Below are 51,191 nucleotides of genomic sequence, written 5' to 3'. Positions count from 1 at the left end.
GTCCGGGGGTGGGGCCGGGGGTGGGCGGCGGCCCTGGCCTGCCCGGACAGCGCGAACACGAGGGCGGCGGGGCCGGGACCGGGGCTGGTCTTCGCCGGGGTGCCGGTGCCGGGTTCGGTGTTCGCCGGGGTGCCGGTGCCGGTATCGGCCGGGGTGCCGGTGTCGGGATCTGCGGTCAAGGCTGCCTCGGGCTGGGTGGGCTGTCCGGCCGAGGGTACTGGGCCGGGTCCCGCGCGGCCCCGTGGCCGGGCGGCGCGCGCCTCGTGGCCCCGGGGCGCGGGGTGCGGGGTGCCGGAACGGCTAATGCCGGCGCAGCTCCCCAGCCGCGCCGGCATCGTTGCCGTCCGCCGTACCCCCGTCCCCACGGGGTTTCATGGATGGATGTCCCCGCCCGGACCGCTCTTCCGGGCCTGGGGTCGCCGCTCAGCGCCCCAGCATCGCACCCACGGACGACGCTTGTGTGGCCACCGTCTCCCAGCCGTCGAAGACGAGCAGGAGCAGGGCCGCCAGGGGAAGGGCCATCAGCGTCGCCACCAAGGGGTGGCGACGGCCCGTCCGGCGGGGGGCGAACGCGGGGCGTCGCGGTGCCGTGTGGGCCATGGTCCCTCTCCTGACCGTTCGGTTGTCATCGGCGGTGGGTGTGTGACCTCGGGGTACGAGCGCCGCACCCGCCGCTTTCCCTCAAATCTAGGCGCGAGGCGAACACCGGACGTCATGCCCTCGTACCGATTGCCGGGCCTCCCGGAGGATGAGCCACGACCTGCGGAGTACTCCCCTGGGTGGAGACGTCGGGCCAGGTCTCGGGGTCTTCCCCGAGGGGCCGCCCGCTCTGTCCCGTCATTTCGGAAGCGTCCCATGGACCGGAAGGAGTGACTTCGCTCACTCGGGGCGGGGTCATGGGAGCGCTCGTACTCGGAGCGGACTCCTGGGCGCGGCCGGACCGGCGGGTCCGCGGCGGCCGTCACCCGACCGGCGTACGACCCCGTGCGCCGCGACCTCGCACGACCTCAACCTCCCTGCCCGACCGACCGGTTGACCGCCGGACAGGTGCGAAGTCGTCGTGTCGCGGCGCTTCCTGACCGCGTTTCACCTGACCCGGACGGCCCACACAATCCGTCCGGGCCGGAGGGCGCGGCCTCTGCGCGCAGGCGGCCGTGGAAACGTAAGCTGGGCCACGTCACAGGGACCGGGCAGCGGGGATGAAGATGGCGATGATGCGCCTGAGGCGCGAGGACCCGCGTGTCGTCGGCTCGTTCAGGCTTCACCGACGGCTCGGCGCGGGCGGGATGGGCGTGGTCTACCTCGGCTCCGACAAGAAGGGGCAGCGGGTCGCGCTGAAGGTGATCCGTCCCGACCTGGCGGAGGACCAGGAGTTCCGGTCGCGGTTCGCGCGCGAGGTGTCCGCGGCCCGGCGCATCCGGGGCGGGTGCACGGCCCGGCTGGTCGCCGCCGACCTGGAGGCCGAGCGGCCCTGGTTCGCCACCCAGTACGTACCCGGCCCCTCCCTGCACGACAGGATCGCCGAGGAGGGGGCTCTCGGCGCGGCGGACACGGCGGCGATCGGCGCGGCCCTGTCCGAGGGACTGGTCGCCGTGCACGAGGCCGGGGTCGTCCACCGGGACCTGAAGCCCTCCAACATCCTGCTGTCCCCCAAGGGGCCGCGGATCATCGACTTCGGCATCGCCTGGGCCACCGGCGCCTCCACGCTCACCCACGTCGGCACCGCCGTCGGCTCCCCCGGCTTCCTCGCGCCCGAGCAGGTGCGCGGCGCGACCGTCACCCCGGCCACCGACGTCTTCTCGCTGGGCGCGACCCTGGCGTACGCCTCGACCGGCGACTCGCCCTTCGGGCACGGCAGTTCCGAGGTGATGCTGTACCGGGTGGTGCACGAGGAACCGCAGCTGTCCGGTGTGCCGGACGCGCTGGCCCCGCTGGTCCGGGCCTGTCTGGCGAAGGACCCCGAGGAGCGGCCCAGTACGTTGCAGCTGTCGCTGCGGCTGAAGGAGATCGCCGCCCGGGAGGCGCAGGGCCTGGCCGACGTACGGCCGCCCGTGCCCCGTGCGGCCGAGGCGGACCGGCCCACCGGACGGCTGGCCGACACCTACCCCGACCTGCAGCGCACCCAGCGGCGTGCCTCCCCCCGTACGCCGCTGCCGCGCGGCGGTGTGCCGTCCCGGGGCGGGGCCGCGGGACGCGGTGACACGCCGTCCCGTGGGGGTGTGCCCTCGCGCGGCGGCAGCGGTGCGCGCGCCGGCGGTGCCGCCGTCTCCCGGCCGGGCACGGCACGCCCCACCCCGGCGCCGCGTGGCGGCCGGCCGCGCTCCGGCGGCGGCCGTCCCGGTCAGCGCGGGGGTGCCGGAGGGCCGGGGCGGCGCCCTGCGGGGATCGGGCGGCGGCCGGCCAATCCGCGGTTGCTGCGTCAGCGCCTGGTCGTCTTCGTGGTGGTGACGCTGCTGGTGGCGCTCGGCATAGCGGTGGCCCAGGGCTGCCAGGGTCCGGCGCGCGGGCTCGGCGGCGACGGCGGCGTCCAGCGGCAGCGGCACGCGCAGCCGAGCCCCGTGCCGACGGACCCCGGCCCGCTCGCACCGGGCCGGCCCACGCCCACGCCGGTCCCCGGCACCGGGACGTGAGCACCGGGCGCGGACGGCGGCCGGGTCGGTGCGCGGTCGAGCCGGGGGCGTGGTCGAGCCAGGGGACGGCCGGGTCGGGGACGTGCTCGGGTCAGGGGCGCGGTCGGCCCGTCGCCACCGCGTAGAACGCCACCGCGGCCGCCGCCCCCACGTTGAGCGAGTCGACGCCGTGGGCCATCGGGATGCGGACCCACTCGTCGGCGGCGACCAGGGCCTGCGTGGACAGACCGTCGCCCTCCGCGCCGAGCATGAGCGCCACCCGGTCCATCCGGTGCGGGGCTGCCTCGTCCAGGGTGCCGGCCTTCTCGTCCGGGGTGAGCGCCAGCAGGGTGAAGCCGGCCTCCCGGACCGACTCCAGACCCTTGGGCCAGGTCTCCAGACGGGCGTAGGGCACCGAGAACACCGCACCCATGGAGACCTTGACGCTCCGCCGGTACAGCGGGTCGGCGCAGTCCGGGGAGAGCAGCACCGCGTCCATGCCGAGGGCCGCCGCCGAGCGGAAGATCGCGCCGATGTTGGTGTGGTCGTTGACCGACTCCATGACCACCACGCGGCGGGCGGAGCGGAGCAGTTCGCCGGCCGTCGGCAGCGGCTTGCGCTGCATGGAGGCGAGGGCGCCGCGGTGCACGTGGTAGCCGGTGACCCGCTCGGCCAGCTCCGGGCTGACGGCGTACACCGGGGCCGGCAGCTCGTCGATGACGTCGCGCATGACGTCGATCCACTTGGCCGACAGCAGCATCGACCGCATCTCGTAGCCCGCTTCCCTGGCCCTGCGGATGACCTTCTCGCCCTCGGCGATGAACAGTCCCTCGGCGGGTTCCCGCTTGCGGCGCAGTTCGACGTCGGTCAGACCGGTGTAGTCCGAGAGGCGCGGGTCGTCGGGGTCCTCGACGGTGATGAGATCGGCCACAGGGTGATACTGCCTTGCTCTGGGTGTGCTGCCAACGGCTGGGAAGGGATCGGTTACCCCGGGTTACGCATGCTCGGGCGGGGGTGCGGTCACGCGGTGGGCTCCGGGCCGACCCGGACGACCTCGCCGATGACGATGACCGCCGGGGGCTTCACGTCCTCGGCACGTACCGTCTCGGCGACCGTGGCCAGGGTGGCGTCCACGCGCCGCTGGGCGGCCGTCGTCCCCTCCTGGACCAGGGCGACCGGTGTCTCGGGGGACCTGCCGTGCGCCACGAGCGTCTCGGCGATCTTCCCTATCTTGTCGACGCCCATCAGGACCACCAGGGTGCCGGTCAGCCCGGCCAGCGAGGGCCAGTCGACCAGGGACCGCTCGTCGTCGGGGGCGACGTGCCCGCTGACCACGGTGAACTCGTGGGCGACACCCCGGTGCGTGACCGGGATGCCGGCCGCGCCCGGCACCGAGATGGAGCTGGAGATGCCGGGGACCACCGTGCACGGGATGCCGGCCTCGGCGAGCGCCTGGACCTCCTCCATGCCGCGGCCGAAGACGTACGGGTCGCCGCCCTTGAGCCGGACCACCGCCTTGCCCTGCTTGGCGTGCTCGACGAGGGCGTTGTTGATGGCCTCCTGGGCCATGTAGCGGCCGTAGGGGATCTTCGCCGCGTCGATCACCTCGACGTGCGGCGGCAGCTCGGCGAGCAGGTCGCGCGGGCCCAGCCGGTCGGCGATGACGACGTCCGCCTCGGCGAGCAGGCGCCGGCCGCGGACCGTGATCAGGTCGGGGTCGCCGGGGCCGCCGCCGACCAGGGCCACGCCGGGGGTGCGGGTGCGGTGGTGCGGAGCGACGAGGGTGCCGTCGCGCAGCCCCTCCACGACCGCGTCCCGGATGGCGGCGGTGTGCCGGGGGTCGCGGCCCCGCGCGTGCGTGGTCAGTACGGCGACGGTGACGCCCTCGCTGTGGCCGGTCGCCGGGGTCCACGCCGTGGCCTGGTCGGCGTCGTCGGAGCGGACGCACCAGACGCGGTGCCGTTCGGCCTCGGCGGAGGCGGCCGTGTTGGCCGCCGGGTCGCTGGTGGCGATGAGGGCGTACCAGGCGTCGGCGAGGTCGCCGTCGGCGTAGCCGCGGCGCACCCAGGTGATCTCGCCCGCGTCCGCCATGGCCTCCACGGAGGGGGTCGCGCCGGGAGAGACCAGCACGATGTCCGCGCCCGCGGCGATCAGCGCCGGCAGCCGCCGCTGGGCCACCTGGCCACCGCCGAGGACGACCACGCGGCGGCCGGAGAGGCGGAGGCCAACGGGGTAAGCGGGGTGTTCGGCCATGAGGCAGGGCTCCTCGTGCAGCTGTGGGTGGGGCGCGCTGCACCAACGGAGCGGCCCTGACGTGCGGATTTTATGCCGTCGGCACGGCAGACGGCACGGGTGGTCCGGCAGCTGAACACCGGACCGCCCGGGCCGGCGGCTACTTCTCCGTGACCCCCGCCGAATCGAACGTGGCCACCTCGTGCATCGCCCGCGCCGTGCTCTGGACCAGCGGCAGGGCCAGCAGTGCGCCCGTGCCCTCGCCGAGGCGGAGGTCGAGGTCGACCAGCGGGCGCAGGCCCAGCTTGTTGAGGGCGGCCACGTGACCCGGCTCGGCGCTGCGGTGGCCGGCGATGCAGGCCGCGAGCACCTCGGGCGCGATGGCACGGGCGACGAGGGCCGCCGCACCGGCGCTGACGCCGTCCAGGATCACCGGCGTACGCAGCGAGGCGCCGCCGAGCAGCAGGCCGACCAGGGCCGCGTGCTCGAAGCCGCCGATGGCCGCGAGGACGCCGAGCGGGTCGGCCGGGTCCGGCTGGTGGAGTTCCAGCGCGCGGCGGACCACCTCGGTCTTGCGGGCCAGCGTCTCGTCGTTGATGCCCGTGCCGCGGCCGGTCACCTCGGCCGGGTCGGCGCCGGTGTAGACGGAGATCAGCGCGGCGGAGGCGGTGGTGTTGGCGATGCCCATCTCACCGGTGAGCAGCGCCTTGTTGCCGGCCGCCACCAGGTCGCGGGCGGTCTCGATGCCCACCTCGATGGCGGCCTTGGCCTCCTCGCGGGTCATGGCGGGGCCGGTGGTCATGTCGGAGGTGCCACCGCGGATCTTGCGCGGCAGCAGACCGGGCGTGGCCGGCAGGTCGGCGACGACGCCCACGTCCACGACGCACACCTCGGCGCCGACCTGGCCGGCGAAGGCGTTGCAGACGGCTCCCCCGCCGAGGAAGTTGGCCACCATCTGGGCGGTGACCTCCTGCGGCCAGGGGGTGACGCCCTGGGCGTGCACGCCGTGGTCGCCGGCGAAGATCGCGACGGCGGCGGGTTCCGGGATCGGCGGCGGGCACTGCCGGGACAGCCCGGACAGCTGTGCGGAGATGATCTCCAGCATGCCGAGCGCGCCGGCCGGCTTGGTCATGCGCTTCTGGCGCTCCCACGCCTCGCCGAGCGCCTTGGCGTCGAGCGGGCGGATCTGTGCGACGGTCTCGGCGAGCAGGTCGTGGGGTTCCTCTCCGGGCAGGGCACGGCGGCCGTACGTCTCCTCGTGCACCACCCAGGACAGGGGGCGCCGCTTGGACCAGCCGGCCTGCATCAGCTCGGGCTCGTCCGGGAATTCGTCGACGTACCCGACACACAGGTAGGCGACGACCTCCAGGTGCTCGGGCAGGCCGAGCGCGCGGACCGTCTCCCGCTCGTCGAAGAAGCTGACCCAGCCGACGCCGAGGCCCTCGGCACGGGCGGCGAGCCAGAGGTTCTCCACCGCGAGCGCCGAGGAGTAGGGCGCCATCTGCGGCTGGGTGTGACGGCCGAGGGTGTGCCGGCCGCCGCGGGTGGGGTCGGCGGTGACGACGATGTTGACCGGGGTGTCGAGGATGGCCTCGATCTTCAGTTCCTTGAACTGCTTCGCCCGGCCCTTCGGCAGCGACTTGGCGTAGGCCTCGCGCTGGCGCATCGCCAGTTCGTGCATCGTCCGCCGGGTCTCGGCGGACTTGATGACGACGAAGTCCCAGGGCTGCGAGTGGCCCACGGAGGGCGCGGTGTGGGCGGCCTCCAGGACCCTGAGCAGCACCTCGTGCGGGATGGGGTCGTCGCGGAAGCCGTTGCGGATGTCGCGGCGCTCGCGCATCACCTTCAGCACGGCCTCGCGCTCGGCGTCGGCGTAGCCGGGTGCGGCCGGGCCGGTGGACTGTCGTGCCTCCGCCAAGGCGGCCGTGCCCTCTTCCTGGTCGGCGGCCCTGGTCCTGAGGTCCTCCGCGTGCTGTACGACGCCGGGGGCGGGCTCCGCGTCGGGCGCGGCCGGTACGACGGCGGGCTCGCCCTCGCGCGGCGCGGGCACCGTGGCCACCGGCTCCGGCTGCTCCTGCGGGCCCTGCGGCCCGTGCGCGTCCTGTACGGAGCCGCCCTCCGCGGGAAGGACGAGCGGCTGCGGCGGGGTGGGCGCCGGGTGCGGGGCGGTGGGCCCCTGGCCCTGCACCGGCACGAACTGCCCGAGCGGCTGCTCCGGGTGCGGCTGGGCCGGGAGACCGGGGTGCGGTGCCTGCCCGGGGGCCTGCGGGCCGGGTACGGCGGTGTCCTGCGGCTGCTGGACCTGCGGCGCGACGGGGTCGACCGTGGCCTGCGGCTGCTGGACCTGCGGCACGGCGGGGTCGGTCAGGGCCGGGTCCTGGACGGTTGCCGGGTCGGCGGGGTCGGTCGTCGCCTGCGGCTGCTGGACCTGCGGCACGACGGGGTCGATCGTCGCCTGCGGCTGCTGGACCTGCGGCACGACGGGGTCGGTGGTGGCCGGTGCCACGTCCTGGGCGCCGGGGTGGGCCGCCTGCGGCTGCTCCTCCGGTGCGGAGGGCACGGCGTCGGCGGTCCCGGCGGGCTGCGGCTCCTGCGCCTGGGGGACAGCGGGCTCGGCCGCCTCGGGCGTGCCGTCGGCGGCGGGCGGCACCGATCCGGCGTCCTGCGCCACGGGGGTCTGCTCCACGGCGGCCTGCGGCACCTCGGCGGGGGGCGCCTGCGCCGCGGGCGCCGGGGAGTGCGGTGCCTCGGGCGCGGGGACGTCGGCCTCCTCCGCCGGCTCGGCGGCGGGCTGTGCGACCGGCACGGCCGCGGCGGCGTCGGGGGCGGGCTGCGCGACCGGCAGGACAGCGGAGGCGTCGACGACGGCGGCCTGGGCGGGAGCGCCGACGGCGGTCTCGGCGGTGCCCTGCGCGGCGACCGGCTCGGCGGCGGGAACGGCCGCCGGACCGACGGCTTCGGCCGGAACCTCGGCTTCGGCCGGGTCGGTCAGGGCCGGGTCCTGGACGGCTGCCGGGTCGGCGGAGTCGTCCGCACCCGGGACGGCCGGGGCGGAGAAGGCTTCGGCGGGGGGCTGAGCCTGCGCGGGGTCGGCGGCCTGCGGAGCGGCGTCCGGCCGCACCTCCTCGGCGGGCAACGCGCCCTCGACCGGCTCCGCGAACTCGACCGGCTCGGCCACGACCGCAGGGGTCTCCGGCGCGACCTGCGCGGCCTCGGCACCGTCCGGTACGACCTGCTCCACCGACTCGGGGACGCCCTGAGCGGCGCCGGCCTCGGCGACACCCTGAGCGGGCACCTGCTCCTGGGCACCCGGCACCCCGGCGGGCGCCTGCGCGGGCTCCCCGCCCTCGGGTACGACACTCTCGGCAGCCGCTACGGCCTGCTCCGCCGCGGAGACCTCGGCGACAGCGGCGCCGTCGGCCACCGCCCCGCCGTCACCGGCAGCCACCTCCGCGAGGGCCACCGGAACCGGCGTGCCCTCGGCGACGGGGGCGGTCTCGGCGACGGGACCGCCCGGAACCGCCGCCTCCTCGACCACCACGTCACCCGGGGCCACCTCGACCGGAGTGCCTTCGGCCCCCGGAGCCACCGGCACCTGACCGCCCTCGGCATCCGGCACCGACGAGGCCGGAGCACCCTCGGCGGCCGGAACGGCCTCGGCGCCCGGAGCCACCACAGCCGCGGCCGCGACCGCGGCCGCGGCAACGTCCGCGTCCGGAGCCACCGCTGCCGCGTCCGCCTCCGCGCCCGGCATCACCGCACCGAGAGCGGTCTGCGCACCCGCAGCGGTCTCCGGTGCCGGTGGGGCCGTGTACACGCCGTCGTGACCGTGCAGGGGCTGCACACCGTCGTGGCCGTGGACGACCGGTACCTGGCCGGTGTCGCCGGGGGCCGCTGCCTGGTCGGCGAGGCGGGCCATGGCGGCCTGGGCGGCACCGGCCGGTTCGGCGGGAGCGGGGACGGGCGGACCAACCGTTTCGGCAGCCGGTGCCTGCGCGCCGGCCTGGGCCGGCGCCGCGCCCCAGGGTGCCGCGCTCTGCGGAGCCGACTGCGGCTGGGCGTCGAGGTACTCGGGGCCGCCGGCCGGCGGGCCGGGCTGCCGTACCGGCGCTCCGGCGGGGCCGCGGTCGGCGAGGGAGCGGACCGGGCTCGCGGAGGCGTCGGGGATCGGCGGGCCGAGGTGCAGCGGACGGCGCGGCGGCTGCGGGGCGGCCGACGGGTCGTGCGGCGCCGAGAGGATGGGCGACGGCGGCACGGACGGCGGGGCCGCGTTGGGCAGACGGACGCCGCCGAGGTCGACCGAGCCGGTGTCACGGCCCGCCGTCTCGTGCGGGCCCGGTTCGTGGACGGCCTCCACCACCGGTTCCGGAGCGGGTGGCGGCACCTCGTTGCCCCACGCGCCCTGAGCACCCGGCAGCAGCAGGTCTTCGTCCTCGGCGGGCGCCTCGGAGAGGTAGATGTACGCACCGTGCGCGGAGACGCCCGGCTGCTCCACCATGCCTGCGCTCTCCGGCTGCCCCTCGCCCGGGACCTGGCCGGTGTCGGTCATGCGTACCCCTCGCCCATCGGTTAGTGCTCCTACGACCAGCTCACCCGGAACGGCGCACCGACCGCCCCGCAGTGAAGAACGAGCGTCCGTGCCCAGCGGCACGAACGACCCGCCGGAAAAGGCGACAAAGCCATTCAGTGGCATTGTCCCGGTCGTTCCGCCGTCACGACAGCATGATCCGCGACAGCCCGCTGTGGACTGCGCCACGTTGCGCGTCCTCCGGTTCGCCGTACCCCACCCACCCCAAAACGGGCGCGCGTTCCGGACATTGGCGAACGAAGTCCATGGCGCGGGTGCGGCACAACGATCGGCCAGCCTACCGCGCGCGGTACGACAACAGGATCACGGGGCGCGATCCGGCAATTCCCCCGTGAGCAGGAACGCCACGCTCCGCTCGGTCTCGGTCCAGGCCCGGGTGTCGAGCCCGACGGACTGGAGCAGGGCGCACTCGACCCGGTACCCGTGCTCGGTCAGGTCGCGGCCGACGCGCTCGGCGGCGTCCCGGGTGGCGGCGTGCGTGACGATGCGCTGCGGGCGCCGGTCGGCGACCGCGGAGACGACGGCCGGTCCCCCGCCGCCGATCCGGACGACGTCCGGCTCGGGCAGGTCCTCCAGGACGTGCGGGGCGGCGCCGTGGACGACCTGGAGCTGGACCCCGAACCGGCGTGCGGCGCCCTCGGTGCGGGCGCAGGCGGCCGGGTCGTGGTCGACGGCGATGACGGCGGCGCCGGCCCGCGCGGCCTCGGCGGCGAACGCCCCGCCGCCGCAGCCGATGTCCCAGACGAGGTCGCCGACCCGGGGGCCGAGCCGGGTGAGTTGGGCGGCGCGCAGCAGCTCCCGCTCACCCTCGCCGAGACCGCCGCCCGGTCCGGGACCGTAGCTCTCGTCCGGCTGTACCCAGCCGCGCGGGCCGGCGCCCGGGTCGCGTCCGGCGATCCAGCCGCCGCCCTCCGCGACACCGGCCGGTCCGCCGATGACGATGACGACGTTGGGGTCGCGCCAGGTGTGGTCGGCGGCCTTGTCGGAGGTGACGACGCTCACCTGCTCGCGTTCGGTGCCCAGTTCCTCGCAGATGACGAAGGTGCGGTGGACGCCTTCCAGCAGGAGTCCCAGTTCGGCGGGGCCGGCGCCCGGCGCGGTGAGGACGGCGACCTTGGCGTGGGCGCGGCAGACGTTGACGGCGCGGCGCAGGGTGCGCGGGTGGGCGACGACGACCTGGGCGTCGTCCCAGGGCATGCCGGCGCGGGCGAAGGCGGCGGCCACCGCGGAGACGGCGGGGACGACCTCGACCTCCAGGCCGAACTCGGGCGCGCGCAGGGTGCGCACGACGCCGAAGAAGCCGGGGTCGCCGTCGGCGAGCACGACGGCGGTGCCGCGGTGGGCGGCGATGCGGCGGGCGGCGAGGGTGAGGCTGCCGAGGCGGACGCGTTCGGCGGCGGCCGGCACCTCGGGCAGTGTCAGGTGGTGGGCGGCGCCCGCGACGAGCGTGGCGGCGCCGAGGGCGCCTCGCGCCGCTTCGGTCGGCGGCGAGCCGTCCCAGCCGATCACCGTGACCCGGTCGGCCATCGTCGTCAGTCTCCAGTGGTTCTGCGCAGGTCTTCGGGGAGGGGGCGCCCGGTGGGGGCTCCTGAGGGTACCCGGTCGGGTCGCGGGCTCCGCGCCCGCCCGCTCAGTTCCAGTCCGAGTACGAGGTGAAACCGCTCGCGTCGGCCAGCTGTTCGCTGACTCCGGCGAGGTCTTCGGGCAGCAGGCTCCAGACGATGACGTCCGTGCGTACGTCGCTCCAGGTCCCGTCCTCGGTCCTGGTGCGCGCTATCCAGGCGTTGCGCAGCACGCCCTCGCTGATGCAGCCGATCCGCTGGGCCACCTGCTGGGCGGCGGTGTTGTCGGCGGCGGTGCGCAGTTCGAGCCGCTCGAAATCCCGGTCGTGGAAGAGCCACTGGGCGGTGGCGAGGACGGCCTCGGAGGCGTAGCCCTCGCCGCGGGCCCAGGGGGCGGTGACGTAGGCGATCTGGCTGGAGCGGACCCGCCAGTCCGTGTTCCTGAGGTGGACGACGCCGACGAGCCGCTGGGTGAGGAACTCGGTGACGGCGAGGACGATGCCGCGGCCCCCGGTGCGTTCGGCCGGGGCGGACCGGGTGATCCAGTCGCTGGCGTCGGCCTCGGTGTAGGGGTGGGGCACCGTGGTCCAGGCGACGACCTGCTCGTCGTTCATCATCTCGGTCAGGGCGGGCCCGTCGTCCTCGTCGAGGGGCCGCAGCACCAACCGCTCCGTGCTGATGGAGATGTTGGGGAAGGTGCTCGTCATGCGCCGCTCCGTAACCTTCGGGAATCGCTCGGAAGACCGTCGGGGCCCTCGGTCCTGCTGAACTGCCCAGCATGCAGCATGAAACCCCCGAACCGCACAACGGGGTCCACACCCGGTGAGGGCGCGGACCCCGTGCGTGGCGGAACGCCGTGCGGGCGTGCCGTCAGCCGCCGGGCGCCGGCAGGACGGAGCCGTGGTACTTGTCCTCGATGAAGGCGCGCACCCGGGGTGAGACGAGCAGCTCGGCGAGCTTGCGCACCCGGGGGTCGTCCTCGTCGCCGCGTCGGACGGCGAGGAGGTTGGCGTAGGGGTTGTCCTTCGCGGACTCCAGGAGGATCGCGTCCTTCGCCGGGCTGAGGCCCGCGTCCTGGGCGTAGTTGTTGTTGATGACGGCCGCGTCCACGTCGTCGAGCGAGCGGGGCAGCTGGGCGGCCTCCAGCTCCTTGAACTCAAGGTGCCGGGGGTTGGCCGTGACGTCCGCGGGGGTCGCGTCGGTGCCGGCGCCGGGCTTCAGCGTGATGACGCCGCCGGCGGCCAGCAGTTTGAGGGCGCGGCCCTCGTTCGTGGCGTCGTTGGGCACGGCGACGGTGGCTCCGTCGGCGAGCGCGCCGACGTGCCCGGTCCTGCGCGAGTAGACGCCCATGGGCGGCAGGTAGGGCTTCACGACGGAGACCAGGTCGGTGCCCCGGGACTGGTTGAAGTCGTCGAGGTAGGGCTGGTTCTGGTAGAGGTTGGCGTCCAGCTCGCCCTGCTGGAGGGCGGTGTTGGGCAGGACGTAGTCCGTGAACTCCTTGATCTCCAGCTTCAGGCCGGCACCGGCGGCGAGGTGGTCCCTGATGTAGGTGAGCACCTCGCCGGCCGGGACGGCGGTGGCGCCGACGACGAGGGTGTCGTCCGCGCCACCGCCCTTGCCGGAGTCCGCGCCGGAGCCGCAGGCGGTCAGGCCGAGGGCGAGTGCCGCCAGGGCGGCCGCCGCGGTGACGACGGACGTGCGCATGGCCTCAGTCTCCCGTCCGGTGTCAGAAGGACGGGATGACCGAGCCCTGGTACTTGTCCTCGATGAACTTCTTGACCTCGGGCGAGGTGAGGAGCTTGGCGAGCTTCTTGACCCGCGGGTCGTTCTCGTTGCCCTTCTTCACGGCGAGGAAGTTGCCGTAGGGGTTGTCCTTGGCGGACTCCAGGACGAGGGCGTCCTTGGCGGGCTTGAGACCGGCGGAGATGGCGTAGTTGCCGTTGACCACGGCCGCGTCCACGTCGTCCAGGGAGCGCGGGGTCTGGGCCGCCTCGACCTCCTTGAACTTGAGGTCCTTGGGGTTCTTGGTGATGTCCTGCGGGGTGGCCTCGTTGCCGACGCCGTCCTTCAGGCCGATCAGGCCGTTCGCGGCGAGCAGCTTCAGCGCGCGGGCCTCGTTGACGGCGTCGTTCGGAATGGCGACGGTCGCACCGCTCTTGATGGCGTCGGCCTTCTTGACCTTGTGGGAGTACAGGCCGAGCGGCTCCAGGTGCACCGTGACGACGGGCACGATGTGGGTGCCGCGCTTCTTGTTGAAGTCGTCGAGGTACGGCTGGTTCTGGAAGTAGTTGGCACCGACCGAGCCGTCCTCGGTCGCCGTGTTCGGCGTGATGTAGTCGGTGAACTCCTTGACCTCCAGGTCGAGGCCCGCCTTCTTCGCCAGCTTGTCCTTGACGAAGTCGAGGATCTCGGCGTGCGGGGTGGGGCTCGCGGCGACGATCAGCGGGCCGCTGGTGTCGGAGGAGCCGGAGTCCTTGTCGGAGCCGCAGGCGGACAGGCCGAGGGTGAGGGCTCCGGCGGCGAGGACGGCGGTGGTGAGCTTGACGGTGTTACGCACGAAAAGTGCCTTTCCTTCAGGGTGGTGCGACCCCGTGTACAGGTGAACGGGGAGCTTGTGGGTGCGGCGATGCCGCTTACGCGACCTTGCCGATGTCGGCCGCCGCGGGCTCCTTGGCCTTGAGCAGGCGGAGCTTGGGTGCGGGGCCGGAGCGCCCGCCGCGGCTGTGCAGGGAGCGGGCGGCGAAGTCACCGGCGAACTGGATCAGGGAGATGACGACGGCGAGGATCGCCACGGTGATCCACATCAGTTCGGTCTCGAACCGCTGGTAGCCGTAGCGGACGGCGAGGTCGCCGAGGCCGCCGCCGCCGACCGTGCCGGCCATGGCGGAGTAGCCGATGAGGGCGATGATCGTGGTGGTGGTGCTGGCGATCAGCGAGGGCAGGGCCTCCGGGACGAGGGCCTTGCGGACGATCGTCCAGGTGTTGCCACCCATCGACTGCACGGCCTCGACGAGCCCGTGGTCCACTTCGCGGACGGCCGTCTCCACCAGGCGGGCGAAGAAGGGGATGCCGCCGATGGCGAGCGGCACGATCGCCGCGGTGGTGCCGATCGTCGTCCCGGTGACCCAGCGGGTGAAGCTCATCAGCGCGACCATGAGGATGATGAACGGCATCGACCGGCCGATGTTCACGATCTGGCCGATCACCTTGTTGGCGACGACGTTCTGGACCAGGCCGCCCCGGTCGGTGAGGACGAGGAGGACGCCGAGCGGGAGCCCGGCGACGACGGCTATCAGGGTGGACCAGAGCACCATGGTGAGCGTCTCGCTACACGCTTGCGACAGCAGCGGCTGCATCTCCGACCAGGTCACTTGGCACCTTCCTTGACCAGCAGGGCCTCCTGGCCCACGACGTCGATCTGGAGGCCCTGTTCGCGCAGGAACCCGATCGGCACCACGTTGTCCTCGTAGCGGCCGGGCAGCTCGATGCGCATCCGGCCGACCTGGAGGCCGCCGACGGTGTCGATGGCGGCACCGAGGATCGAGATGTCGATGTTGTAGGTGCGCGCGAGCTGGGAGACGACGGGCTGGGTGGCGCTCTCGCCGTGGAAGGTGACGTCGAGGACGGTCCGGTCGGCGCCGGATGCCTCGCCGCCGACCGGGAACAGCGCGGCGGCCAGCTCCGAGCCCGGGGTGGCGAGCAGTTCGCTGACCGTGCCGGACTCCACGATCCGGCCGCTCTCCATCAGGGCGGCGGAGTCGCAGATCGACTTCACGACGTCCATCTCGTGGGTGATGAGCAGGACGGTCAGGCCCAGCTGGCGGTTGAGGTCGCGCAGCAGCTGGAGGATGGAGCGGGTGGTCTCGGGGTCGAGGGCGCTGGTGGCCTCGTCGGAGAGGAGCACCTTCGGGTCGCCGGCCAGGGCGCGGGCGATGCCGACGCGCTGCTTCTGGCCGCCGGACAGCTGGGCGGGGTAGGACTTGGCCTTGTCGGCGAGGCCGACGAGGTCGAGCAGTTCCAGCGCCTTGCGGGAGCGCTCCTTGCCGGACTGGCCGAGGATCTCCAGCGGCAGCTCGACGTTGTCCTGGACGGTCCGCGTGGACAGCAGGTTGAAGTGCTGGAAGACCATGCCGATACGGCTGCGGGCCCGGCGCAGTTCCTTGCCGGCGCGGGGGCCGCGGCCGGCCAGGGCGGTGAGGTCCTGCCCGGCGACGGTCACGGTGCCGGAGGTGGGGCGCTCCAGCAGGTTGACGCAGCGGATGAGAGAGGACTTGCCGGCGCCGGACTGGCCGATGACGCCGTAGACCTCGCCTTCGCGGACGTGCAGGTCGACGCCGTCGAGGGCGGTGACCTCACGGCCGCGGGAGCGGTAGACCTTGGTCAGGCCCGAGGTGGTGATCACGTGGGTTTCCGTCACTGTCGAGTGCGCGGGCGTGGGTGTGCCCGGACACGGGTGCATGCGGTCAGGCATGGAGTGGGGGTGTGCGTCTCGTACGGCCTACGGCGCACGGACATGCCACGGCTCTCGCTTCGGGGCGCGAGGCTCAGCTGATGCGGGGGCCCTCTAGAAGGCGCACATTCGACACATCAGGCAACACATACAACGAGCACCGGGCGTCATGGTCGCCTCGGTCGCAAGGATGCGGCAGCTCGTCGTGGTCATGCGGTCAGTAAAGCAGACGGAGGGTCTCGGGCGGTCGCCGCTGTCCGGATGGTGGACAGCGGCGGACAACCGGAAGCGGTGGTTCAGCGGCGCGGACGGATCTCCAGACCCTCGTCGGTGACCAGTACGGACAAGGCCGACAGGTCCTCCACCACCAGGTCGGCGTCCAGCTCCGCCGCCCGGTGGGTTGTGGCCAACGCCACGGTGGTCATACCGGCCGCGCGGCCCGCCCGCAGACCGGCGGGGGCGTCCTCGAAGACCACGCAGCGGGCGGGGTCGACGCCGAGCTGCCGGGCGGCGAGCAGGTAGGGCTCCGGGTCGGGCTTGCCGCGGGTGACGTCGTCGGCGGTGACCAGGGCCTTCGGCGTGATGCCGACGGCGCCCAGCCGGGCCTCGGCCAGGCGCCGGGTGGCGGAGGTGACCACGGCCCAGCGGTCGGCCGGCAGGGCGTCCAGGAACTCCCGGGTGCCGGGGAGCAGGCGGACGCCGCCGTTCGGCACGTCCTCGACCTCCAGCTGTTCGACCCGGGCGACGGCCTCCGGCACCAGCCGGGCGGGCAGCAGGTCCCCGATGACCTCGACGGCCGTGCGGCCGTGCAGTTCCACGCGTCCGAACTCCTCGGCGGTGATCCCGTACTCCCCGGCCCAGCGGGTCCAGCAGCGCTCGACGGAGTCGAGCGAGGAGACGAGGGTGCCGTCGTTGTCGAACAGGAGGGCGTGTGCGTGGATCGTCATGGTCCAGACCCTACGGCGTTCGGCGGGGGCGGCGGCTCCGGCCCGTTTCGGCCGTATTAAGGTCACGGCATGTTCACTGCCCTGACGCTGGTGACCGGGGTCACCGCGCTGCTGCTCGCCGCCTGGTGCGGCTGGGCGGCGTACCGCGACCAGCCGACGAAGGACTGGCACTTCATCGGCATGGCCGTGGTGTCGCTGCTGGCCGTGGTGCAGCTGGTGGTCGGCATCGTGCGGCTGGCGCGGGGCGAGAAGCCGGAGCAGGGCACGGTGATCTTCGTGGCGTATCTGCTGGGCGCGTTCGCGTGCGTCCCGGCCGCGGGCATGATGTCGCTGGCCGAACGGACCCGCTGGGGCTCGGTGACGGTCGCCGCGGGCGGTGTGGTGCTGGCCGTCCTGGAAGTACGGCTCTTCGACATCTGGGGAGGCTGAGGTGACGGTGGCTCAGGAGAGGCCGGCCCGGCTGATCAGCGGGCCGGGCATGCTGCTCGTCTGGTTCTACGGCGTGATGGTGGTCGGCGCGGTGTCGCGGTCCGCCTACCAGATCGCGACGGAGTTCGACCGGGCGCCGCTGGCCTACACGCTGTCGGCCGTGGCCGGCCTCGTGTACGGGTTCATCACGTACACCCTGGTCCGGGGCGGGGAGACCGCTCGGCGGGCGGCGCTGCTGTGCTGCGCCGCCGAGCTGGCGGGTGTGCTGATCGTCGGCACCTGGACGCTGGTGGAGCCGTCGGCGTTCCCGGACGCGACCGTGTGGTCGAAGTACGGGATGGGCTACGTCTTCATCCCCGTGCTGCTGCCGCTCTCCGCGATGTACTGGCTGCGGAAGGCCGCCGCCCGGCGGGGCGACTGATCCCGGGCCCTGCCGTCAGGCCGTGGCCGCGTAGGCGCCCGCCTGCCTCGCCTGCTTCTCGAGGATGATCATCTCGACGCCGTCGGCGCCCTGGGAGCGGCCCACCGCCTCGTAGCCGGAGCGGTGGTAGAGGCGGAGGTTGCCCTCGCTGCGGTGGCCGGTGAAGAGGCGGAACGTGGTGGCGCCCCGCTCCTCGGCCAGCGCCGCCTCGGCCGCGCGCAGCAGTCGCGCGCCGATGCCGTGGCCCTGGAGGCGGGGGTGGACGCAGAGCTTGCCGATGGCCGCCGCGCCGTCCCCGGTGACCTTGCCGCGCACCGAGCCGACGACCTCCTCGCCGAGCCGGGCGACGAAGACGCAGTCGGAGGCGACCTCCTGACGGACCGAGTCCAGGCTCTGCACGAGCGGGTCGATGCGGTAGTTGCCGTAGAGCGCCGCCTCGCTCTGGAAGCACAGGTACTGGAGCCGGAAGATCTGCTCCGCGTCCTGCTCGGTCGCCACCGAGATGGTCACGCTCATGCCCATGTGCGCACGCCTCCCGCTCACCTGATCACCTGTCGTCCCCCACTCCTATCCCCGCGCTTCGCGGGTCGCAACCTCCGGTGTGAGCAATCTGCGCAGACATCCGAGACATCTGGAGCGTTCCGGGCCGAGACTCCCCTGTGAGATACCCAACTCCCCCGCGATCTCCCGGTAGGTGAGGTCCTCCGGCGAGAGCAGCGCCTCCAACAGGCGCGGGCAGCGGCCGGGCAGGCGGCGGACCGCGTCCCGCAGGGCGCGGTGCCGGGCGGTGGCCAGCGCGTGCTGTTCGGGGCCGGGGCGTCCGGCGTCGGCGGGCTCACCGTCGTAGGGCCGCTCCCGGCGGGTGGCGCACCGGCCGCGGCGGACCTCGGCGCGGACGGCCTCGCGCAGCCAGCCGGGCGGGTCCGGCGGCGGCCCGTCGGTGCGCAGCCGTTCCAGGAGCCGCAGCCAGACGGCCTGCTCCAGGTCGCCCGGCTCGTCTCCGGAGGCATACGCCTCAGCGGACGCCTCGGCGGCCAGCAGCGGGCGCAGGGCGGCTACCAGGTCGTGCGTCATACGCGGAACGACGCGCCGCCCCGGCGGCGGGTTGCCGGGGCGGCGCGGGATCAATGCGGACGGGGTACCGGCCGGGGCGGTGGTTGACGCCGTCAGCCCTTGAGGAAGTCGGCGCGGGCGAGCAGCCCGGTGTCGGCGTTGTCGGTGAAGACGCCGTCGATGCCGGTGGCGAAGTACGCCTTGAAGGCGCCGAAGACGTCACCGTAGGCGTCGGCGGCGGAGCCCTTGCGGTACTCGGCCGGCAGGAACGGGTTCTCGTTGCGCATGGTGTAGGGGTGCAGCACCAGGCCCACCCGGTGGGCGTCGGCGACCAGGGTCGTCGGTCCGGCCAGCGTGCCGTCCGCCTTCCTCGGGATGACCAGGTCCAGGGTCGGGCCGATGCCCTGGGCGTAACCGGCGATCTCCCGCAGGCCGGCCGGCGTGATCAGGTCGGCGACCGTGCGCGGGTCGTTCGCCTCGACGAAGTCGTACGGACGGCTGTTCGCCGAGGAGAGCAGGACGACGAGCGGGTTGTCGACGAGCCGGTTCAGCCGCTGGATGCTGGTGGGCTCGAAGGACTGGAGGACGACCGGGGAGTTCCGGCCGTCCTTGCCGTACTTGCGCAGCAGCTTGGCCACCCGCTCCTCCAGGCCGAGGCCCAGCTTGCGGAAGTAGGTGGGGTGCTTGGTCTCCGGGTAGATCCAGACCTGCTTGCCGCGCTTGCGGGTCTGCTCGTCCTGCCACTTGAGGACCTCTTCGAAGGTCGGGATGGACCAGTGGCCGTTGTAAAGGGTGTTGTGCGGCCGGTTGGCCGGGATGCGCTCGGTCGCGCGCAGCGTCCTCAGCTCGGCGAGCGTGAAGTCCTCGGTGAACCAGCCGGTGGTGGCGACGCCGTCCAGCATCTTGGTGGTCCTGCGGTCGGCGAACTCGCGGTGCTCCGCGACGTCCGTGGTCCCGCCGATCTCCGGCTCGTGCCGGCAGACCAGGTGGCCGTCCTTGGTGGGCACCAGGTCGCCCGCCTCGACGATGTCGGCGCCCAGGTCCAGGGCCAGCTCGTAGGAGCCGAAGGTGTGCTCGGGGCGGTAGCCGCTGGCGCCCCGGTGGCCGATGATCGTGGGCACCGGCAGGCCCTTCAGCCCACGGCCTCCGTGCCCGGCCGTCCGGGCGTCGGCGGCCCGTGCCGCGCCGGGCAGTCCGAGGACCGCTCCGCCGGCGCCGAGCACCGCGGCGCCGAGGAGCGCCCGCCGTCCCGTTTCCCGCGTCTGCCCGTTTGCCTGGTCGCCGCTCATGAACGCCCTCCTGCCGCTTTCGCTTCTCCGGTGCGCGCCGATCGTAGGGGCGCACACATGACCGAAGGGAGGCTCTCGTCCGAACAGGCGGGTGACGGCGCATGTCCGGCGCACGGCGGCCGGTGACAGGTCATCGGCGGACGCGGCCCCCCGGGCGGACGCGATGTCCGTCACACCATCGCAAGGCCGTTACGCGCCGTCCCGCGCACACCACCGCAGGTAAACCCGCGTCAACACTTCGTAAGACCTCGGTGAACCGGACGACCTCGATGTGCGCGCGGACCTGCGCCGCGAGTAATGTCCTCACCTGCACAGACTCATACCGACCCCCTTGACATCGGAGGACCCGTTGTCCCGCTTCGCGCTCATCAAGGCAGTGCTCGGACCGATCATGCGCCTGATGTTCCGCCCCCAGGTGGAGGGCGCGGAGCACATCCCCGGCGACGGACCGGTGATCCTGGCCGGTAATCACCTCACGTTCATCGACTCGATCGTGCTGCCGGTCGTCACCAAGCGGCAGGTGTGCTTCATCGGCAAGGACGAGTACGTCACCGGAAAGGGCGTCAAGGGACGGCTGATGGCGTGGTTCTTCACCGGCGTCGGCATGATCCCGGTGGACCGGGACGGCGCGAACGGCGGAGTGGCCGCGCTGATGACCGGGCGTCGGATCCTGGAGGAGGGCAGGGTCTTCGGGATCTACCCCGAGGGCACGCGGTCGCCCGACGGCCGGCTGTACCGGGGCCGCACCGGCATCGCCCGGCTGACGCTGATGACCGGCGCGCCGGTGGTGCCGTTCGCCATGATCGGCACGGACAAGCTCCAGCCGGGCGGCCGGGGCATCCCGCGGCCCGGCCGGGTCACCGTCCGGTTCGGCGAGCCCCTGGAGTTCTCCCGGTACGACGGCATGGACCGCGACCGGTACGTCCTGCGGGCGGTGACGGACTCGGTCATGACCGAGGTGATGCGGCTGTCCGGTCAGGAGTACGTCGACATGTACGCCACGAAGGCGAAGGCCGCCTGACACCGTCCGGGCGACGGGCGCGGCGGACGCGCCCGTCCGCCTGCCGGTGGAATCTGCCCCCGACACATCGTGCATTCGGCCCTATCACCGGGCCTTGAGAACACTCAACATGTCTTATTTAGGCATGTTCACACCTTCTCGGCGTACTCTGCTTCGTACCCCGATCGCCGCGGCCGGCGCGGGACTCCTGGCGGCCTGCACCGGCTCCGGTCCCGAGTGGGGCTCCGGCCCCCAACACCCCGGCGCAGGGGAGAAGTTCGTCCCGCCCGGGCCCAGAGGGTACGTCAACCCCTCGGACCCGGAGGTCCTGGCGGCCGAGCGGAAGCGCGGTGCCGGCCGCGTGCGCACCTTCCGGTTCACCGCCGCGGAAGCCAAGCTGGACCTGGGCGGGCGGTCCGTCCGGACGTGGGCGTACAACGAAGAGGTGCCGGGCCCGCTGGTGCGGGTCACCGCCGGTGACGTGCTCGACCTGACCCTCGCCAACCGGCTGCCCGCCACGACCACGCTGCACTCCCACGGGGTGCGCCTGCGCTGCGACATGGACGGCGTCCCGGACCTGACCCAGCGGGCCATCGACTCCGGCTCCGACTTCCGCTACCGCTTCACCGTCGCGCACCCGGGCACCTACCTGCTGCACTCCCACGTCGGGATGCAGCCCGACCGCGCCCTGTACGCGCCGCTCGTCGTCGACGACCCCAAGGAGCCCCTCTCCTACGACCACGAGTGGGTGGTGGTGCTGGACGACTGGCTGGACGGCGTGCAGGGCTCCACACCCGAAGGCGTCCTCGGCCAGCTCAAGCCCGGCGGCGCGATGGACATGGGCGGCATGGCCATGGGTCCCGGCCACTCGAGCCACAGCCCCGGTCACCCGGCGAAGGGGCACCCGTCGGCGTCCGCGAAGTCCGCGGGCCCCAACCGGGTGCTGCACGACTCCCACAGCCGCATGCTCAACGGGGAGGGCGGCAGCGTCGCCTACCCGCACTACCTGGTCAACGGCCACCTCCCCACCGATCCGTCGGTGTTCCGCTGCCGGCCCGGGGACCGGGTGCGGCTGCGCATCATCAACGCCGGCTCGGAGACCGCCTTCCGGGTGGCGCTGGGCGGGCACAAGATGACCGTCACGCACACCGACGGCTATCCCGTGAAGCACAAGGAGACCGACGCCCTCCTCATCGGCATGGCGGAGCGGTACGACGTGCTGATCACCGCCAAGAACGGCCTCTTCCCCCTGGTCGCGCTCCCCGAGGGGAAGAAAGGCAGGGCGCTCGCCGTGCTGCGCACCGACAAGGGGACCCGGAACCTGCCCACGGGCGACGTGCGCCCGGACGAGCTGGAGGGCAATACCGTTCCCGCGCGCCGACTGCTGCCGCAGGAGTCCGTGGCCCTCTCCGACCGCCATCCCGACCGCGAGGTGCGCATCAGGATCACCGGCACCATGGCGAAGTTCGACTGGGGGTTCGACCACAAGCCGTACTCCGTGCAGGAGCGCCACCCGGTGCGCGCCGGTGAGCGGGTCCGGCTCACCCTCATCAACGCCACCGACATGTGGCATCCGATGCACCTGCACGGACACACGTTCGCGGTGACCGGCCTGGACTCCGTGGGCGCCCGCAAGGACACCGCGCTCGTGCTGCCGCACCGGAAGCTGGTGCTCGACTTCGACGCCGACAATCCGGGGCTGTGGATGCTGCACTGCCACAACCAGTACCACTCGGAGAGCGGGATGATGACGGTGCTGGGGTACAAGCGCTGAGGACCGGCCCCGCGGCCGGCCGGCTCACCCGGCGCTCTCCAGCCGCTGCCCCTTCAGCAGGAACCAGGCCACCGCCGCTGCCGCCAGCAGGACCACCGCGCCCGCCGCCGAGGCGAGGTGGAGGCCGTGGACGAAGGAGGCGCGGGCCGCGTCGAGCAGTGCCTCCGCCTGGTGCGGGGGCAGCTCCGCCGCGGTCTCGACCGCCGCGCCCAGGGACTCGTGGGCCCCGGCCGGGGTGCCGGCCGGGCCCGTGAAGTCGCGGTAGACGCCGGTCACGATCGAGCCCAGCAGGGCGATGCCCAGGGCCGCGCCGAGTTCGTACGCCGTCTCGGAGACCGCCGAGGCGGCGCCCGCCTGGTCCCGGGGGACGCTGGAGAGGATCACGTCGGCGGTGACCGTGAAGGAGAAGCCCGCGCCGACACCGACCACCAGCAGGGCGGCGCCGAGTACGGGGTAGCCGGTGGACCGGCTGAGCGTCGTCAGCACCGCGAGCGCCACGCCGACCGCGGCCAGACCGCCCGAGACCACCACCCGGACCGTGCAGCGCCGGGCGGCCCGGCCCGCGACCAGACCGGCCGCCACCGCGCCCACCGCCGCGGGCAGTTCGGCCAGTCCGGCCTCGAACGGGCGCCGGTCCTGGACGAGTTGCAGGAACTGGGAGAGGAAGAACACCAGACCGGACATGCCGAGGACGGTCAGCAGGTCGGCGAGGACCGCTCCGCTGAAGCCGCGGCGCCGGAACAGGCGCATGTCCAGCAGCGGGACCGGCATCGTCAGCTGGCGGCGGACGAAGCCGTACAGGGCCGCCGCGCCCAGCAGGCCGGTGCCGAGGCCGGTGGCGGTGACGCCGTGGGCGGCCGCCTCCTTGACCGCGTAGACCAGGGCGATCATGCCGACCAGCGACAGCAGCACGCCGGCCAGGTCCCACGGGCCGGGGCAGGGGTTGCGGGACTCGGGCAGGGTGCGGATGCCGACCAGGACCAGCACGGCCATCACCGGGAGGTTGATCAGGAAGACCGAGCCCCACCAGAAGTGCTCCAGGAGGAAGCCGCCGGTGATCGGGCCGACGGCCGTGCCGGCGGAGGCGGTGGCGCCCCAGATGCCGACGGCCAGGCTGCGCTCGCGCGGATCGTGGAAGATGTTGCGGATCAGGGCCAGGGTGGCGGGCATCAGGGTCGCGCCCGCGACGCCGAGCAGCGCCCGGGCCAGGATCATCAGCTCGGGCGTCGTCGCGTAGGCGTTGAGCACGGAGAGCGCGCCGAACGCCGTGGCGCCGCACAGCAGGACGCGCTTGCGGCCGACGCGGTCGCCGAGGCTGCCCATGGAGACCAGCAGACCGGCGATGACGAAGGAGTAGACGTCGCCGATCCAGAGCAGCTGGGTGCCGGAGGGGTCGAGGTCTTCGCTGATGTAGGGGGTCGCCAGGCCGAGGACGGTGGCGTCGACGGCCACCAGCAGCACGGCCAGGACGAGGACGGAGAGCGCCAGCCAGCGGCCCGGGCGCTTCACCGCCCCGGTCACGTCGGCCGGCCGCAGGGTGCCGGTCATGGTTCCTCTCTCCGCAGAGCACCGCCGAGCAGCAGCTCGGCGATCATGGTCGGGAAGTCCCGGGAGGCCACGCGGCCGTCCAGGGCGGCCCAGGCGCACGAGGCGATCAGCCCGTACAGCGCCTCGGTGAGCCAGACCGGGCTGAGGTCGATGCGGAACTCGCCGGCGCGCTGTCCGCGCTGGAACAGGGCGCCGATCCGGGCGTCCAGGCGCTGCCAGCCCTCGTTCTGCCGGTCGCCCTCCCACAGCTGGTTCTCGCCGTAGAGGAACGCGAGCAGTCCGGCGGCCGGCTGGATCTCGCGGACGAGCCGGCGCACGGCCTCCGCCGCGGGGCCCTCCTCCGGCCGGGCCCGGTCCAGCGCCCCCGCGCACTCGGCGATGCCGAGCTGTTCCAGCGCCCGGACGAGCGCGTCGCGTCCGGCGAAGTGGCGGTGCAGCGTGGCCCGGCTGATCCCGGCGGCCTTGGCGACCTCGTCCATGGTCGCGGTGGATCTACGGGTCAGCAACGCGGCCGCGCTGCGCAGCACATGGTCACGGTCGATCGCCATGAGACAAGAGTAGCCCACATGAGACATTCATGTCTCACGGAAGGCATGCGCGGCTCACCCCTGCGGGTCGCGGTGGTGATCGGTCAGTGCCAGGGCAACTGGCCGCGCCGCTCCCAGTACGCGCGCGGTTCTTCCCTCAGCGTGGCGAGGCGGGTCAGCTGGTCCACGTCGAGGTCGACGGCGGGGGCGTGCAGGTTGGACAGGAGCTGCGGGACGGTCGCGGCGCCGGAGAGGACCACGCCCGCCCACGGCCGGCGCAGGATCCACGCGAGGGCCACGGCGTCGCAGCCGAGGGAGGTCTCCTCGGCCACCGCCCTCAGCATGTCCGGGGCGTGCGGTCCGGAGAGCCGGCCGTTCGCCATGCCCTCCTTGACGATCACGGTGAGCCCCGCGTCGTGCGCCTCGGCGAGGGCGGGGCCGGCCGAGGTCTCCAGGACGTTGTACGTCGACTGGACGGTACGGAAGAGGGGGGCGCCGTCGACCGTGACGGCGAGGGCGGCGCGGATCGCGTCGGCCTGGGCCGGGCCGCTGGTGGAGAACCCGACGGTCAGTCCGCCGGCGGCGGCCTCCGCCAGCCTGGCGTGCAGGTCCCGGTCGGTGAGGGCCGGGCTGTCCGGGGTCACCGAGTGGATCTGGTAGAGGTCGAGCCGGTCGCCGAGCAGCGCGTCGGTCTCGGCGCGCTGCCGCTCGTAGGCGGCGAGGCTGTGGTCCTTGACCTCGTGCGTCTCGGCGTCCGTCGACCAGTCGGCGGTGTAGGTGTAGCCCCACTTGCTGCCGACCACGAGGTCGTCGGCGTCGGGGTGGGCGTTCAGCCATTCGGCCAGGAACTCCTCGGAGCGGCCGTAGGAGCGGGCGACGTCGAAGTACCGGACGCCCTGGGCGTAGGCGGCGTCGAGGAGTTCGTGGGTGCGGGCGCGCAACGCGTCGACGCCGCGGTCCCGCCCGAGGTCGCGGTCGCGGTCGAGGTTGATGTAGCCGGGGCGGCCGACGGCTGCGAGGCCCAGTCCGATGTGGCAGGTGGGGGTGGTCGCTGCGGCCAGTCGGGCGAAGGGCATGGCGGGCTCCGTCGGGTCGGCTCCGGTTCGGCTCCCGACCAACGTAACCCGCGATGCCCCTGGTGATCGCGGTGGGACCCGGGGCGGGCGATGCGCCGGCGGGCGCCGGCCTCCCGCGGTCGCGCGTGCCCGCACCCCGGTGACCGCGCTCCGTCGGCGCCCCGCGCCCCAAAGGCCACGACCAGACGGCGTCCCGCGCCCCCGGTGATGCGCCCCCGTCGGCGACCCGCGCCTCAGCGCCGCCGGCCGCCCGCGGCCCAGGCGTGCTGCTCCGCCAGGTCCGCCTTCACCTCGGCCAGCTGGACAGCGACCGCGCTCGGCGCCGTGCCGCCGCGGCCGTTGCGGGAGGCCAGGGCGCCCGGCACGTTGAGGACCGAGCGGACCTCCGGGGTGAGGTGTACGGAGATCTTGGCGAACTGCTCGTCCGTGAGGTCGTCCAGTTCCTTGCCCTCGGCCTCGGCGACCTTGACGCACTCCCCCGCGACCTCGTGCGCGACGCGGAACGGCACGCCCTGCTTGACCAGCCACTCGGCGATGTCGGTGGCGAGCGAGAAGCCGGCCGGGGCCAGTTCCTCCATGCGCTCGCGGTGGACGGTGAGGGTGGCGATCATGCCGGTGAAGGCGGGCAGCAGCACCTCCAGCTGGTCGCAGGAGTCGAAGACCGGCTCCTTGTCCTCCTGGAGGTCGCGGTTGTAGGCGAGGGGCAGCGCCTTGAGGGTCGCCAGCAGACCGGTGAGGTTGCCGATGAGGCGGCCGGACTTGCCGCGGGCCAGCTCGGCGATGTCCGGGTTCTTCTTCTGCGGCATGATCGACGAGCCCGTGGAGAAGGCGTCGTGCAGGGTGACGAAGGAGAACTCCTTCGTGTTCCAGAGGATGATCTCCTCGGCGATCCGGGAGAGGTCGACGCCGATCATCGCGGTGATGAAGGCGAACTCCGCCACGAAGTCCCGGGACGCCGTGCCGTCGATGGAGTTGCCGACGCTGCCGCGCTCGAAGCCGAGGTCCCGCGCGACCGCCTCCGGGTCCAGGCCGAGGGAGGAGCCGGCGAGGGCGCCGGAGCCGTACGGCGACACGGCGGTCCGGTCGTCCCACTGGCGCAGCCGCTCCGCGTCCCGGGACAGGGACTGCACGTGCGCCAGGACGTGGTGGGCGAAGAGCACCGGCTGGGCGTGCTGGAGGTGGGTGCGGCCGGGCATCGCCACGTCCGGGTGGGCCTCGGCGAGGCCGATCAGGGCGTCCTGGAGATCGGCGATCAGGCCGCCGATCGTCCGGGCGTGGTCCCGGAGGTACATCCGGAAGAGGGTGGCGACCTGGTCGTTGCGGGACCGGCCGGCGCGGAGCTTGCCGCCGAGGTCCGGGCCGAGGCGCTCCAGCAGCCCGCGCTCCAGGGCGGTGTGGACGTCCTCGTCGGCGATCGTGCCGGTGAAGGTGCCGTCGGCGACGTCCGCCTCCAGCCGGTCCAGCCCGGCGATCATCCGCTCCAGTTCGTCCGCGGTGAGCAGGCCCGCCGTGTGCAGCACGCGCGCGTGGGCGCGGGAGCCGGCGATGTCGTAGGGCGCGAGCCGCCAGTCGAAGTGGACGGACGCGGACAGCTTGGCCAGGGCCTCGGCGGGTCCGTCGGCGAAACGGCCGCCCCAGAGCCGTACGTCACCGCTGTTGCTGCTCACTTGCGTTGCTCCTCGGAGATGTTCTGGTGTCACAGAGGTCCGTGCGCGACCGCCTCCCCGCCCTCGCGGGCGGGGAGGCGGCTGTCAGGCTGATGCCGTGAGGTGACCGGGGAGGCTTACGCCAGGTCCCGCTTGGCGGCGATCTTCGACGACAGGCTGTAGATGTCGATGAAGCCCTTGGCCGCGGCCTGGTCGAAGGTGTCGCCGGTGTCGTAGGTGGCCAGGTTGAAGTCGTACAGGGACGACTGCGAGCGCCGGCCGGTGACGACCGCGCGGCCGCCGTGCAGGGTCATCCGGATGTCACCGGAGACGTGCTGGTTGGCCTCGTCGATGAAGCCGTCCAGGGCGCGCTTGAGCGGGGAGAACCACTGGCCGTCGTAGACCAGCTCGCCCCAGCGCTGCTCGACCTGCCGCTTGTAGCGGGCGAGCTCGCGCTCGACGGTGACGTTCTCCAGCTCCTGGTGGGCGGTGATCAGGGCGATCGCGCCCGGAGCCTCGTAGACCTCGCGGGACTTGATGCCGACGAGGCGGTCCTCGACCATGTCGATCCGGCCGATGCCCTGGGCGCCGGCGCGCTCGTTGAGCTGCTGGATGGCCTGGAGGACGGTGACGGGCCGGCCGTCGATGGCGACCGGGACGCCCTCCTTGAAGGTGATGACCACCTCGTCGGCCTCGCGGGGGGTGGCCGGGTTGGAGGTGTACTCGTAGATGTCCTCGATCGGCGCGTTCCAGATGTCCTCCAGGAAGCCCGTCTCGACCGCGCGCCCGAAGACGTTCTGGTCGATGGAGTACGGGGACTTCTTGGTGGTGGAGATCGGGAGTCGCTTGGCCTCGGAGAAGGCGATCGCCTTGTCCCGGGTCATCGCGTAGTCGCGGACCGGAGCGATGCACTTGAGGTCGGGGGCGAGGGCGACGATGCCGGCCTCGAAGCGGACCTGGTCGTTGCCCTTGCCGGTGCAGCCGTGGGCGACCGTGGTGGCGCCGTGCTTCGCGGCGGCGGCGACCAGGTGCTTGACGATGGTCGGCCGGGAGAGCGCGGAGACCAGCGGGTAGCGGTCCATGTAGAGGGCGTTGGCCTTGATCGCCGGGAGGCAGTACTCGTCGGCGAACTCGTCCTTGGCGTCCGCCACCTCGGCCTCGACGGCACCGCAGGCGAGCGCGCGCTTGCGGATGACGTCCAGGTCCTCGCCGCCCTGGCCGACGTCGACCGCAACGGCGATGACCTCGGCGCCCGTCTCCTCGGCGATCCAGCCGATGGCGACGGAGGTGTCCAGACCGCCTGAGTAGGCGAGTACGACGCGCTCGGTCACGGGTTTCTCCTCACAGTGCATTCGCTGACATGCATGAGTATGCAGAACTCCGCATGATTCGTCAATTGCCGTTCCGGCGAGCCGCCCGGCGGGCCGGCCCGACGCGAGATCCGGGCCCGGCGCGGGGGATCCGGCCCGACGCGGAGATCCGGCCGTTTCCCGGACGGGCGCACGGCGGGCGCCGATAATCGTTAGACATGGGAAAGACTTATGCGCGCATAGACGGCAGGCTCCGCGCCTTCATCGAGGACCAGCCCCTCTTCTTCACCGCGACCGCCCCCCTAGCCGCCGACGGCACGGTCAACCTCTCCCCCAAGGGCCTCAAGGGGTCCTTCGCCGTGCTGGACGAACTCACCGTCGCCTACCTGGACTTCGCCGGGTCGACCGCCGAGACCGTCGCCCATCTGCGGGAGAACGGGCGGATCACCCTGATGTGGTGCGCCTTCCAGGGGCCGCCGAACATCGTGCGCGTGCACGGCCGGGGCGAGCCCGTCTTCCGGGACGACCCCCGCTTCCCGGAACTGCTCGCCCGGTTCCCCGGTATCGACCACACCGCGCACGGGCTGCGCGCGATCGTCGTGGTGCACGCCGAACTCGTCCGCGACTCCTGCGGGTACGCCGTCCCCCGCATGGCGTACGAGGAGGACCGCGATCTGCACGGCAAGCGCTTCGCGCGGGAGGACGACGCCTCGCTGAGCGCGTACTTCACCAAGAAGGAGCACATCGCGACCAGCCTGGACGGACTGCCCGGGCTGCCGTTGCCACTGCCGCCCTCTACGGTCTGAGCCATGCGCCCCGGTGTGATCCTCGCCCTCGTCTCCGCGTCCTGTCTCGCGCTGCTCGGTGCCGCGCCCGGCCGGGAGCCGGCGCCGCTGCCGGCGCGGATGGCGGACACCGGGGGCGGCAGCCAGCTGATCGTCGCCGAGGCCCCCGGCACCGACGCCACCGAGGGCACGGTCAGCTGGTGGGACCTGCGGGACGGGCAGTGGACCGAGGCCGGATCCGCGCCGGCCCGGTTCGGGTCCGGCGGCCTGGTGGACGGCCGCACCCGCGTACAGGGCACGAACACCACCCCGACCGGCCTGTACGACCTGCCCTTCGCCTTCGGGATCGAGCCCGCCCCGGCCGGGACGACGGTCCCGTACCGGGCGGTCCGGGAGACCTCCTGGTGGTGCCAGGACAACGACTCCCGCTCGTACAACCGCTGGGTCGACCCCCTGCCCGCCGACTGCCGGGCCGCCGAGTCCGAGCACCTCGTCGACCACCGCACGCAGTACGCCTACGGCCTGGTCGTCGGCTTCAACTACGACCGGCCCGTGCGCGGACGCGGAGCGGGGATCTTCCTGCACGTCAACGGGGAGGCGGCGACGGCCGGCTGTGTGTCGGTGCCACAGGAGGCCATGCGGCGCGTCCTGGCCTGGGCGGAGCCCGGCCGCGGACCGCACATGGCCATCGGCACGGTGGACGGGGCCACGGCCGTCACCCGGTACTGAGGGCGGGGAGGCACACCTCGAACGCGGTGGCACCCGGCCCGCTGACCAGGGTCACCCGTCCGCCGTGCGCCTCCACCACCGCCGCCACGATCGACAGCCCCAGGCCCGCCCCGCCGCCCGGGGCGTCGGGGCGGCGGCGGTGTTCGGCCCGGGTGAACCGTTCGAAGACGGTGGAGCGGATGTCCTCGGGGACGCCCGGGCCGTCGTCGTGAACGATGAGACGGGCCTCCCCGGCGCCGGTCCGGAGGGTCACCGTGACCTTCGTGCCCGCGGGCGTGTGCAGGCGCGCGTTGGCCAGCAGGTTGGCCAGGACCTGGTGCAGCCGGTGCGCGTCCCCCGGCACCGTCACCGGCTCCTCGGGCAGGTCCAGGGTCCAGCCGTGACCGGGGCCGGCGGCCCGGGCGTCCGTCACCGCGTCCAGCACCAGCCGGGTCAGGTCCACGGGGCGGCGCTCCAGCGGGCGGCCCGCGTCCAGCCGGGCGAGCAGCAGCAGGTCGTCGACCATCTCGCCCATCCGGGCGGACTCGGCCGTGATCCGGCGCAGGGCGCGGGTCACCTCGGGCGGCACCGGGCCCGGGTGCAGCAGGGCCAGCTCGGCGTGGCCGCGGACCGAGGCGACCGGGGTGCGCAGCTCGTGACTGGCGTCGGCGGCGAACCGGCGCAGCCGCTCCTCCACGGCCTGCCGCTTGGTGAGCGCGTCCTCCACATGGCCCAGCATGCGGTCGAAGGCCGTGGCCACCTGGCCGACCTCACCGGGCGGGTCGGGGTCCGGGGCCCGCGGCGGCAGCGCGACCTCACCGCTGGCCAGCGGGAGTTCGGCGACCCGGGTGGCGGTGGCGGCGACCCGGCCGAGCGGCCGGAGCGACCAGCGGACCCAGTAGGCGCCGGCCACTCCGGTGACGACCAGCGCCAGCCCGAAGACGCTGCCGGCCACCCGTTCCAGCCGGTGCACCGTCGCCTGGACCGGCTCCAGCGGAAGGCCGACCATCAGCACGTCCCCGTCCCGGCCGGGGGAGGCGATCACCCGGTAGTCGCCCAGGGCGGACAGTCCGACGGTGTGCGGCCGGCCGTCGGCCGGTACCCGGGCCAGCCGCGCGGCGTCCGCCGCCGGCAGGGCGACGTCCAGGTCGGCGGCGGGGTCGCCCGAGCGGATCAGGCCCTCGCGGGTGACGGTGCCGTTCACCAGGCGGGCGCCGAAGGTGCCGGGGGCCATGCGGCGGGTGTCGCCGCGCTCGTCACCGTCGTGGTCGTCCGGCAGCCGGCCGGCGTGCTCCAGGCTCTCCGGGAACCGGGTGCCCGCCTGGGTGAGCTGTTCGTCGAGGCGCTGGGTGAGGAAGCCGTTCAGCTCGACGACGGCGGCCAGTCCCACGGCCGCGCAGCTCACGGCGAGCAGCACCACCAGACCGACGGTGAGGCGGGCGCGGAGGGTACGGGGACGGGGCAGCCGGCGCGGGCGGTTCACCGGGGCACCGGCTTCAGCACGTAACCCGCCCCGCGAACGGTGTGGATCATGGGTTCGCGGCCCGCGTCGACCTTCTTGCGCAGATAGGAGATGTACAGCTCGACCACATGGGCCCGGCCGCCGAAGTCGTAGGACCAGACCCGGTCGAGGATCTGCGCCTTGCTGAGCACGCGGCGCGGGTTGTGCATGAGGAGGCGCAGGAGTTCGAACTCGGTCGGCGAGAGTTCGATCAGCTCGCCGGCCCGGGTCACCTCGCGGGCGTCCTCGTCCATCACCAGGTCGCCGACGGTCAGCCGCGGCCCGTCGTCCGTCCGGCGGGCCATGCCGGCCCGGCGCAGCAGGCCGCGCAGCCGGGCGACGACCTCCTCCAGGCTGAAGGGCTTGGTGACGTAGTCGTCGCCGCCGGCCGTGATGCCCGTGATCCGGTCCTCCACCGCGTCCCGCGCCGTGAGGAAGAGCACGCACACGTCGGGCCTCACCTCGTGCAGCCGGCCCAGCAACGCGAAGCCGTCGGTGTCCGGGAGCATCACGTCGAGCACGACGGCGTCGGGCAGCAGTTCGCGGGCGGCGGCGAGGGCGGCGGCGCCGTCACCGGCCGCGCGGACCTCCCAGCCCTCGTACCGCAGGGCGCCGGTGAGCACCTCCGCGAGGTCGGGGTCGTCGTCGACGACGAGGACGCGCGGCGGGGTGCCGTCGGGGCGGGTGAGGGCCGGGCGGCCGGTACGGGTCGTGTTCATCGCGTCCCCAGCATCGCTCCCGCGCGGGGCGGCCGGGGCCCTGGGGCCCTGTGAGTTTCCTCTGAGAACATCCCGCCCCTTGTCTGAGACCTCCCTGAGAAAACGCGCCGCCGGCCCCGCACAGGCCCCTTCTCAGAGGTCCCTCAGAGGTTCGGCACGCACAGTGGCCCGTGCCGACGGACGAAGGGAACCGGACTGATGACGACCGTGGAGACGAGGCGGGCGGCCGTGCCGCGGCCGGCGGCGGCACGGCGTTCGCCCGCCGGGCCGCTGCTGGCGGTGCTGTGGGCGGGGGCGGCGGCCGTGGTCGCGCTCTGGTGGACGGACACCGGCGCGGTGGTCGGCACGGCCGGCCTGCTGACCGGTGCCGGGCGGATCACCGGACTGTTGTGCGGGTACGCCTGCGCGGTGCTGGTCGGCCTGATGGCGCGGGTGCCGCTGCTGGAGCGGCGGATCGGGTCCGACCGGGTGGCGCGCTGGCACGCGATGGCCGGCCGGTACACGGTCTGCCTGCTCGTCGCGCACGTCGTGACGATCCTGGCCGGGTACGCCGCCACGGACCATGCCTCGCTCCGGCACGAAACGGTCACCGTGGTGCTGGACTACCCGGACATGCTGAAGGCGACGGCCGGCACGGTGATCCTGTTCGCGGTGGGCGTCACGTCGGTGCGGGCCGCCCGCCGCCGCACCGGTCACGAGTTCTGGTACTACGTGCACCTGCTCACCTACGCGGCCGTCTTCCTGGCCTTCTTCCACCAGCTGGCCCTCGGTGAGCAGTTCAACGGCCGACCGGTCGCCACCGCCGTCTGGTACGCGCTGTACCTGGGGGTCGCCGCGCTGGTGCTGTGGTACCGCGTCCTCGCCCCCGTCCGGCTCAACCGCCGTCACCGGATGCGCGTCGACTCCGTGCACCAGGAGGCGCCGGGCGTGTACTCGGTCGTCGTGCGCGGCCGGCACCTCGACGAGCTGGGCGCGCGGCCGGGACAGTTCTTCCGCTGGCGGTTCCTGGCCGCCGGCCTGGCCTGGACGTCGACGCCGTACTCCCTGTCCGCGCCGCCGCGCCCGGACCTGCTGCGCATCACGGTCAAGGCGCTCGGCGGCCACAGCGCCGCGGTGTCGCTGCTGCGGCCCGGCACCCGGGTCTGGGCGGAGGGCCCGTACGGCTCGCTGACCGCCGACCGGGCGACCGGCGACCGCTCCCTGCTGATCGCGGCCGGGGTCGGCGTCACCCCGCTGCGGGCGCTGTTCGAGACGCTGCCCGGCGAGGTCACCCTGCTGTACCGGGCGCGGTCCGCCGAGGACCTGGCGCTGGGCGGCGAGCTGGAGGCGATCGCGAAGTGGCGCGGAGCGCGGGTGCTGTACGCCCTGAACGGTCCGGGGGGCGAGCGTCCGCCGATCACCGCGGACTCGCTGCGGGCGGCCGTCCCGGGTCTGTCCGGCCACGACGTCTACCTCTGCGGCCCGCACGGCTTCGCGCGGGACGTGTACGAGGCGCTGCGGGCGGCCGGGGTGCCGGACCGCCGTATCCACCACGAGTCGTTCGAGCTGTGAGGTCCTGACGTGCACGCGTTGAAGAAGAACCGCCCGTTCCGCCGCATCGTGCTGGCGAGCGCCGCCACCGTCTCCGGGCTGGTGCTGCTGCTGTCGCTGAAGCCGCACACGAGTCCCGGTCTGTCCGCGGCTTCCTCCGTCCCCGTCGCGCGCGGCGGAACCACCGCGCCGGCCGCGTCGTCGGGCGGGGCGTCCGGCGGGTCCGGTGCGAGCGTGTCCAAGACGGTCACCGGTGACAGCGTGCAGACCCGCTGGGGCCCGGTGCGGGTGCGGGTGACGATCGAGAGCGGCAGGCTCACGGACGTGACGGCCGTGGAGTACCCGCGGAACAACCCGCGCGACGAGGAGATCAACAGCTACGCGATCCCCCAGTTGCGGCGCGAGGCGCTGGCGGCGCAGAGCGCCGGGATCGACATGGTCTCGGGCGCCACCTACACGAGCACCGGCTACCGGCAGTCGCTCCAGTCGGCGCTGGACTCGGCGGGCCTCTGAACACCCCGCGCGTGCGACACGTACCAGGGGGCCGAGGGCCGACTCCCCCGGAGGAACCGTGAACACCACGCTCGCGGGCGGACGCGCCGCCCGTCGCCAGACGATGCGCCGCATCCGCCCGCGCCGCTCCCCGGCCGTCCCGCTGCTGCTCGCCGCCGGGGCGGGGGCGGCGGCCGTGCTGTGGCTGTGGGGGCACCACACGCCCGCCGTCGCCGACGGCACCGGCCGCGTCCTGGGCGCGGGCCGGATCACCGGTCTGCTGGCCGGCTACCTGATGGCGCTGGTGGTGCTCCAGACGGCGCGCGTGCCGGCGCTGGAGCGGCGGGTCGGCTCCGACCGGGTGGCCCGCTGGCACGCGATGAGCGGCCGGTACACGCTGTGCCTGATCGTGGCGCACGTCTTCCTCACCATGTGGGGGTACGCGCGCCAGGCCGGCCGGTCGCTCGGCGGCGTCGTCCGGCAGACGGCCGAGTCCGTCGCACAGCTGCCGGACATGGGGAAGGCCGCCGTCGGCACCGCACTGCTCGTGGTGATCGGGCTGACGTCGGCCGGCGGGATCCGCCGCCGGCTGCCGTACGACACCTGGTACCACGTGCACCTGCTGACGTACGCGGCGGTGTTCCTGACGTTCTGGCACCAGATCGGCACCGGCGACGACTTCGCGGTGGAGCCCGCCGCCCGGACGTTCTGGTACGGGCTGTACGGCGCGGTCAGCGCACTGCTGGTCTGGTACCGCGTGCTCACGCCGCTGCGGCTGAACCTGCGGCACCGGATGCGGGTGGAGGCGGTCGTCGAGGAGGCGCCGGGCATCGTGTCGGTGCTGATCGGCGGGCGCCGGCTGCACCGGATGGGCGCGGAGGCGGGCCAGTTCTTCCGCTGGCGCTTCCTCGCCCCGGGGATGCGGTTCAGCTCGCACCCGTACTCCCTCTCGGCCGCTCCGCGCCCCGGCATGCTGCGGATCACGGTGAAGGCGATCGGCGACCACAGCGCCCGGCTGCGGGAGCTGGCCCCCGGGACCCGGGTGTGGGCGGAGGGCCCGTACGGCGCCCTCACCGCGCGGCGCCGCAGCCGGGGCAAGGTGCTGCTGGTCGCGGGCGGGGTGGGCATCACGCCGCTGCGGGCGCTGTTCGAGACCCTGCCCGGGGGCGCCGGTGACATCACCCTGCTGTACCGGGCCGGCAGCACCCGGGACCTGGTGCTGTGGGACGAGCTGACGGCCATCGCCGGGGAGCGGGGCGCCCGGCTGATGTACGCGGTGGACGGCCCCGGGGGCGGGCGTCCCGACCTCTCCGCCGGGAACCTGCGGCGGAGGATCCCGGACGTCGACCGGCACGACGTCTTCCTGTGCGGTCCGCCCGGGTTCGCGCGGTCGGTGTACGGGGCGCTGCGCGAGGCGGGGGTCCCGGCCCGCCGTATCCACCACGAGTCGTTCGAGATGTGAGCGGAGCCACGAAAGCGATGAGGAAGAGCCATCCCGTGCGACGGGTCGTGCCGGCCACCGCCGCGACCGTCTCCGGCGTCGTGCTGCTGTCGTTGAGCCCGGCGTCGGACCCGGCGGCGGCATCGGCGGGCGCGGCCCCCGGGCGGACGGCGGCGGGGCGGGAGTCGCCGCGGGGCGGTGCCCGGGCCGCCGCCGGCTCCGGCACGCTGACCGGTGACGCGGTCCCGACCCGGTACGGGGCCGTGCAGGTGCGGATCACGGTCAGCGGCGGGAGGACCACCGGGGCGGAGGCGGTCCGGGCGCCCTCCGGCGGCCTCGGCGACCGCAGGACACGGACGGCCGTGCCGGAGCTCGGCCGGGAGGCGGTGGCCGCGCGGAGCGCGGACATCGCCACCGTGTCCGGGGCCACCTGCACCAGCGAGGGCTGCCGGCGCTCCCTCCAGTCGGCGCCGGACCGGGCCGATGGCTGACGCGGTGGCCGGGGAGCCCGGGACGCCCGGCGCGCTGCGGCACGCGGAGGAGGTCATGGGGACGGTGTTCTCCTTCGACGTCCGCGGCGGGGAGCCGGCCGCGGTCCGGGCGGCGCTCGCCGAGGCCGTCGCCGGCCTGCACCGGGCGGACGCGGTGTTCAGCACGTACCGCGCGGACAGCGACGTGTCGCGGCTGGCGCGGGGCGAGCTGGACCTCGACGGGTGCGCTCCGGAGGTGGCCGGGGTGCTGGAGCTGGCGGCCCGGGCGGAGCGCGTGAGCCAGGGCTGGTTCAGCGCGCGGTACCGGGGCGTGCCGGACCCCACCGGCATCGTCAAGGGCTGGGCTGCCGAGCGCGCGGCGCGGGCGCTGGCGGCGGTGGCGGGGGTGCGCGGGGTCAGCGTCAACGGGGGCGGGGACGTCCAGCTGCTCGGCGCGCCGGAGCCGGGGCGCCCCTGGCGGGTCGGCGTGGCCGATCCGCTCCGGCCCGGCGGACTGGCGGCGGTGGTCTCGACGGCGGACACCCGGGAACTGGCGGTCGCCACGTCCGGCACGGCGGAGCGGGGCGCGCACATCGTGGACCCGGGCACCGGGCGGCCGGCGGTGACGGATCTGGTGTCCGTGACGGTGGTGGGGCCCCGGCTGACCTGGGCGGACTGCTGGGCCACCGCGGCGTTCGCGAGGGGCTCGCGCGAGGGGCTGGCGTGGCTGGAGTCGCTGCCGGGCGTGGAGGCGCTGCTGATCACCGCGGCGGACGAGGTGCGCTGCACCTCGGGTCTGGCGGCCCGGCTGGGCTGAGCGCCGACCGCCCTCGCGACCGCGACGACGACACCTCGCGGCACGACGACGGACGGCACGGCGACCGCCATGACCACGACCACGACCACGGGGGCCGCGAGGGACACGGCTCCGCCGGCGAGGCGGGCGCCGCGCCCGGGTCAGTGGCCGTTCTGGGCGAGCCGCAGCAGGTGGTCCGCCAGTTCCTGCCCGCCGCTGGGGTTGCGGCTGATCAGCAGCAGGGTGTCGTCACCGGCGATGGTGCCCAGGATGTCGTGCAGCTCCGCCTGGTCGATGGCGGAGGCCAGGAACTGCGCGGCCCCCGGCGGCGTCCGCAGCACCACGAGGTTGGCCGACGCCTCCGCGGAGATCAGCAGCTCCTGGGAGAGGCGCCGCATCCGCTCCTCCTTCGCCGACCCGCCCAGCGGCGCCCGGGGCGTGCGGAAACCGCCCTCGCTCGGCACCGCGTAGATCAGGTCGCCGTCGGCGTTGCGGATCTTCACCGCGTTCAGCTCGTCGAGGTCCCGGCTGAGCGTCGCCTGGGTGACGTTCAGCCCGTCGTCGGCGAGCAGCTTGGCCAGCTGGCTCTGCGAGCGCACCGGCTGCCGGTTGAGGATGTCCACGATCCGGCGGTGCCGTGCGGTGCGGGTCTGCGGTACGGCGGGCCCGGCCCCCCCGGCCTGCTCGTGGTCCTGCGCCTCGCTCATCGTCGTCTCATTCTCCGGCTCGTCCGTCCCCGTGGGCTGCGTCGAGGATGCCGGGCAGTGCCCCGAGCAGCGCGTCCGCCTCGTCGTCGCGGAGATTCAGCGGCGGCATGAGCCGTACGACGTCCGGGGCGGGCGCGTTCACCAGGAACCCGGCCTCCTGGGCCGCCTGCTGCACCTGCGGCGCGCGCGACCCGGTGAGCACGATACCCAGGAGCAGTCCCTCGCCCCGGACATGGTCGATCAACGGGTGGTGCAGGGCCGCGATTCCGTCCCGCAGCCTTCCGCTCTGCCGCTTGACGTGGTCGAGCAGTCCCTCGCCCTCGATGGTGTCGAGCACGGCGAGGCCGGCGGCGCAGGCGACGGGGTTGCCGCCGAAGGTGGTGCCGTGGTGGCCGGGGCCCAGCAGTTCTGCGGCCCGGCCGAAGGCGACGGTCGCGCCGAGCGGCAGTCCGCCGCCCAGTTGCTTGGCGAGGGTGACGACGTCGGGCAGCACGCCCTCGTGGGCCTGGTAGGCGAACCAGGTGCCCGTCCGGCCGATGCCGGTCTGCACCTCGTCCAGGACCAGCAGGGCGCCGGTGGCCGCGGTGATCGCGCGGGCCGCCTTGAGGTAGCCGGCCGGGGGCACGACGACGCCGTTCTCGCCCTGCACCGGCTCGATGATCACCAGGGCCGTCTCCTCGGTGACGGCGGCGGCCAGTGCCTGCGCGTCGCCGTAGGGGACGTGGGTGACCGCGCCGGGCAGCGGCCGGAAGGGGTCCTGCTTGGCGGGCTGGCCGGTGAGCGCGAGGGCGCCCATCGTCCGGCCGTGGAAGCCGCCCTCGGTGGCGACCATGTGGGTGCGCCCGGTGAGCCGGCCGATCTTGAAGGCGGCCTCGTTCGCCTCCGCGCCGGAGTTGCAGAAGAAGACCCGGCCCTCGCGGCCGAAGAGCCGGACGAGCCGTTCGGCGAGGGCGACGGTGGGCTCGGCCATGAAGAAGTTGGAGATGTGCCCGAGGGAGGCGATCTGCCGGCCGACGGCCTCGACGATCGCGGGGTGGGCGTGGCCGAGCGCGTTGGTGGCGATGCCGCCGACGAAGTCGAGGTACTCCCGGCCCTCGGCGTCCCACACCTTGGTGCCCGCACCGCGGACGAGGGGCAGGCGCGGGGTGCCGTAGTTGTTCATGAGGGCGCCCTGCCACCGCCGGGTCAGTTCCTGGTTGCTCATGACTCCCCCTGTTCGTGCCGTTCGTGCGGCCGGTCGTCGGGCACGACCATCGTGCCGATGCCCTCGTCGGTGAAGATCTCCAGCAGGATCGAGTGCTGGACCCGGCCGTCGATGACGCGGGCGGTCGTCACGCCGTTGCGCACGGCGTGCAGGCAGCCCTCCATCTTCGGCACCATGCCGGAGCTGAGTTCCGGCAGCAGTCTCTCCAGCTGGGAGGCGGTGAGGCGGCTGATCACCTCGTCGGAGTGCGGCCAGTCCTCGTAAAGGCCCTCGACGTCGGTGAGGACCATGAGGGTTTCGGCACCCAGTGCCGCAGCGAGTGCCGCAGCCGCCGTATCAGCATTGACGTTGTAGACATGTCCGTCGTCCTGACTGCGGGCGATCGAGGAGACGACCGGGATGCGGCCGTCGGCGAGCAGGGCCTCGATCGCGCCGGTGTCGATGGCGGTGATCTCGCCGACCCGCCCGATGTCGACCGGCTCGCCGTCGATCTCCGGGGTGTGCTTGGTGGCGGTGATGGTGCGCGCGTCCTCGCCGGTGAGGCCGACGGCGAGCGGGCCGTGCTGGTTGAGCAGCCCGACCAGCTCGCGCTGGACCTGCCCGGCGAGCACCATCCGTACGACGTCCATCGCCTCCTCGGTGGTGACGCGCAGGCCCGCCTTGAACTCGCTGACGATGCCGTGCCGGTCGAGGGCGGCGCTGATCTGCGGGCCGCCGCCGTGCACCACGACCGGCTTGAGGCCGGCGTGCCGCAGGAAGACGACGTCCTGGGCGAAGGCGGCCTTCAGCTCCTCGTTCACCATGGCGTTGCCGCCGAACTTGATGACGACGACCTTGCCGTGGTGCCGGGTCAGCCAGGGCAGCGCCTCGACGAGGATGCGGGCCTTGGGCAGGGCGGTGTGTTTCCGCGTCGTACCGCTCGGGTGGGAGTCGCTCATGAGGAGTAGGCGCTGTTCTCGTGGACGTATTCGGCGGTCAGGTCGTTGGTCCAGATGGTCGCGGTCTCGGTGCCGGCGGCGAGGTCGGCGACGATGTGGACCTCGCGGTAGCGCATGTCGACCAGCTCGCGGTCCTCGCCGACGGAGCCGTTCTTGCACACCCAGACGCCGTTGATGGCGACGTTGAGCTGGTCCGGCTCGAACGCGGCCTTCGTGGTGCCGATCGCGGAGAGCACGCGGCCCCAGTTGGGGTCCTCGCCGTGGATCGCGCACTTGAGCAGGTTGTTGCGGGCGACGGACCGGCCGACCTCGACGGCGTCCGCCACGGTCGCCGCGTTGACCACCTCGACCTTGATGTCCTTGCTGGCGCCCTCGGCGTCGCCGATGAGCTGCCGGCCGAGGTCGTCGCAGACCCGGCGTACGGCGTCGGCGAACTCGTCGTACTCCGGGGTGATGCCCGAGGAGCCGGAGGCGAGCAGCAGCACGGTGTCGTTGGTGGACATGCAGCCGTCGGAGTCGACGCGGTCGAAGGTGACCTCGGTGGCGGCGCGCAGGGCGCGGTCCAGGTCCTCGTCGCCGAGGTCGGCGTCGGTGGTGAGGACGACGAGCATGGTGGCGAGGCCGGGGGCGAGCATGCCCGCGCCCTTGGCCATGCCGCCGACGGTCCAGCCGTCCCCGGTGACCACGGACGTCTTGTGGACGGTGTCGGTGGTCTTGATGGCGATGGCGGCCTTCTCGCCGCCGTGCTCGGAGAGCTGGGCGACGGCCGTCTCGATGCCCGGGAGCAGCTTGTCCATGGGCAGCGGCACGCCGATGAGGCCGGTGGAGCAGACGGCGACCTCGATGGCTCCGCGGCCGAGCGCCTCGGCGGCCTTCTCGGCGGTGGTGTGGGTGTCCTGGAAGCCCTGGGGGCCGGTGCAGGCGTTGGCGCCGCCGGAGTTGAGCACGACCACGGAGACCTGGCCGCCCTTGACGACCTGCTCGGACCAGAGCACCGGCGCCGCCTTGACGCGGTTGGAGGTGAAGACGCCCGCGGCGGCACGGCGGGGGCCCTCGTTGACCACGAGGGCCAGGTCGGGGTTGCCGTTCTCCTTGATCCCGGCGGCGATGCCCGCCGCCGTGAATCCCTTGGCTGCCGTGACGCTCACGGTGCGACTCCGATCGTGGAAAGCCCGGTGGTCTCGGGGAGACCCAGGGCGATGTTCATGCTCTGGACGGCACCGCCCGCGGTGCCCTTGGTCAGGTTGTCGATGGCGCTGATCGCGATGATGCGGCCCGCGGCGGCGTCGTACGCGACCTGCACCTGAACGGCGTTGGAACCGTGGACGGACGCCGTGGCGGGCCACTGGCCCTCGGGGAGCAGGTGGACGAAGGGCTCGTCGGCGTACGCCTTCTCGTAGGCGGCGCGGACGGAGTCCGCCGTGACCGGGCCGGCGGCCTTGGCGCTGCATGTGGCGAGGATGCCGCGGGGCATGGGGGCGAGGGTCGGCGTGAAGGAGACGGAGACCCGCTCGCCCGCCGCCCCGCTGAGGTTCTGGATCATCTCGGGGGTGTGCCGGTGGCCCCCGCCGACGCCGTACGGCGACATGGAGCCCATGACCTCGCTGCCGAGCAGGTGCGGCTTGGGTGCCTTGCCCGCGCCGGAGGTGCCGGACGCGGCGACGACCACCGCCTCGGGCTCGGCGAGGCCGGCCGCGTAGGCCGGGAAGAGGGCGAGGGAGACGGCGGTCGGGTAGCACCCGGGCACCGCGATGCGCCGGGACCCCTCCAGCGCGGCGCGGGCGCCCGGGAGTTCGGGCAGGCCGTAGGGCCAGGTGCCGGCGTGCGGGGAGCCGTAGAAGGTCTCCCAGTCGGCCGGGTCCTTGAGCCGGAAGTCGGCGCCCATGTCGACCACGAGGACGTCGGGGCCGAGCCGCTCGGCGACGGCGGCGGACTGCCCGTGCGGCAGCGCGAGGAAGACCACGTCGTGCCCGGCGAGGGCCTCGGGCGTGGTCTCGGCCAGCACACGGTCGGCCAGCGGCAGCAGGTGCGGCTGGAGCGCGCCGAGCCGCTGTCCGGCGTTGGAGTTGCCGGTCAGGGTGCCGATCTCTACCTCGGGGTGCGCGAGGAGCAGGCGCAGGACCTCTCCGCCCGCGTATCCGCTCGCTCCGGCCACCGCCGCACGTACTGCCATGTCCACCCTCCTCTGGATGGCATGACTATACGTACCGATGCACGTTTATGCAATCGCCTTGGGGAGCATCACCCGGCGGGAGACGACGAAGGTGACCGGGATGGCCGCCGCGGAGGCCAGCAGGGGGGCGAACCGGCTGCCGGCGTGCAGCACGTCGACGATCAGGTAGACCCCGGCCGTCGTGATCACGAAGTTGGTCAGGTTGGTCAGCGGGAACAGCAGGAATTTCCGCCAGGTGGGCCGCGTCCGATAGGTGAAGCGGGCGTTCAGGAAAAAGGAACCGACCATGCTGAGCGCAAATGCCAGGATATGCGCGACCAGATAGGGAAAAGCCGTCAGAAAGAAAAGGTAAAGGCAGTAGTAGGCCGCCGTATTGACGACACCCACCACGCCGAAGGTGAGAATCTGCCGCATCAGGGGATGAGATCCTTCGTCCGCTCGGTCCGCTCGACGTTCGTCGCCTTGACCAGGAAGTGCGGACGCCCCTTCACCTCGTAGTAGATGCGGCCGGTGTACTCCCCGATGACTCCCAGCATGACCATCTGTACGCCCGCGAGGGCGGTGACGGCGGTGATGATGGTCACATAGCCGGGGGTCTGGACGCCCTGGACGAGCGCGGCGCCCACGATCCACCCGGTGTAGAGGCCCGCGCACAGCAGCAGGCCCACGCCGAGCCAGAGGGCGGCGCGCAGCGGGCGGTTGTTGAAGGAGAGCAGGCCGTCGAGGCCGTAGTCGAGCAGTCCGCGCAGGTTCCAGGAGCTGCGGCCGGCCTCGCGCACGGCGTTGCGGTACTCGAAGGTGGTGCTCGGGAAGCCCACCCAGGCGAACAGGCCCTTGGAGAAGCGGTTGTACTCGGTCAGGCCCAGCACCGCGTCCGCCACCCGGCGCGACAGCAGCCGGAAGTCCCCGACCCCGTCGACGAGTTCGACGTCCACCAGGCGGTTGACGAGCCGGTAGTACAGGCGCGCGGTGAGGGTCCGGCCGAGCCGGTCGCCGGTGCGGGTGCGCCGGGCGATGACCTGGTCATGGCCCTGTTCGCGCAGCGCGACCATGCGCTTGATCAGCTCCGGCGGGTGCTGGAGGTCGGCGTCCATCACGATCACCGAGTCCCCGGCGGCGTGCCGGAGCCCGGCGAGCAGGGCTGCCTCCTTGCCGAAGTTGCGGCTGAAGGAGACGTAGCGCACCCGGGAGTCGCGCTCCGCGAGCTGCTCCAGGACGGCGAGCGTACGGTCCCGGCTGCCGTCGTCCACGTACACGAACTCCATGTCGTGGCCGAGGGGCAGCAGTTCCTCGGCGACCTTCTGGACCTCCCGGTGGAAGCGGTCGAGGACGTCTTCCTCGTTGTAGCAGGGCGCGACGATCGATATCAGCATGGCGGGTCCCCCTGGGCGCGGTCAGTGAGCGGTGGTCACCCGCTCGCGCGGTGCGGTGGTGGCGGTCGGCGCCGGGACACGCCGGCGGCGGAGGGCGGTGCGGACGGTCAGTACGGCGAGGACGAGGAGCGAGGCGGCCCCGACCGCCGTGCCCAGCCGGAGGCCTGGCGGGTGGTAAGTACAGGTCAGCGTGGTCGGTGAGGTGTCGAGCGGCACGGCGATCAGGCCGTGGTACTCCCCGGCGGGCCGGGCCGGGCCGTCGCCCGCCGCACACCGCCAGCCGGCGGTGCGGGGCACGGCGAGGACCGCGAGGCCCCTGCTCCCGGCGGGCAGAGCGGCCCGGACGGTGCCGTCGGAGACGGTGACGTCCGTGGCGCCGGTGGCCGTCAGGCGCGCTGCGGCCGTGCGCAGCCGGACGGTGTCCAGGCAGCCGATCGCACCGGGCGGGATGCGGCCGGGCCGGGCCGGGGTCAGCCGGACGCGCAGCGGCCCGGAGGCGGGGGCGGTGCCGAGCGGCACCATGGCGGCGCGGTTGCGGCCGGGCCGGTAGTCGAGGAACGCGGTGGGGCCGCCGTCGAGCCGGGCGGTGCCCGCGTAGTGCGGGGCCCACAGGTGCACCTGGGTCCCCGCCGGGCAGCGGGCGGTGATCAACGGCCCGGTCCGGGCGGTGCCGGAGCCGACCCGGCGCGACGGCAGCGGCCGGCCGGTGTCGTCCCGCACGGCGAGGCGGGGCACGGTGTAGACGCGGCTGCCGAGCAGGATCTCCTGGTTGCGGTAGGGCGAGGGGCCGAAGGGGCGGGTGTCCGGGGCGGACCGCACGGTCACCAGGGGCGGCACGTCCCGCCGGGTCACGGCCGCCGGGCGCGAGGGCGGCGGCACGTGCTTCCGATGCGGGTCCGGCGGGGAGTGCACCCGGGCGCCGACGGAGAAGACGACGTCCGTGACGGCGTTGTCCAGGCTCTGCACGCTGCGCCCCCGCGAGGTCGAGCCGCCGCCGAGCGCGGTGAGGGTGCGGCTGAGCACGTCGGGGGTCAGGCTGCTGTAGTACTGGGCGCCCTCGCCGCCCACCATCAGCGGATCGTTGCCGACGGTCTGCTCCCGGCCGGGGTCGGTGCGGTAGCGGGGCCAGCCGTCGGCCTCGGCGATCAGCGCCGCCTGCCGTTCCTGCCGCTCGCCCCACGGCGCGTAGTCGTCCATGTGCGCGAGGCGCAGCCGGGTGGCCACGGCCGAGGTGGCGGCGCTCTCCCCGATCTGCGCGCCGAGCAGCAGGACGACGGCCAGCCCGGCGAGCGGTCCGCCGCGTCCGGCGCGGGCCAGCAGGGCGAGTCCGCCCAGCGCGCCGGCGACGGCGAGCAGCAGCACGGGCCAGGTGAAGACCCGGACCCCGGGGGTGCGGCCGGCGAGGGCGGTGATCAGGGCGAGCAGCCCGGCGGCCGCGCCCAGCGCCCGCGGGCCGGGCAGGCCGTGGGAGAGGGTCTGCCAGGCGGCGATGACGAGCAGCCCGCACACCACGAAGGTCTGCCGGTAGGGGCTGCCCTGCGGGGTGGCGAAGGCGTGCCACACCAGATGGGTGGGCGCCCACTGGAGGGACAGGACGGCCAGCAGCACCAGGGCCGTCCAGCCGGCGCGCACCCGTGCGGGGACCGCCCGGTGGAAGGGCAGGGCGAGGGCGAGCAGCAGCGCGGTGGTGCCGACGTAGAGGGCCGGCGATCCCCAGCGGTACACCGTCGGCAGCAGCCGGGCCAGTACCTCCCGGGTCGGTACCGGGCTGAACGTACCGGTCCGGCCGGGGTAGGCGTGGGCGGTGCCGAAGTAGACCACGGTGACGAGCGGGGCGGCGAGGCCCATGCCGAGGGCGGTGGTCGAGGCGGCCCGGCCGGCCGCCGCGAGGGCCTGCCGGCGGGGCGGGCGGGTGAGCAGGAGCCGGAGCAGCAGCACCAGGGCGGCGCCGAGGGTGGCCATGTAGGCGGTGTAGAAGTTGGCGGTCCAGGCGAGGGCGACGATCGGTACGCCGGGCAGGTACCGGCGTCCGGTGAGCGCCCGTTCGCCGACCAGGCACAGCAGGGGCAGGGCGATCAGTCCGTCGAGCCACATCGGGTTGTAGTCGGCGTCGGCGAGGGTCCACCCGCACAGCGCGTAGGAGGAGCCGAGCAGACCCGCCGCCCACCAGCGGCCGGGGCGCAGGGCGAGCAGCAGCCAGGCCATGGCCGCGGCGGCGGAGGCGATCTTCAGCAGCGTGATCACGTACACCGCGAGGTCGATCTCGTCCCGTGGGAAGAGGGCGACCAGCGGCGCGAACGGGCTGCCGAGGTAGGTGCCGAGGTCGGGCAGGAAGCCGGTGCCGAAGCCGGACTGCCAGTTGACCAGGAGGCCGCCCTCGGCCCGGCCGTGCAGCAGGTCCCACAGGAGGGCGTGGAAGGGCACGAACTGGTTGCCCAGGTCGTTGACGTCACGGGTGCGGGGACCGAAGGGACGGCAGCGGGCGAGGGCGTCACCGCCGCACAGGGCGGCCACCGCGACGGCCGCGGCGAGCAGGGCGGCGGCCGGTCGCGGCCGGGACATCGCTTTCACACCCTGTTCCCGTCCGGCTGTCCCCACGGGTTCGCGCGGTCAATGCCGTGCGTGCCGGGTCGTGTGCTGCGGTGCATTTTCGGCGGTCCTCACAGAATGTGTGCCCCATCTATTCGCCGACTTAGACGGAGCGTGATTCCGGATGGTTGTGTGCTCACCGAAAAGTGAGGCAACTTCTTCCGAATACGGGCGGCACCGTGTGAATTTCATGTCCGGCCGGAGAACTCCGGATTTCCGGCAGGTGTTATCAAGGTGACGGGCACGCCGAGCGGGCGGGTCGCGGGGCCGGCCCGGTGGGCGCGGCGGAGAGGGGAGCGCGATGGAGGAGTTCTGGCCGGTGCCCGGCGTCCTGGCCTATCTGGCCGGACGCTGGCGGGTGGAGCGCGACGTCCGGGACCTGGCGAGCGGCGCCGCGGGGCACTTCGGCGGCGTGACCGTGTTCGGCCCGCTGGACGGCGGCGGACTGCTGCACGAGGAGTCCGGCACCTTCACCTGGCAGGGGGTGGCGCGGCCGGCCACCCGGACGCTGCGGTTCCTGCCGGGGTCCGCGCCGGGCCGGGCGGACGTGCGGTTCGCGGACGGGCGGCCCTTCCACGACCTGGACCTGACCACAGGGCGGTACGTCGCCCACCACCCCTGCGCGGCCGACCACTACCGGGGCGAGTTCACCGTCCGGGACGCCGACCGCTGGGGCACGGTCTGGCGGGTCGGCGGCCCGGCGAAGGACCTGGTGCTGACCACGGGCTACGTCCGTGAGGGCTGAGCCCGCACCCCGTCGAGGCGGTGGGTCCAGCGGCCGGACCGGACCGTGACCGTGGTCGCCGAGAGCGGGCGGACGTCGAGGTTCCGGTAGGCCGAGGGGGCGCCTTGAGGGCGTGGCCCAGGGCCGCCCGGATCACGGAGGACTCGGCCACGGCCACGATCCGGCCGCCGTCCGGTGCGCGGGGTCGCGGGAACGCGTGGCGGTACGGGGACGCATGGCGGCGCGGATGTGCGCGGGCTCACCCGAAGGCGAGCGCCAGGTACTGGTCCGGGCGGTCCAGCGGCCGGAACCCTATCTTCCGGTACACCTCGTGCGCGTCCTCCGTGGCGAGCAGCAGCCGGCGCAGCCCCAGGGGCGCCAGGTGGTCGCGGACCCGGGCGACGAACGCGGTGCCGATGCCCTCGCCCCGCACGGACGGGTCGACGTACACATCGGCGAGCCAGCCGAACAGCGCCTGGTCGGTGACCACGCGCGCGTAGGCCACCTGCTCCCCGGACGCCGCGTAGACGCCGAAGTTCAGCGAGGACGCCATCGCCCGCTCGTGCTGCTCGCGGGGGCGGCCGAGCGCCCAGTAGGCGTCGGACGACAGCCAGCCGTGCACGCGGTCGACGTCGACGCGGGCGGTGTCGGCGGAGAACTCGTAGCCCTCGGGAAGATCCGGTGTTTCGCTCATGCGGGAATCCTCACAGGGCGGGCGCGCCGTGCCGAACGGTTTTCACCATCCCGCCACCGGTTCGCGCGCCACCTCGTCGTACGCGGCCCGCAGCCGTCGCACCCCCTCGATGATCTCCCCGGTGCCCGCCACCGCCGCGAAGCTCAGCCGGAGGTGGCCGGCGGGCGGCTCGGCGGCGAAGTAGGCGCGGCCGGGGGTGAGGGCGACGCCCGCGCGCAGGGCGGCGGAGGTCAGGGCGGACTCTCCGCCGGGGCCGAGGGACGGGGCGGTGCCCCCGGTGCCGTCGGGCAGGCGCAGCCACAGGTGGTAGCCGCCGGACGGGACGTACGGCAGCGCGAGCTGGGGCAGTTCCCGGGCGAGCGCGCCGGTCATGGTGGAGCGGCGGATCCTCAGCTCGGCCGAGAGGGTGCGCAGGTGGCGGGGCCAGGCGGGCGAGCCGACGAGTTCCAGTGCGGCCTCCTGGAGCGGCCGGGGCACGAAGAAGCTGTCCACGACCTGGATGGCGCGCAAGCGTTCCAGCACCGGCCCGCGCGCGGCCAGGGCGCTCACCCGGAAGCTGGGCGAGGTCGCCTTGGTCAGCGAGCCGACGTGCACCACCACGCCGTCCGGGTCGTCGGCGGCCAGCGGCCGGGGCAGCGGGCCCGCGTCGGCGTGCACCAGCCGGCGGACGTAGTCGTCCTCGATGACGAACGCCCCGGCCTCGCGGGCGATGCGCAGCACCTCGGCGCGCCGGGCGGGGGCCAGCACGGCACCGGTCGGGTTCTGGAACAGCGGCTGGCAGACGAAGACCCGGGCGCCGGTGGCGTGGAAGGCGTCGGCGAGCAGGCCGGGGCGGACGCCGTCGGGGTCCACGGGCACCGGCACGGGCCGCAGCCCCGCCGCGCGGGCGAGGGCCAGCATGCCCGGATAGGTGGGGGACTCCACGAGCACCGGGGCACCGGGCGGGGCGAGCGCGCGCAGGGCGGTGGCGAGGGCCGCCTGGCCGCCCGCGGCGATCAGCACCTCGGCCGCGGTGACGGCGCCGCCGATCTCGCGGGCGAACCACTCCCGCAGCTCGGGCAGCCCCTCCAGCGGGGGTCTGCCCCAGGCTCCGGGCCGCCGTCCGGCCCGGGCCAGGGCCGCCGCCATGGCCCGCTCGGGCTGGAGGGAGGGGTGCGGGTAGCCGCCGTTGAACTCCAGCACCCCGGGCGGCGGCGCGGCCAGCGAGACGGTGACGCCGGAAGCGTCCACCGTGCGCGGTACGAGTTCGACGGCGCCGTCGGCGCTCAGCGCGACCTCCTGCCAGGAGGTGTCGCCGGCGGGGGTGGGCGCCGGGTGGGCGGGGGCCCGGTAGGCGCCGGCGCCGGGCCGGGTGACCACGAGGCCGTCGGCGGCGAGCCGGGCGAGGGCCCGTGAGACGGTCACCGGGCTCACCCGGAACCGCTCGACCAGCGCCCGGCTCGACGGGAGCTTCTCGCCCGGAGAGTAGCGGTCGACCTCCCGCCGAAGCTGTTCCGCCAGATCACCCTCGCTGCTACGCTGTTGCATGAGAGTACAGAGTAGCGCTACTACGGCGAGGCCGATAGCAGTCCGAGCAGTCACCGCTTCCCACGGACGACAGGAACAGCGGGAACAACGGGGACAGCGGGACCTCCGCAGGCTCGGCACCGTCCAGGCCGCCCTGGGTGTGATCGCGTTCTCGCTCACCTTCCCCTCGACCGCCTGGGGCCTGGAGAGCTTCGGCCCGTGGTCGCTGGTGGCGGTGCGCGCGGTCCTCGCCGCCCTCGTCGCGGGGGGCTGTCTGCTCGCCCTGCGCGTACGCCTCCCGGCCCGGCGGCACCTGCCGGGGCTGGCCGTGGTCGCCGCCGGGGTCGTGCTGGGCTTCCCGATGCTGACCACGCTCGCCCTGGAGACGTCCACCACCGCCCACGCGGCCGTGGTGGTGGGGCTGCTGCCGCTGACCACCGCCGTGTTCTCGGCCCTGCGCACCGGCGCCCGGCCGTCCCGCCGGTTCTGGCTGGCGGCCGTGGCGGGCGCGGCGGCCGTGCTCGGCTTCACCCTGGCCCAGAGCGGCGGCGCGCTCACCGTCGCCGACGGGTACCTCTTCGCGGCCCTGATCGTGTGCGCGGCCGGCTACACCGAGGGCGGCCGGCTGGCCCGGGTCATGCCGGGCTGGCAGGTCATCGGCTGGGCACTGGTGCTGTGCCTGCCGCTCAGCGTCCCGGTGGCCGCGGTGGCGCTGACGCGGGAGCCGGTGCACCTCACCGCGCACGGCGTCGCCGGCCTGGTGTGGGTGGCGCTGGGCTCGCAGTTCCTGGGACTGGTCGTCTGGTACCGGGGCATGGCGGCCATCGGCATCCCCCGGGCCAGCCAGTTGCAGTTGGCCCAGCCCCTGCTCACACTGGTGTGGTCGGCGCTGCTGCTGGGCGAGCACTTCACGGCGGCCGCTCCGCTGACCGCCGTGGCCGTGCTCGTGTGCATCGCCGTCACGCAGCGGTCGTGAACGTGAGGAGGGCCGGCAGATGCGTGCTTCCAAGGGTGACAAGCTCGTCCAGCACGGCAGGGTGGTGGGCCAGCACGACCAGGTCTCCGAAGTCGTCGAAGTGCTCGGGCAGGAGGGCAACCCGCCCTACCGCGTCCGCTTCCAGGACGGGCACGAGGCGATCATGTCCCCCGGCCCCGACTGCCAGGTCAGGCACGGGGACGAGCGGCAGCGGTAGTCAGCGCGGTGGCGTCGCCGGCCAGGGATAGTGGTCGGCGGCCACCCGTGCCATCGCCCCGGCCGGATCGGCCGCCACGTCCCGCGCGGCGAAGAAGACATGGCCGCGCACCCGCGGGTACCGGGCGGCGAGGGTCAGGTGCCGGGACAGCTCGACCGGGTCCTGCCACGCCGACGGCTGGGCGGCGGCGCCCGCCTTGTAGAGCGCCTCGCCGACGTACAGGTCGGTCCCGGTGCCCTCGGCGACCGCCGCCCACCAGGCGACGAGCCCGGCGTAGTCCGCGGCGGGATCGCCGATGTGCCAGTAGAGCTGCGGGACGACGTAGTCGATCCAGTGCTCGCGCACCCAGGTGCGGGTGTCCGCGTACAGGTCGTCGTACGTCTGGACACCCGCCCGGGTGTCGGAGCCGCGCTCGTCGGTCGACGCGTTGCGCCACACCCCGAAGGGGCTGATCCCGAACCGGGTGCCGGGCCGCACCCGTCTCACCCCGGCGGCCGTCTCCCGCACCAGCCTGTCGATGTTGTCCCGGCGCCAGGCGGCCCGGCTGGGGAAGGCCCCGCCGTGGCGGTCGTAGGCGTCGTCGTCGTCGAAGGTCTGCCCGGCGACCGGATAGGGGTAGAAGTAGTCGTCGAAGTGGATGGCGTCGACCGGATACCGGGCGACCGCGTCCAGCATCGCCTCCCGCACGAAGGCGCGGACCTCGGGCAGGCCGGGGTTGTAGTACAGCCGCCCGCCGTAGGGCACGACCCAGCCGGGGTGCGCGCGGGCGGGGTGCGAGGCGGCCAGCCGGGCGGGGTCGGTGTGGTTCGCGATCCGGTACGGGTTGAACCAGGCGTGCAGTTCCAGACCCCGGGCGTGCGCCTCGGCGACGGCCGTGCCGAGCGGGTCCCAGCCGGGGTCGCGGCCCTGGGTGCCGGTGAGGTACTCGGACCAGGGCTCGTACGGCGACGGCCACAGCGCGTCGGCCGTCGGGCGCACCTGGAGGATCACCGTGTTGAGCCGGTAGCGGACGGCCCGGTCGAGATGGGCGAGGAGTTCGGCGCGCTGCCGCGCGGCCGTGCGGCCCGGCCGCGAGGGCCAGTCCCGGTTGGCGACGGTCGCGAGCCAGACGCCTCGCATCGCGGTGGTCGCGCGCGGCGGCCGGTCCGGCCCGGGCGCCGCGCCCCCGGCAGGGGCCGGGGCCGGCC

At 73.9% G+C, this 51,191-nt stretch carries 46 protein-coding genes and 2 pseudogenes; 15 read left to right on the top strand and 33 right to left on the bottom strand.

The genetic code is table 11. From position 1 onward, the window contains the following. Nucleotides 1–423: 423 nt before the first annotated feature. Entirely contained in the window at nt 424–600 is a 177-nt protein-coding gene (locus IF37_RS44985) for a hypothetical protein (protein ID WP_030343942.1), read from the bottom strand. 599 nt (nt 601–1,199) lie between these two features. Between IF37_RS44985 and IF37_RS0121445 the strand changes: the two genes are divergently transcribed. Beyond that, nucleotides 1,200–2,630 carry a serine/threonine-protein kinase gene (locus IF37_RS0121445; protein ID WP_030744902.1) on the top strand — a complete coding sequence of 477 codons (1,431 nt, stop codon included), beginning with the start codon at nt 1,200–1,202 and terminating at the stop codon, nt 2,628–2,630. A 91-nt stretch (nt 2,631–2,721) separates the two neighbouring features. Here the strand turns inward: IF37_RS0121445 and IF37_RS0121440 are convergent, their stop codons facing one another. The 10 genes from IF37_RS0121440 to IF37_RS0121395 form a co-directional block, all read right to left on the bottom strand. Beyond that, entirely contained in the window at nt 2,722–3,540 is an 819-nt protein-coding gene (locus IF37_RS0121440; protein ID WP_030744900.1) for an RNA methyltransferase, read from the bottom strand. Between the two features lie 89 nt (nt 3,541–3,629). Continuing rightward, nucleotides 3,630–4,862, bottom strand: coding sequence for a uroporphyrinogen-III C-methyltransferase (gene cobA / locus IF37_RS0121435; RefSeq protein ID WP_030744898.1), 1,233 nt, complete (start codon nt 4,860–4,862; stop codon nt 3,630–3,632). Nucleotides 4,863–5,001: 139 nt separating this feature from the next. Continuing rightward, entirely contained in the window at nt 5,002–9,390 is a 4,389-nt protein-coding gene (gene cobT, locus IF37_RS0121430; RefSeq protein WP_030744896.1) for a nicotinate-nucleotide--dimethylbenzimidazole phosphoribosyltransferase, read from the bottom strand. A gap of 342 nt (nt 9,391–9,732) precedes the next feature. Further along, the gene (gene cbiE, locus IF37_RS0121425; protein ID WP_030744895.1) at nt 9,733–10,956 is read right to left on the bottom strand and encodes a precorrin-6y C5,15-methyltransferase (decarboxylating) subunit CbiE; all 1,224 of its coding nucleotides are present in this window, start codon (nt 10,954–10,956) and stop codon (nt 9,733–9,735) included. 103 nt (nt 10,957–11,059) lie between these two features. After that, on the bottom strand, nt 11,060–11,698 hold the full coding sequence (locus IF37_RS0121420) for a GNAT family N-acetyltransferase (protein WP_030744893.1): 639 nt from the start codon (nt 11,696–11,698) through the stop codon (nt 11,060–11,062). A 163-nt stretch (nt 11,699–11,861) separates the two neighbouring features. Further along, a complete protein-coding gene (locus IF37_RS0121415; protein ID WP_030744891.1) occupies nt 11,862–12,695 on the bottom strand; it encodes a MetQ/NlpA family ABC transporter substrate-binding protein in 834 nt (277 codons plus the stop codon). Nucleotides 12,696–12,717: 22 nt separating this feature from the next. Beyond that, entirely contained in the window at nt 12,718–13,548 is an 831-nt protein-coding gene (locus tag IF37_RS0121410) for a MetQ/NlpA family ABC transporter substrate-binding protein (RefSeq protein WP_030744889.1), read from the bottom strand. 76 nt (nt 13,549–13,624) lie between these two features. Beyond that, nucleotides 13,625–14,362, bottom strand: a complete 738-nt coding sequence (locus tag IF37_RS0121405) for a methionine ABC transporter permease (RefSeq protein WP_030744887.1) — start codon at nt 14,360–14,362, stop codon at nt 13,625–13,627. Beyond that, entirely contained in the window at nt 14,359–15,450 is a 1,092-nt protein-coding gene (locus IF37_RS0121400) for a methionine ABC transporter ATP-binding protein (protein WP_079165825.1), read from the bottom strand. Before IF37_RS0121400 ends, IF37_RS0121405 begins: the two co-directional genes overlap by 4 nt. Before the next feature lie 287 nt (nt 15,451–15,737). After that, entirely contained in the window at nt 15,738–16,388 is a 651-nt protein-coding gene (locus IF37_RS0121395) for an HAD family hydrolase (RefSeq protein WP_030744883.1), read from the bottom strand. A gap of 69 nt (nt 16,389–16,457) precedes the next feature. On the opposite strand from IF37_RS0121395, the gene IF37_RS0121390 reads away from it, so the two are divergent. Beyond that, entirely contained in the window at nt 16,458–16,817 is a 360-nt protein-coding gene (locus tag IF37_RS0121390) for a hypothetical protein (protein WP_030744881.1), read from the top strand. A 1-nt stretch (nt 16,818) separates the two neighbouring features. Beyond that, complete coding sequence (locus tag IF37_RS0121385) at nt 16,819–17,238, top strand: hypothetical protein (protein ID WP_030744878.1); 420 nt, start codon at nt 16,819–16,821, stop codon at nt 17,236–17,238. Between the two features lie 15 nt (nt 17,239–17,253). Here the strand turns inward: IF37_RS0121385 and IF37_RS0121380 are convergent, their stop codons facing one another. The 3 genes from IF37_RS0121380 to IF37_RS0121370 form a co-directional block, all read right to left on the bottom strand. Next, on the bottom strand, nt 17,254–17,760 hold the full coding sequence (locus IF37_RS0121380; protein ID WP_030744876.1) for a GNAT family N-acetyltransferase: 507 nt from the start codon (nt 17,758–17,760) through the stop codon (nt 17,254–17,256). 45 nt (nt 17,761–17,805) lie between these two features. Continuing rightward, entirely contained in the window at nt 17,806–18,312 is a 507-nt protein-coding gene (locus IF37_RS0121375; protein ID WP_030744874.1) for a sigma-70 family RNA polymerase sigma factor, read from the bottom strand. 92 nt (nt 18,313–18,404) lie between these two features. Next, nucleotides 18,405–19,580: a glycerophosphodiester phosphodiesterase gene (locus tag IF37_RS0121370; protein ID WP_030744872.1), complete on the bottom strand. Its 1,176-nt coding sequence runs from the start codon at nt 19,578–19,580 to the stop codon at nt 18,405–18,407. A 331-nt stretch (nt 19,581–19,911) separates the two neighbouring features. Here IF37_RS0121370 and IF37_RS0121365 point away from each other — a divergent pair, with 331 nt between their 5' ends. After that, nucleotides 19,912–20,601 carry a 1-acyl-sn-glycerol-3-phosphate acyltransferase gene (locus IF37_RS0121365; protein ID WP_079165824.1) on the top strand — a complete coding sequence of 230 codons (690 nt, stop codon included), beginning with the start codon at nt 19,912–19,914 and terminating at the stop codon, nt 20,599–20,601. Between the two features lie 124 nt (nt 20,602–20,725). Further along, a complete protein-coding gene (locus IF37_RS0121360) occupies nt 20,726–22,354 on the top strand; it encodes a multicopper oxidase family protein (protein ID WP_030744868.1) in 1,629 nt (542 codons plus the stop codon). Nucleotides 22,355–22,378: 24 nt separating this feature from the next. Here IF37_RS0121360 and IF37_RS0121355 read toward each other — a convergent pair whose 3' ends face one another. The 5 genes from IF37_RS0121355 to IF37_RS0121335 form a co-directional block, all read right to left on the bottom strand. Next, nucleotides 22,379–23,902 (bottom strand): MFS transporter, encoded by a 1,524-nt coding sequence (locus IF37_RS0121355; protein ID WP_030744866.1) that lies wholly within the window; start codon nt 23,900–23,902, stop codon nt 22,379–22,381. Further along, entirely contained in the window at nt 23,899–24,450 is a 552-nt protein-coding gene (locus tag IF37_RS0121350; protein WP_030744865.1) for a TetR/AcrR family transcriptional regulator, read from the bottom strand. Before IF37_RS0121350 ends, IF37_RS0121355 begins: the two co-directional genes overlap by 4 nt. A gap of 83 nt (nt 24,451–24,533) precedes the next feature. Next, nucleotides 24,534–25,505, bottom strand: coding sequence for an aldo/keto reductase (locus tag IF37_RS0121345; RefSeq protein ID WP_030744863.1), 972 nt, complete (start codon nt 25,503–25,505; stop codon nt 24,534–24,536). 233 nt (nt 25,506–25,738) lie between these two features. Beyond that, the gene (gene argH, locus IF37_RS0121340) at nt 25,739–27,172 is read right to left on the bottom strand and encodes an argininosuccinate lyase (RefSeq protein ID WP_030744861.1); all 1,434 of its coding nucleotides are present in this window, start codon (nt 27,170–27,172) and stop codon (nt 25,739–25,741) included. Nucleotides 27,173–27,288: 116 nt separating this feature from the next. After that, a complete protein-coding gene (locus IF37_RS0121335) occupies nt 27,289–28,482 on the bottom strand; it encodes an argininosuccinate synthase (RefSeq protein WP_030744859.1) in 1,194 nt (397 codons plus the stop codon). 197 nt (nt 28,483–28,679) lie between these two features. Between IF37_RS0121335 and IF37_RS0121330 the strand changes: the two genes are divergently transcribed. Together IF37_RS0121330 and IF37_RS0121325 are read left to right on the top strand one after the other, a co-directional pair. Next, entirely contained in the window at nt 28,680–29,267 is a 588-nt protein-coding gene (locus IF37_RS0121330) for a pyridoxamine 5'-phosphate oxidase family protein (RefSeq protein ID WP_030744857.1), read from the top strand. A gap of 3 nt (nt 29,268–29,270) precedes the next feature. After that, a complete protein-coding gene (locus tag IF37_RS0121325) occupies nt 29,271–29,975 on the top strand; it encodes a L,D-transpeptidase (RefSeq protein ID WP_030744855.1) in 705 nt (234 codons plus the stop codon). Here IF37_RS0121325 and IF37_RS0121320 read toward each other — a convergent pair. After that, nucleotides 29,962–31,437, bottom strand: a complete 1,476-nt coding sequence (locus IF37_RS0121320) for a cell wall metabolism sensor histidine kinase WalK (RefSeq protein WP_037856854.1) — start codon at nt 31,435–31,437, stop codon at nt 29,962–29,964. The genes IF37_RS0121325 and IF37_RS0121320 overlap by 14 nt on opposite strands. Next, entirely contained in the window at nt 31,434–32,174 is a 741-nt protein-coding gene (locus IF37_RS0121315) for a response regulator transcription factor (protein WP_030744854.1), read from the bottom strand. The genes IF37_RS0121320 and IF37_RS0121315 overlap by 4 nt, the downstream gene beginning before the upstream one ends. A gap of 198 nt (nt 32,175–32,372) precedes the next feature. On the opposite strand from IF37_RS0121315, the gene IF37_RS0121310 reads away from it, so the two are divergent. From IF37_RS0121310 to IF37_RS0121290, 5 genes and pseudogenes are all read left to right on the top strand, one after another. Then, nucleotides 32,373–33,725 (top strand): ferric reductase-like transmembrane domain-containing protein, encoded by a 1,353-nt coding sequence (locus IF37_RS0121310; protein WP_030744852.1) that lies wholly within the window; start codon nt 32,373–32,375, stop codon nt 33,723–33,725. A 9-nt stretch (nt 33,726–33,734) separates the two neighbouring features. Beyond that, a complete protein-coding gene (locus IF37_RS0121305) occupies nt 33,735–34,217 on the top strand; it encodes an FMN-binding protein (protein ID WP_030744851.1) in 483 nt (160 codons plus the stop codon). 58 nt (nt 34,218–34,275) lie between these two features. After that, complete coding sequence (locus tag IF37_RS0121300; RefSeq protein WP_030744850.1) at nt 34,276–35,658, top strand: ferric reductase-like transmembrane domain-containing protein; 1,383 nt, start codon at nt 34,276–34,278, stop codon at nt 35,656–35,658. Between the two features lie 17 nt (nt 35,659–35,675). After that, nucleotides 35,676–36,119 (top strand): annotated as a pseudogene (locus IF37_RS0121295) (FMN-binding protein); the annotation flags it as partial. Nucleotide 36,120: 1 nt separating this feature from the next. Next, complete coding sequence (locus IF37_RS0121290) at nt 36,121–36,924, top strand: FAD:protein FMN transferase (RefSeq protein WP_030744845.1); 804 nt, start codon at nt 36,121–36,123, stop codon at nt 36,922–36,924. A gap of 140 nt (nt 36,925–37,064) precedes the next feature. Here IF37_RS0121290 and IF37_RS0121285 read toward each other — a convergent pair whose 3' ends face one another. From IF37_RS0121285 to IF37_RS0121250, 8 genes are read right to left on the bottom strand one after another with little or no spacing between them, the layout of a single operon-like run. Next, complete coding sequence (locus IF37_RS0121285) at nt 37,065–37,610, bottom strand: arginine repressor (protein ID WP_030744843.1); 546 nt, start codon at nt 37,608–37,610, stop codon at nt 37,065–37,067. Between the two features lie 7 nt (nt 37,611–37,617). After that, the gene (locus tag IF37_RS0121280; RefSeq protein WP_030744841.1) at nt 37,618–38,814 is read right to left on the bottom strand and encodes an acetylornithine transaminase; all 1,197 of its coding nucleotides are present in this window, start codon (nt 38,812–38,814) and stop codon (nt 37,618–37,620) included. Next, nucleotides 38,811–39,752 (bottom strand): acetylglutamate kinase, encoded by a 942-nt coding sequence (gene argB, locus IF37_RS0121275; protein WP_030744839.1) that lies wholly within the window; start codon nt 39,750–39,752, stop codon nt 38,811–38,813. Before argB ends, IF37_RS0121280 begins: the two co-directional genes overlap by 4 nt. Beyond that, the gene (argJ, locus tag IF37_RS0121270) at nt 39,749–40,900 is read right to left on the bottom strand and encodes a bifunctional glutamate N-acetyltransferase/amino-acid acetyltransferase ArgJ (protein ID WP_030744836.1); all 1,152 of its coding nucleotides are present in this window, start codon (nt 40,898–40,900) and stop codon (nt 39,749–39,751) included. The genes argB and argJ overlap by 4 nt, the downstream gene beginning before the upstream one ends. After that, complete coding sequence (gene argC / locus IF37_RS0121265) at nt 40,897–41,925, bottom strand: N-acetyl-gamma-glutamyl-phosphate reductase (RefSeq protein WP_030744834.1); 1,029 nt, start codon at nt 41,923–41,925, stop codon at nt 40,897–40,899. The genes argJ and argC overlap by 4 nt, the downstream gene beginning before the upstream one ends. A gap of 45 nt (nt 41,926–41,970) precedes the next feature. Further along, complete coding sequence (locus IF37_RS0121260) at nt 41,971–42,339, bottom strand: GtrA family protein (protein ID WP_030744831.1); 369 nt, start codon at nt 42,337–42,339, stop codon at nt 41,971–41,973. After that, entirely contained in the window at nt 42,339–43,298 is a 960-nt protein-coding gene (locus IF37_RS0121255) for a glycosyltransferase family 2 protein (RefSeq protein WP_030744829.1), read from the bottom strand. The genes IF37_RS0121260 and IF37_RS0121255 overlap by 1 nt, the downstream gene beginning before the upstream one ends. A gap of 21 nt (nt 43,299–43,319) precedes the next feature. Next, nucleotides 43,320–45,860 (bottom strand): YfhO family protein, encoded by a 2,541-nt coding sequence (locus IF37_RS0121250; RefSeq protein ID WP_173456950.1) that lies wholly within the window; start codon nt 45,858–45,860, stop codon nt 43,320–43,322. Nucleotides 45,861–46,188: 328 nt separating this feature from the next. Between IF37_RS0121250 and IF37_RS0121245 the strand changes: the two genes are divergently transcribed. After that, entirely contained in the window at nt 46,189–46,632 is a 444-nt protein-coding gene (locus tag IF37_RS0121245) for a DUF6314 family protein (RefSeq protein WP_030744825.1), read from the top strand. On the opposite strand, the pseudogene IF37_RS45895 reads toward IF37_RS0121245, so the two are convergent. From IF37_RS45895 to IF37_RS0121235, 3 genes and pseudogenes are all read right to left on the bottom strand, one after another. Continuing rightward, nucleotides 46,614–46,804, bottom strand: a pseudogene (locus tag IF37_RS45895) (histidine phosphatase family protein); the annotation flags it as partial. The gene IF37_RS0121245 and the pseudogene IF37_RS45895 overlap by 19 nt on opposite strands. Before the next feature lie 66 nt (nt 46,805–46,870). Next, the gene (locus IF37_RS0121240; protein WP_030744823.1) at nt 46,871–47,305 is read right to left on the bottom strand and encodes a GNAT family N-acetyltransferase; all 435 of its coding nucleotides are present in this window, start codon (nt 47,303–47,305) and stop codon (nt 46,871–46,873) included. Nucleotides 47,306–47,347: 42 nt separating this feature from the next. Further along, nucleotides 47,348–48,832 (bottom strand): PLP-dependent aminotransferase family protein, encoded by a 1,485-nt coding sequence (locus tag IF37_RS0121235; RefSeq protein ID WP_030744821.1) that lies wholly within the window; start codon nt 48,830–48,832, stop codon nt 47,348–47,350. Here IF37_RS0121235 and IF37_RS0121230 point away from each other — a divergent pair. Beyond that, entirely contained in the window at nt 48,831–49,787 is a 957-nt protein-coding gene (locus IF37_RS0121230; RefSeq protein WP_079165823.1) for a DMT family transporter, read from the top strand. The genes IF37_RS0121235 and IF37_RS0121230 overlap by 2 nt on opposite strands. A 19-nt stretch (nt 49,788–49,806) precedes the next feature. Further along, nucleotides 49,807–50,004 carry a DUF1918 domain-containing protein gene (locus IF37_RS0121225; protein WP_030744815.1) on the top strand — a complete coding sequence of 66 codons (198 nt, stop codon included), beginning with the start codon at nt 49,807–49,809 and terminating at the stop codon, nt 50,002–50,004. Here the strand turns inward: IF37_RS0121225 and IF37_RS0121220 are convergent. Then, nucleotides 50,005–51,191: glycoside hydrolase family 10 protein (locus IF37_RS0121220; RefSeq protein ID WP_030744813.1), on the bottom strand; the 1,187-nt coding region annotated here is incomplete at its 5' end.

The organism is Streptomyces sp. NRRL S-31, assembly GCF_000718775.1.
In the GTDB taxonomy this organism is placed as follows: Bacteria; Actinomycetota; Actinomycetes; order Streptomycetales; family Streptomycetaceae; genus Streptomyces.
The sequence above is the reverse complement of the archived record's forward strand: the minus strand, read 5'-3'. Positions and strand labels throughout refer to the sequence as shown.

Bases quoted from the DNA above. Each gene is read 5' to 3' on its own strand.
- argB (WP_030744839.1), bottom strand. From the start codon at position 39,752: ATGAGCGACTCCCACCCGAGCGGTACGACGCGGAAACACACCGCCCTG.
- IF37_RS0121315 (WP_030744854.1), bottom strand. From the start codon at position 32,174: ATGAACACGACCCGTACCGGCCGCCCGGCCCTCACCCGCCCCGACGGC.
- IF37_RS0121360 (WP_030744868.1), top strand. From the start codon at position 20,726: ATGTTCACACCTTCTCGGCGTACTCTGCTTCGTACCCCGATCGCCGCG.
- cbiE (WP_030744895.1), bottom strand. From the start codon at position 10,956: ATGGCCGACCGGGTCACGGTGATCGGCTGGGACGGCTCGCCGCCGACC.
- IF37_RS0121240 (WP_030744823.1), bottom strand. From the start codon at position 47,305: ATGAGCGAAACACCGGATCTTCCCGAGGGCTACGAGTTCTCCGCCGAC.
- cobA (WP_030744898.1), bottom strand. From the start codon at position 4,862: ATGGCCGAACACCCCGCTTACCCCGTTGGCCTCCGCCTCTCCGGCCGC.
- IF37_RS0121235 (WP_030744821.1), bottom strand. From the start codon at position 48,832: ATGCAACAGCGTAGCAGCGAGGGTGATCTGGCGGAACAGCTTCGGCGG.
- IF37_RS44985 (WP_030343942.1), bottom strand. From the start codon at position 600: ATGGCCCACACGGCACCGCGACGCCCCGCGTTCGCCCCCCGCCGGACG.
- IF37_RS0121260 (WP_030744831.1), bottom strand. From the start codon at position 42,339: ATGCGGCAGATTCTCACCTTCGGCGTGGTGGGTGTCGTCAATACGGCG.
- IF37_RS0121245 (WP_030744825.1), top strand. From the start codon at position 46,189: ATGGAGGAGTTCTGGCCGGTGCCCGGCGTCCTGGCCTATCTGGCCGGA.
- IF37_RS0121255 (WP_030744829.1), bottom strand. From the start codon at position 43,298: ATGCTGATATCGATCGTCGCGCCCTGCTACAACGAGGAAGACGTCCTC.
- IF37_RS0121370 (WP_030744872.1), bottom strand. From the start codon at position 19,580: ATGAGCGGCGACCAGGCAAACGGGCAGACGCGGGAAACGGGACGGCGG.
- IF37_RS0121310 (WP_030744852.1), top strand. From the start codon at position 32,373: ATGACGACCGTGGAGACGAGGCGGGCGGCCGTGCCGCGGCCGGCGGCG.
- IF37_RS0121330 (WP_030744857.1), top strand. From the start codon at position 28,680: ATGGGAAAGACTTATGCGCGCATAGACGGCAGGCTCCGCGCCTTCATC.
- IF37_RS0121230 (WP_079165823.1), top strand. From the start codon at position 48,831: ATGAGAGTACAGAGTAGCGCTACTACGGCGAGGCCGATAGCAGTCCGA.
- IF37_RS0121375 (WP_030744874.1), bottom strand. From the start codon at position 18,312: ATGACGCACGACCTGGTAGCCGCCCTGCGCCCGCTGCTGGCCGCCGAG.
- IF37_RS0121250 (WP_173456950.1), bottom strand. From the start codon at position 45,860: ATGTCCCGGCCGCGACCGGCCGCCGCCCTGCTCGCCGCGGCCGTCGCG.
- cobT (WP_030744896.1), bottom strand. From the start codon at position 9,390: ATGACCGACACCGGCCAGGTCCCGGGCGAGGGGCAGCCGGAGAGCGCA.
- IF37_RS0121345 (WP_030744863.1), bottom strand. From the start codon at position 25,505: ATGCCCTTCGCCCGACTGGCCGCAGCGACCACCCCCACCTGCCACATC.
- IF37_RS0121390 (WP_030744881.1), top strand. From the start codon at position 16,458: ATGTTCACTGCCCTGACGCTGGTGACCGGGGTCACCGCGCTGCTGCTC.
- IF37_RS0121445 (WP_030744902.1), top strand. From the start codon at position 1,200: ATGAAGATGGCGATGATGCGCCTGAGGCGCGAGGACCCGCGTGTCGTC.
- IF37_RS0121280 (WP_030744841.1), bottom strand. From the start codon at position 38,814: ATGAGCAACCAGGAACTGACCCGGCGGTGGCAGGGCGCCCTCATGAAC.
- IF37_RS0121350 (WP_030744865.1), bottom strand. From the start codon at position 24,450: ATGGCGATCGACCGTGACCATGTGCTGCGCAGCGCGGCCGCGTTGCTG.
- IF37_RS0121290 (WP_030744845.1), top strand. From the start codon at position 36,121: ATGGCTGACGCGGTGGCCGGGGAGCCCGGGACGCCCGGCGCGCTGCGG.
- IF37_RS0121420 (WP_030744893.1), bottom strand. From the start codon at position 11,698: ATGACGAGCACCTTCCCCAACATCTCCATCAGCACGGAGCGGTTGGTG.
- IF37_RS0121415 (WP_030744891.1), bottom strand. From the start codon at position 12,695: ATGCGCACGTCCGTCGTCACCGCGGCGGCCGCCCTGGCGGCACTCGCC.
- IF37_RS0121400 (WP_079165825.1), bottom strand. From the start codon at position 15,450: ATGCACCCGTGTCCGGGCACACCCACGCCCGCGCACTCGACAGTGACG.
- IF37_RS0121225 (WP_030744815.1), top strand. From the start codon at position 49,807: ATGCGTGCTTCCAAGGGTGACAAGCTCGTCCAGCACGGCAGGGTGGTG.
- IF37_RS0121380 (WP_030744876.1), bottom strand. From the start codon at position 17,760: ATGGGCATGAGCGTGACCATCTCGGTGGCGACCGAGCAGGACGCGGAG.
- IF37_RS0121395 (WP_030744883.1), bottom strand. From the start codon at position 16,388: ATGACGATCCACGCACACGCCCTCCTGTTCGACAACGACGGCACCCTC.
- IF37_RS0121285 (WP_030744843.1), bottom strand. From the start codon at position 37,610: ATGAGCGAGGCGCAGGACCACGAGCAGGCCGGGGGGGCCGGGCCCGCC.
- IF37_RS0121325 (WP_030744855.1), top strand. From the start codon at position 29,271: ATGCGCCCCGGTGTGATCCTCGCCCTCGTCTCCGCGTCCTGTCTCGCG.
- argC (WP_030744834.1), bottom strand. From the start codon at position 41,925: ATGGCAGTACGTGCGGCGGTGGCCGGAGCGAGCGGATACGCGGGCGGA.
- IF37_RS0121355 (WP_030744866.1), bottom strand. From the start codon at position 23,902: ATGACCGGCACCCTGCGGCCGGCCGACGTGACCGGGGCGGTGAAGCGC.